Genomic DNA, 49,708 nt, shown 5'->3' with positions numbered 1-49,708 from the left:
CTAAACGCTGGGTACGCGCGAAGGGGCCAAACCCGCTCACGGCTTGCCAAGGCAGCCAGGGACCTAACGGCCTCCTTCGCGCAACCATCCTACATCATCGCAAAACACAGGGACCTAACTGGTAGCTACCAGTTAGGTCCCTGACTTTCGCCCGGCCTTCGCCGGGCTTCCATCAGGGATGACAATCAAAGGCCCGACTACTTGCAACACGCCCCGTTACCGCCACCATTTTGCACTTGCCTCGCACTAACAAACAAACCCGTTCGCAAACGGTCGCTTAAGGGGGAAATCGCTTGACCCTTGGCGCGTTCACCATGTGAGATTGGTTTCAATTCTGCGACCCTCGACGGTCGCCGGCCCATAACAGCACGGGCGAGAGCCCGGGGTGAGGAGCATGAAGCCGACCGATACGCGCGATCCCGACTATTTTCACAAGGTCGTGGATTGCCAATGGGCATGCCCGGCACACACGCCGGTGCCTGAATATATCCGTCTGATTGCGCAAGGTGAATTCACCGAAGCCTATCTCGTCAATCGCCGTTCCAACGTCTTCCCGGGCATTCTCGGCCGGGTCTGCGACCGCCCCTGCGAGCCGGCTTGCCGGCGTGGTCGGGTCGAGGAGGAACCGGTTGCGATCTGCCGCTTGAAGCGTGTTGCTGCCGACCATCGCGACGAGGTCAAGCATCTCGTGCCGCAAAAGCCGGCCAGTACGAATGGCAAGAAGATCGCCCTGATCGGCGCCGGTCCGGCGTCCTTGACCGTGGCAAATGATCTCGCCCCGCTGGGTTATGAGTGCACGATCTTTGAAGCGCATCACCGTCCCGGCGGGCTGATGATCTCCAACATCCCCTCCTTCCGCCTGCCGGAAGAAGTGCTGGACGAGGAGATCGGATACATTCTCGATCAGGGCGTCGAGCTGAAGACCGGTCACCGGATCGAGAGCCTCAAGGCCCTGAGCGAGAGCGGTTATGACGCAGTTTTCATCGGCTCGGGTGCGCCCAAGGGCAAGGACCTCAAGATCGAGGGCCGCGAGGAGGCCGATGCCAATATCCATATCGGCATTGACTGGCTGGAAAGTGTCGCCTTCGAGCATACCGACAAGATCGGCAAACAGGTCTTGATCATCGGTGTCGGCAATACGGCGATGGATTGTTGCCGCACCTCGCTGCGCCTTGGCGCGGACGATGTGAAAGTGATGGCCCGCAAGCCGCGGCAATTCTTCAAGGCTTCCCCCTGGGAGCTGGAAGATGCCGAGGATGAGAATGTCGAAATCCTGGTCAATCACTCGCCCAAGCGTTTCGTGGTCGAGAATGGCAAGCTGACCGGCATGGAATTCGAGCTGATGGAGTACCAGCTCGATGAGGACGGCCAGATCACCGACACCAGGATCGCCGGCACGACCATCATCCCCTGCACCGATGTCATCCTGGCCATCGGTCAGGAAAATGCCTTCCCCTGGATCGAGCGCGATATCGGGATCGAGTTCGACAAATGGGGCGTGCCGATCGTTGACGAGAAAACCTTCGAGTCGACGAAGAAGGGCATCTTCTTCGGCGGCGACAGCGCCTTTGGACCCAAGAATATCATCTGGGCGGTCGAGCATGGGCACCAGGCGGCGATCTCGATCCACAAGCATTGCGAGGCGACCGACCTCAAGCAGCGCCTGCCGCGCGGGGTCAATTTGCAATCCGCCAAGATGGGCGTGAATGAGTGGATGTATTCCAACAGCTATACCGGCGAGCATCGTCGGCAGATGCCGTTGGCCGAGCTCAAGGCGCGCCTCTCCAATCGCAAGATGGAAGTCGAGACGGGCTATACCGCCGAACAGATCGCGACCGAGGTCCAGCGCTGCCTCAATTGTGATGTGCAGACCGTGTTCGAGGCACCGCTGTGCAAGGAATGCGATGCCTGCATGGATATCTGTCCGGTCGATTGCCTGTCGATCGTGCCGGTCGCAGAGGAAGCCGAGCTGCGCCAGTCGCTGCGGGTGCCGGCCAATAACAAGGATCAGGCCCTCTATGTCTCCGAGCCGCTGAAGGATACCGGCCGGGTGATGATCAAGGACGAAAATCTCTGCCTGCATTGTGGCCTGTGCGCCGAGCGTTGTCCGACCGCAGCGTGGGACATGCAGGACGCCGACATCTTCATTCCGCATGTCGACGATGAAACGAAGAAAGTGGCGGCCGAATGAAGGATCTCGTGGACGTGTCAGGCGAAGTCCGGGTCAACGACTTCGTCATCAAGATCGGCAATGTGAACGGCACCGGTTCGGCCTCGGCCAATGGTCTTCTGATGAAGGCGATCTTCCGCATGGGCGTGCCGGTGGTGGGCAAGAACCTCTTCCCCTCCAACATTCAGGGCCTGCCGACCTGGTATGAGATCCGTCTCACCAAGGATGGCTATATGGCCCGCTCGGGCACGGCGGAATTCATCGTCGCCATGAATGCCGAGACCTATAAGCAGGACCTCGCCGAGGTCTCACCGGGCGGCTTCCTGCTGTATGACTCGACCTGGCCGCGCCCGGACCTGCATGCGCGCGCAGATGTCACCGCGATCGGCGTGCCGCTGGCGCGCCTGGTCAATGCCGCCTTCGACAATGCCCGCACCCGCGTGTTGATGAAAAACATGGCCTATGTCGGGGCGGTCGCCGGCCTGACCGGGCTGGATGTCGAGGTCATCCGCAATCTGGTCAAGGAGATGTTCGGCACGAAAGAGCATCTTATCGACGCCAATATGAAGGCGATCGGGCTGGGTCTGGACTATGTCCGCGAACATTTTTCCGAGCCGCTGCCGCTGCGCATCGAACCGATGGACAAGACCGCCGGTCACATCATGATCGATGGCAATACGGCGGCCGCGCTGGGGTGTGTCTATGCCGGGGCGACCTTTGGCGCCTGGTACCCGATCACGCCCTCGACCTCGCTGATGGACGGCTTCAAGGCGTTTTGTGAGAAATTCCGCGTCGATCCCGACACGGGCGAGAAGAATTTCTGCATCATCCAGGGCGAGGACGAGCTGGCCTCGGTCGGCATGGCCATCGGCGCCGGCTGGAATGGTGCGCGCGCCTTCACGCCGACCTCGGGTCCGGGCATCTCCCTGATGAGTGAATTCATCGGCTTTGCCTATTATGGCGAAGTGCCGGTGGTTCTGTTCGACGTCCAGCGCGCGGGGCCGTCGACCGGCCTGCCGACGCGGACCCAGCAGTGCGACATCACCCTGGCCGCCTATGCCAGCCATGGCGACACCAAGCATATCCTCCTCTTCCCGGCCAATCCGAAGGAATGCTTCGAGATGGCGGTGCAGAGTTTCGACATTGCCGAACGCTTCCAGACCCCGGTCTTCTTCATGACCGATCTCGATATCGGAATGAATGACTGGATGATCCCGGAGCTGGACTGGGATGACAGCTACCAGCCCGATCGCGGCAAGGTGTTGACCGCCGACCAGATTGAAAACCTCGAGAAATTCTACCGCTATGAGGACCGTGATGGCGACGCCATCGCCTGGCGGACCCTGCCGGGCACGCACCCCAAGGGCGCCTATTTCACGCGTGGCTCCGGGCATAACTGGAAGGGCGGCTATACCGAGGATGCCGAGGAGTACAAGGTCGTGCTCGACCGGCTGACCACCAAGTGGAAGAATGCCGCCAATGCGGTCCCGGCACCGGTCATCACACGCTGCGGGAAGGATGCCCGGCGGGCGATCATCTCGGTTGGCGGTTGTGACGGGGCTGTGCTGGAAGCGCTGGACCGTTTTGCCGAGAATGGCGTGAACCTTGATTATCTGCGGGTTCGGGGTTTCCCCTTCAACGCTGAGGTCGACCAGTTCATTGACCAGTATGACGAGGTGTTCGTAGTCGAGCAGAACCGCGACGGGCAATTGCGCTCGCTTCTGGTCAACGAGACCGAGGCGCCCAAGCACAAGCTGGTCTCGATCCTCGATTATGCCGGCATGGCCGCCAATCCGAAATTCATCATCGAGGGCATTTCCGCCCATCTGGAAGCCCTGGGAGACGTCGCATGACCTCCATGAGCAAGCCCTTCATCGACAAGCACCTGCCCAAGAACAAGCTCGGACTGTCGGTCAGGAATTATGAAGGCGTGATGTCGACCCTGTGTGCCGGTTGCGGCCACGACTCGGTCACTGCCGCCCTGGTCCAGGCCTTCTGGGAGCTGGACCTGGCACCCGAGAGCGCGGCCAAGATTTCCGGCATTGGCTGTTCGTCCAAGACGACCGCCTATTTCATGGGTCAGTCGCACGGCATCAATTGCGTGCACGGGCGCATGCCGTCAGTGGCGACCGGTGCCAATGCGGCCAATGGCGATCTCAATTATATCGGTATTTCCGGTGACGGGGATTCGCTGTCGATCGGCTTCGGGCAATTCGCCCACGCTATCCGGCGAAATCTCAACATGCTGTATATCCTGGAGAATAACGGCGTGTACGGGCTCACCAAGGGGCAGTTCTCGGCGGCGGCCGATTATGGCTCGAAGTCGAAAAAGGGTCTGGCCAATGACCAGATGCCGATCGACCCCTGCGTTCAGGCGCTGACCTTGGGTGCGGGTTTCGTGGCGCGGGCCTTCTCCGGTGACAAGTCGCAGCTGATCCCGCTGATCAAGGCCGGTCTCAAGCACAAGGGTTTTGCCCTGATCGACGTCATTTCGCCCTGCGTGACCTTCAATGACCATGCCGGCTCGACCAAGAGTTATGCCCACACCTACAAATACTATCATCCGCTGGTGCACACGGATTTTGTTGCCCATGCCGACGAGACCACCGGTGCCTATGACAAGGACGGGGCGATGCGGGTGACGATGGCTGATGGCGGCGAGCTCTTCCTGCGCAAGACGGCGGATGACTATGATCCGCGGGATCGGGCGCAGGCGATCGAGACCTTGTTGATGAACAAGAGTGAGGGCGAGATCCGCACCGGGCTTTTGTATCTCAACAGCGATCTGCCCGACATGCAGGCCGCCAACAAACTGCCGAAAATCCCGCTCAACCAGGTGCCCTATGAGCGTCTGACCCCGGGCAAGGCGGCGCTGGCCAAGCTGCAGTCACGCTATCGCTAAGAGCCGTTGAAGCGCTCGATCCGCGGTGCCGCATCATTGGCGGCGGCGCGGGCGGCGGGACTGTCGGCCAGTCCGGCGAGGGTGATGTGGATGAAGCTGGCGCCGGTTTCGTCGCGGATCGGCGTGTAGCGAACCTGCCAAAAGCGATCCGAGCGGTGGCGGTCGACCCAGACCGCGCTGGCGCCCAGTATATTGCCCTCGAGCAGGCCCTGCCGTGTCAGGGCGTCGAGATCGCTGATCAGGCGGTCGAGGGCCGGCGCGTCGTGGATCTGGCGATTGTTGGCCAGGAAGTCGCGCGCCATGTCGGCGCTGGCCGCCTCGACGCTGGGGCCGTCCGGCCCGGTCTGCAGCAGCAGGCAGGGAAAGGGGCTGTGATCGACCGTTGCGCGCAGGTCATCGAACAGCGAGCGCGTCCGCGGGTCCTCGGCCAGTCTCATGATCGCCTCTGCGACCGGCGCGGGAGGCAGGACAAGACCGGCCTCCAGGCGCGAGACATAGGTCTGGCTGACGCCGATGAGCTCGGCCATCGCGCCTTGTTTCAGCCTCAACCTCAGCCGAAGCGAGCGGACCGTCTTTGCCCAGTCGATTTCCAAGACGGAATTCTAACCCCTTTGAATCTTGGGATTATCTTGCCGCCCCACGGAGATGAATGAGCACTCATAAAATATGAATTATCCACGCCCGGATGGGTGATGGACGCGCCTAGAAACCCAGGGCCCGGGCAACATAACCGGGCAGGTCCGACATCAGTGCGCCGAGCTCTCCGCGGGCCCAGGCCGGCAGGAAAATCGCCAGCACGACGCTGATGATCAGGCCGAGAAAGGCGCGCAACACGTCCGAGGTGACGTCCCACAGGGCGGCCATTTTCGAGCGCAAACCGGCAATATAGGCGATGGCAATTTCGCGGCCGGCCAACATGCCGAGGAAGACCCAGGTCGTGCTCATCGGCACGTCATTGACCTCTTTGAAAATGTACAGGATGACGCCGTAAATCAGGTCGATGGCGGTGGCGGCGCGGATATCGGTCGAATTGGTTTTCGACAGGACGATTTTCTGGATCTCGCCGCCGCGATTGCGGAAGATGATCGCGTGCAGGGCCAGCATCACGACGGTGGCGAATATCAGCAGGAATGGCGAGAAGGTCACCTGGGTCTGCATGACCGCGACGCCTTCCTGCAGGACCGGCAGGCCGGCATCATCGAGCACGGGAACCAGCTCGGTCGTGCGCGGCAGGAAGATGAAGATATTGGCCAGGTCCTGCATCAGCCACTGCGCCCACAGGAACGCGGTGGCGGCCCATTGCGCGACATACCAGATCGGGTTGTGCGGTGCGTCCTTGGTGCGGTCGATCCAGCGCTCGAAAATCCGCGAAATGATCATGTAGACGAAGAAGGCGGCGCTGATCGCGACGATGTAGCCCAGCGCCGACTTGGTCAGCATTTTCGGCAGTACGCCCTCGGTGTTGGCGCCGCCGGTCAGGGCGAAGATGGTCAGGACCAGGAAGGTTGTTGAAACCGGGATGCCGTAGCGGGTCAGGATGAGCAGGAAAAGCGGTGGAATGGCGTGCCACCACTGAACGCCGCCATCAGGATAGGGCAGCGAGTTGAGCCGGTCGAAGGCGATGTCGCCATTGCCGCCGAAAAAGCCCCACAGCATGACCACGACGATGATCGAGCAGGCATAGGCCCACAATACATACCAAGGGCGTTTCGCGTTGGAGCTGAGGAAGGTGCCGAGCGTCTGGATCGCGTCATTGGCGACGATAGAGTAGGCGGCGATGAGAAATCCGATGATCGAGAAGATCCAGACCGCTGTGTTCAGATCGGCCATGGCCGGCACTCCTTTGGAGACAAAACGCCGGGGCAGGTAGCAAACCCGGGGGGTATCGATCAATCAGAGTCGCACCATCCTGCCGCAATTTCACACAAGTGTCGTAAATGCCTGCGCGTTTGCGTCTGATTGGTTGCTTTAAGCTCCAGTCTTCACAAAACCGCCAAAGTGAGTTATAAAATATAACCGCCGATGACCGGCACCGGCGCGCCCTCTCGATCCGGAGATGCGCACATGTCCGACACGACTTTGAATCTTGATGTCCAGGCCATTCACTGGCCGTCCGTGATCCGCCATTACCGACTGTCGAAAGGCCTGAAACAGGCCGCTATGGCGCATGATCTCGGTGTCACGCAGACCATGATCTCACGCTGGGAATCCGGCGCCGCCATCCCGTCGCTCCGCATTCAGGAGCGGGTTTTCGACTTGTACTGGGCGTCGCAGACCTCGGTCTCGCGGTCAGCCTGGCTGGACCGTATCGGACGCCACCCCGCTGTGGTCGGGGTGATCAATGCAGACGGGTGCATCCTGCGCGCCAGTCGCGGCTTCCGGCGCAGCCTGGACTGTTCGCGCCATGCCCTGGAAGGACGCTATATCCACGAGGCATTCGAGGGCGACTGGCCGGCGCTTCATGAGGCGCTCGTCTCGTCGGGCCTGTTTGAGGGGCGCGTCGCGTCGGCCGAAAGCATCGACGCCATCACCTTCCTGGCGCCTGACGGTGAACGCCGTCGCCGCTTTGTTCATGGCCTGCATCGCCCGAGCTTCCTGCCGGGGCCGGAAATCGTGTGGCTGTTATCGGGTGCCGATGTTTCCGAGCGGGTACATGCAGATGTCTCAGCCCGCCTCGGCGGATCGAAAGTCATCAGGAAGGCGATCTAGACGATGGCAGGTGCGGAGATTGTCAGCCGGGCCGATCCTGATTTCTGGCGTAATCTGCTGCGCCGCTACCGTTTCACAAACAACGTCAAACAGGCTGCACTCGCCTATGATCTTGGCGTTACCCAAGCGATGGTGTCGCGCTGGGAATCCGGTGCGGTGCAACCGGCGGCCGACATGCAGGAACGCATACGGGCGCTGGCCGGTACACCCGAAGATATGGCGTCGCCGCTTGTGGGTTGGCGCAATCATGTTGCGTTCCAGCCCGGTATTGCTGCAGTCGTGGACCGCGACGGGCTGATCGAAACCGTCAGTTCCGGCCTGCTCCGCGATGCCGAGATGGCGCTGCCGCAAATTGAAGGCAAGCAGCTCGAGGCGATATTCATTGGCGACGTGATCGAGCTCTTCAACACACTCATGGAAAAAGGTTTCTTTGACGGCGCGCAGGAAAGCGCCGAAAGTGCAGACTGGTATTGTTTTGCCAATTCACATGGTAAACGCGATATTGGGCCGGTGCATGGACTGCACTGGCCGCATGTGGCCGAAGATGGAACGGTCCGGTGGATGCTGACCGGGGCACGGGTCAGCGCCAAGGAGTTCGAGCTGCTGCGCGAGGAATTGGGCGGACAGGTCGCACTTTCCGGTGATGACTGAACCCGCAAGGGGGGCGGAGTGGTACAAGACATCAAGCTGTCGATGACGTCGAGCAAGGTCAATTGGCCGTCGGTCATTCGCAATTTCCGAATGTCGAAACGGCTCAAACAGGCTGCCCTGGCGGCAGACCTTGGCGTGACCCAAGCCATGATCTCGCGCTGGGAAAACGGCGATAGTGAACCGCCCGAACGGATCAAGCGCCGGATGGCGGAACTGGTCCAGGATGCGTTCGTCATCGCGCCGGCGCCGACCTGGGTCGATCTGGTCTCGCTCAACCCGTCGATCGAATTCGTCACCGACTCCATGGGCATGATCAAGGCGATCTCACTCGGCGCGCTCGACCTGTTCGGTATCAAGCGCAATGAGATCGAGGGCCGCAATATCCGTAATTTCCTGGGCGGCGATTTCTCCGCTGCGCTGGAGCAATTGCGTGCAGAGGGCATGTTCCAGAACAATCTCGCCTTTGCTCAGAGCATCGGCACGCTGGAAGTCAATGTGTCGGCTGGCATGCAGTCGCTGCTGTGTGACTTCATCCATTGGCCGCGGATTTCCGAGGCCCGCACCGTCTATTGCATCCATTCCGGCGCCACGCTCGACGAAAAGCGCTATGCCGCCCGGCTGGAAGAGCGCGGCGACAAGGTCGTGGTGCGCCGGACTTTTTAGGCGGGCGATACCCCGGACACAAAAAAGGGCGGCTCCGACGAGCCGCCCTTTTTCGTTGTGAAGCGCGGTCGCTTATTCCGTCAGCTGCGCATCCCGCAGGGCGCGGAACTCATTGCCCTCATACCAGTTCGGCCAGTCGTCCGAATTGGCCAGACGCGATCCGACATTGAAGAAGAGCGTGGTGTCTTCAACCATGCCCTCCATGTTCCAGTCTTCGGAATATTCGTCGGCCGGGCCGTGATAGCGGTTGGCCCGATAATCCTCGCCCATGGCTTCGCCGGCTTCGCGGCCGCCATCACGCAGGTCAAACCCGCCATCGGCGTAGAGCATCGGCACGCCCTGCTTGGCCAGCGAGATATGATCGGAACGATAGAAATAGCCGGCTTCCGGATTGGGATCCGGCACGATGTAGCGATCCTGCTCGGCGGCGGCTTCGGTCAGGACATCTTCCAGTTCGGACGCACCGTGACCAACCACGACCACGTCGCGGGACCGGCCCGAAGGCAGGATGGCGTCGATATTGATGCCGCCCACGGTCTGGCCGTAAGGCACGATCGGGTTTTCACCGTAATAAGCCGAACCCAACAGGCCGGACTCTTCGGCCGTCACCGCCAGGATCATCACCGAACGCTCCGGCGGGTTGGCGACGAAGGCTTCGCCGATCTCGAGAATGGCGGCGGTGCCGGTCGCATTGTCGACGGCGCCATTATAGATGCCGTCCTCGCCTGCGGGCACGTCGCGGATGCCGATATGATCCCAATGTGCCGTGTAGAGCACGTACTCGTCCGGGCGGGCCGTGCCGGGCACCACGCCGACGACATTGCGCGAGTCCAGGGTTTCGGCGGAATTCACCAGATAGCCCGATGCCGTGAGGCCGGTCATCGGCACCGCTTCAAAGCCCGGCTCGGCAGCGGCGGCGGTCAGCGCGTCGAAATCCAGTCCGGCAAGGTCGAACAGTTCGCGGGCGCGCGGCTCGGTGATCCAGCTTTCGACATTGGCGAAAGTGCCCTCGCCGGGCTCGCGGGCGAGATCGAGCTGGGTGCCGGACCAGGACCCGGAAACCACATTCCAGCCATAGGAGGCCGGCGCGGTCTGGTGGATCAGGATGACGCCGGCTGCGCCCTGGCGCGCCGCTTCCTCATACTTGTAGGTCCAGCGGCCGTAATAGGTCATGGCATTGCCGTTGAAGAGGCCGCTATCGGGATTGGCATAGCCGGGATCATTGACCAGCATCACGACCGTCCGGCCTTCAACATCGAGGCCTTCATAATCATTCCAGCCATATTCCGGTGCCACGACGCCATAGCCGACAAAGACCAGCTCGCTGGCATCCAGTGAGATGTCGCTGGAATTGAGCTTGGACCAGTAGACGACATCCTCGCTCATGTTGAAGCCGAGCGGTTCGCCATTGAAGGCGATATCGAAACTGGATTGTTCGGCGTCCAAGGTCACGGCGAGCAGGGAGACGGGCTGGAAATAGCTGCCCTCATAACCTGGCTCGAGGCCGATGCGCGCCATCTCGTCGGCGATCCACTGGCTGGCGGCAATGCCGCCGGGCGTGGCCGGGGCGCGGCCTTCGAAGGAATCATCGGCCAGTGTCGAAATGCGATGGCGCAGGTCGGCCTCGCTGATCGCAGCGCTGGTCATGCTTTCGGTATGGCTGGTGCCGGTGTCGGCCGCCGGCGCAGCGGCCGTTTCCGTATCGGTTTCACTCGCTGGCGAGCAGGCGGCGATGGTCAGTGCGACCAGCGCTGCGGGAAATCCGGTATGTTTCATCTCAACCCCTATCATTCATTGGGCATGGCCCGTTTTCTGTGCAACATCGTGCACGCGTCGCGGCGCGCTGCAAACTAGCGCAGGCAGGCGATCGATGGAAATCGGGTTTGACCAAACCTGAATGACCATTCATGTTCGCGTCGATGGAGAGCGACGCATCGCACGGTCGGACAACGACCGGCAGGCCTTGAGGGGAGAGATCATGGCGAGTGAAAAGACCGTCGACGAGGGTCGGCAATCCGGAGGTGCGGGATACCGAACCTATGTCATGGTATTGCTGTTTCTGGTCTACACATTCAACTTTCTGGATCGCCAGATCATTTCCATCCTTGGTGAGCCGATCAAAAATGAGTTTGATCTGACCGATGAGCAGCTCGGCGCCCTCGGCGGGTTTGCCTTCGCTTTTCTCTATTCAACATTCGGTGTCCCGATCGCTTGGTTGGCGGATCGCTGGAGCCGAACCTGGATCATGGCCATCTCGCTCACATTGTGGAGCGCTTTCACTGCGGTGAGCGGCCTGGTTCAAAATTATACCCAATTGTTCCTGGCGCGGATGGGCGTCGGTATTGGTGAGGCTGGCGGTGTTGCGCCCGCCTACTCGATCATCGCTGACTATTTTCCACCCGACCAGCGGGGACGGGCCCTTGCTTTTTACTCGCTGGGCATTCCTGTCGGCAGCGCATTTGGGGTCATCGCCGGGGCACTGATTGCCAGCGGAGCGATTGGCGACGGACTCGATTGGCGCGCAGCCTTCATCATTGTGGGTGTCGCGGGCGTCATTCTGGCACCGATTTTCCGGCTGACAGTCAAAGAGCCCAAGCGTGGCGTTTATGATGCGCCACGACCGGTCAGCGAAGGGACGAAGGCGCCTGGCCTCCCGACGGTTCTCGGCTTTCTTTCCAAGAAGCCAAGCTTTTGGTTCCTCGTTCTGGGCGCGTCCTGTTCGTCCATGATGGGATACGGGATTTTCTTCTGGATCCCGTCATTCCTCGCTCGCAGTTACGGGCTGGGCCTTGTCGATCGCGGCTGGCTATTCGGCGGCATCCTGTTCGTTGGTGGATGCATCGGAATTTTGATGGGGGGGGTTCTTGGGGACCGGCTCGGAAAAGCAAAGAAATCTGCCTATGCAAAGGTACCGGCATTCGCATTCCTGCTGACATTTCCATTTTACGTGGCAGCTGTATTGGCCCCGAATATCTACATCGCCTCGGTTCTTTTCCTGGTGCCAACCGCTCTCGGTTTGATGTGGCTCGGACCGGTATTGTCCGCGTTCCAGCATCTGGTCCGCCCCAGCATGCGCGCGACTGCATCCTCGATTTTCCTGCTAATCAATAACCTGCTTGGCATCGGTGTCGGCGTTTACGTGCTCGGAAAATTGTCGACAATGCTCGAGCCGACCTTTGGGGAGGAGTCGCTCCGCTATTCCATTCTCCTAGGGTCGCTGCTCTATATCGTTGCGGCAATTTTGTTCTTCGTCGCCGCCCGCACGCTTGAGCGCGACTGGGAAAAAGATCCAGACACGGTCCCCGTCCCGCAGGCCGAACTGCCGACGGAGGCTGAACCGTCCTGATGGCTGACGCGCACTTCACCGATCATTTCTTCGAGACTGCGGATGGTCCGCGCATTCACTGGCGCGACTATCCGGCCATGGGCGAGGAGACCGGCCTGCCGGTCATCTGCCTGCATGGTCTGACCCGCAATGTCAGGGATTTCGAGGATTTCGCGCCGATGGTCGCGGCAACCGGCCGGCGGGTGATTTCGATCTCCTCGCGCGGTCGCGGCCAATCCGATCATGATCCGGTGGTCGCGCGGTACCAGCCACCGACCTATGCCGGGGACGTGATGGCACTGCTGGCTTCGATCGGCCTGTCGCGCGCGGTCTTTGTCGGGACGTCGATGGGCGGCTTGATGATCTTCATCATCGCCAGCCTGCAGCCAAGCTTGGTCGCTGCCGCCGTGATCAATGATATCGGTCCGGAAATCGCCACCGAAGGGCTCGACCGGATCAAGTCGAATGTCTCGAGCCGCGATCCGGTCACGGACTGGGCGGATGCGGCGGCGCGCACACGTCTGTCCAACCTCGCGGCCTTTCCCAAGCGTGATGGCGATACGGCTTTCTGGGAAGACTTTGCCCGCAAGACCTGGGTCGAGCGGGAGGATGGCAGCATCGCGCTGGCCTATGACGGGGCGCTGGTCGGCCAGATGGATGAGGGCGGGCCGCTGCCCGATCTCTGGTCCTTCTGGGAACCCTTTGCCGACATACCGACCCTGGTCGTGCGCGGTGGCATATCCGATCTGCTGACGCCGGCAACCGTGGCTGAGATGAAGCGCCGCAAGCCTGACCTGGCGACGGTCGAGGTGCCCGATGTCGGGCATGCGCCTTTCATCACCGAGCCGGAAGCGTGGCAGGCGGTTGAAGCCTTCCTGGGTCAGGTCGACTGATCAGCTGAAATGTCGGGTGATGAGGTCGGCGTCCGGCTTCTCGTTCCAGAACAGGCGTGATCCGGTCGCGCTGTCGAGTTCGGCGGCGCACAGATTGCCGGTCTTCACCTTGGCATTGCCATCATCGCCGCTCAGTGCCGCGTGCATGTAGCGCAAAATGCCGTTCGAGGTGATCACCAGGGCGAGGCCCCTGGTTGATGCCGCGTCGGCCATGGCGGCGAGGGCGTTGGCCTTGAGCTCGGCATTTGACGGTGACCAGTCGACCCCGTCCGGGCGGGTGTGGCGCTTGTCCCAGCAATCCAGCGCTTCCTGGCCGAATTCGGCAATGATCTGATCATTCGACTTGCCGCCCCAGGACCCGTAATCGATCTCGGTCAAGCGGGTGTCGATCTCGATTTCGCCGGCAAAGCCGGTCAGTCCGGCGACGATCTCTGCCGCCCGGCGGGTCCGCTTGAGGGGGCCGCAGATCAGGCGGGCCGGGATGGCGCCCGCCGCCTTCAGGGCCTCACCCAGCGCGCGGGCTTGCGCCTCACCGCTCTCGACCAGGGGCAGGTCTTCCTTTGCCCCGACCCAGACCGGTGTGTCGCCGGGGCCGAATGTATTGCCATGGCGGGCGAGCAGGATCCGTCCCATCAGACCAGCTCGCCTTCAGCGGCGATTATGCCCTCGACCCGGACGGCGTCTTCCGGCGCGTCCACCGACCAGGCCGAACGGCCGCGATAGTCGGTCAGCACAACACGGATCGGGATGCCGTTCTCGAGCGCCCGCAACTGTTCCAGGCTCTCGGTCAGCTCGAACGGGGTCGGCTCCAGCGCCACCAGCTCTTCCAACGTATCGCGGCGATAGCCGTACAGGCCGATATGCTGGTAGGTCGGCGCACCCTCGTTCGGTTTGCGGCGGAAGGGGATGACATTCTTGGAGAAATACATCGCATCCATCGCCTTGTTGAAGACGACGGTGGTGCCCGAGGCTGACCCGTTGGCCTTGTCGGCGCGCATGCGGGCCTCGGTCTCGGCGGGCAGGGCGATCGCAGGCGTTGCCATTTGCAGCGACGGGTCGGCGCGCAGGGTTTCGGCGACACCGCCGATCACCCAGGGCGGGATCAATGGCGCGTCGCCCTGGACGTTGATGACGATATCGGCGTCGCTGGTCAGACGCTTCACCGCGTCCAGCGCCCGTTCGGTGCCGTTGCGACAGTCCGGATCGGTCATGACGGCCTCGCCGCCGGCGGCTGCGACCGCGTCCATGATCCGCTGATCGTCGGTGGCAACCACAACCCGGTCGACACCGGGCGCTGCCGCGGCGATGCGCCAGACGCGCTCGACCATCATCCGGCCGGCGATCATGGCCAGCGGCTTGCCGGGAAAACGGGTCGATCCGAAACGGGCGGGAATGACGGCGAGAACGGACATGGCGAGCCTCAGATCCAGTGATCACCGGCTTGTTCCACAAGACGGGGCCAAAGGCCATATCTGCCCGGGCGCGACGTCAGACACAAAAATTACAATCGCGTAATGCTCAGCGGCGTGTCTTGGCAGTGTCGGTCAAATCTCTAATCTCGCGCGCTTTGTTGCCATGCCGTATCAGAGAAAAACGGGTGGCTTGGTGGTCAGGGGTATTCCACATGAAGCGTCTCGGTTTGATTTGCGTTCTCGCCTTGATGGCGTCCGGCTGTGCATCCTATGAGGGCACGGATTATGAGGGACAGTCTCCGCGCGAGCGTTTTCTCGAAACGGTCGCGCCGGAGGGTATGCGTCGCGTATGCACGTCGGAGCCGGTTCTGGGTACGAATCGTCGCGAACAAGTTTGCACCAATGTTCCCGAGGATGATGCCGACGAGACAAATTGAGGCTGATGCGAAGGGTCTTTTGCTTCGCTCGAAGATCAGGCATATGTCACGCAATAACACCCGGCCCCTGGGCCGGGTGTTTGCAATTTCATGCCTGCCAACCTTCGAAGAGACCCCGACATGCGCCATTTCCTTTCGACCGCAGATTGGACACGTAACGAACTTCAGGGCCTGCTCGACCGAGCCAGTGCTTTCAAGTCCGGGGCGGTGAGCCGATCGCTCGAAGGCAAGTCGGTGGCGCTGGTCTTCTTCAATCCGTCGCTGCGCACCCGGACGTCCTTCGACATCGGCACGCAGCGTCTGGGCGGCCACGCCATTGTGCTGGACGCCAAGGGCGCGACCTGGCCGATGGAATTCGGTGATGGCGCGGTGATGGATGGCGACAAGGAAGAGCATGTCCGCGAGGCGGCGCGTGTCCTGTCCTCCTATGTCGACCTGATCGCCATTCGCTGCTTCCCCGAGTTCAAGGACTGGCAGTCCGAGCGCGAGGACCCGCTGATCGAGGCGTTTGCCAAGCACGCGACCGTGCCGGTCATCAACATGGAAACCATCGTCCACCCCTGTCAGGAGCTGGCCCATATGCTGGCCCTGCAGGAGCGGATGGGTCCGATTGCCGACAAGACTTATCTCCTGACCTGGGTGCCGCACCCCAAGCCGCTCAATACGGCGGTGGCCAATTCCTCTCTGCTGATCGCCTCCAAGTTCGGCGCCAATGTCCGCATCCTGGTGCCGGATGAGGCCTATCGCCTCGACGAGCGCTACATGTCGGCGGCAGAACGCTTTACCGCCGAGGGCGGCGGCTCGGTGACGCTGACGACCGATGTCGAGGCGGCCTATGATGGCGCCGATATGGTCTATGCCAAAAGCTGGGGCGCGCTGCCGTTTTACGGCAATTGGGGCGACGAGGCGCCGCTGCGGGCGAAGGGTGCCGACTTCATGATCACGCCGGAGAAGATGGCGCTGACCAACAAGGCCGCCGTCAGCCACTGCCTGCCGATGCGCCGCAATGTGAAGATCGCCGATGCCGTCGTCGACAGTCCGGCCTTCATGGGGATCGAGGAGGCGGCCAATCGCCTGCCGGTGCAGATGGCGGTGATGGAAACCCTGGCGGCCCAAGCCGGAGGTGCAGAATGACGTCGAACGCACCCGGGGTTCGCCAGACGATTGTGCAATTGCTGTCGCACATGCGCGACGGCAAGGAGATCCGTGAATACCTGCACCGCTTCTCCGGCATCGACCAGGAGCGCTTTGCCGTCATCAAGGTCGGCGGTGCTGTCATCCAGGATGATCTGCACGGCCTCGCTTCGGCACTGGCCTTCCTGCAGACGGTCGGCCTGACCCCGGTGGTGGTGCATGGCGGCGGTCCGCAGCTTGATGCGGCGCTCGCCGCCGCCGACATTCCCACGGAACGGATCGACGGTTTGCGGGTGACCCGCGATGCCGCCATCCCGATCATTCGCGATACGCTGACACAGGCCAATCTGACCCTGGTCGATGCCATCCGCGATGCGGGTGGTCGTGCTGCGGCTGTGCCGCGCGGCGTGTTCGAAGCCGATATCGTCGATGCCGCCCGCCTCGGCCGGGTTGGAGAGCCCAGCCGCATCCATCTCGATCTGGTGGGGTCGGCGGCCCGCGCCGGCCAAGCCGCGATCCTGGCCTGTCTCGGCGAGACACCGGACGGCACGCTGGTCAACATCAATGCCGATGTCGCCGTGCGCGCTCTGGTCCATGCGCTGCAGCCCTACAAGGTGGTCTTCCTGACCGGTACCGGCGGACTGCTGGACGAGGATGGCGATATCCTGTCCTCGATCAATCTGGCGACTGATTTTGCCGACCTGATGCAGGCTGATTGGGTCAATGGCGGCATGCGGTTGAAGCTGGAGGAGATCAAGCGCCTGCTCGACGATCTGCCGCTCTCCTCCTCGGTCTCGATCACCCGTCCGGCAGAATTGGCCCGCGAACTCTTCACCCATGCGGGGGCCGGCACGCTGATCCGTCGCGGCGAGCGCATTGTGGCGGCTGACAGTAAGAGCGCACTCGATCTCGATCGTCTCGATACGCTGGTCCGCACCGCCTTCGGGCGCCAGACCGTGGCCGGTTACTGGGACGACCTCGTCGTTGACCGGGCCTTTGTCACCGAGAGCTATCGTGCTGCAGCCATCACGACGCGGCTGGATGGCTATGTTTATCTCGACAAATTCGCCGTGCTCGACGAGGCGCGCGGTGAGGGGCTGGGGCGGACGGTCTGGCACCGTCTGGTCGATTATGCGCCGGAAATGATCTGGCGCTCACGCACAGCCAACCCGGTCAATGGTTTCTATTTCGAGGAATGCGACGGCGCGATCCGGCGCGATGAGTGGACCGTGTTCTGGCGCGGCAACATGGATCCGGCCTCGATCACCGGCGTGGTCGAGAAAGCGTTTGCCCTGCCGCCGACGCTCGAGGCACCGTTATGAGTGCCCGGCGGGTCGGCCTGGTCGGCGCGCGTGGCCATACCGGACGCGAGCTTCTGCGCCTGATTGCCGGGCGCGATGACCTGGAGCTGGTTTTCGCCAGCTCGCGCGAATGGGCCGGAAAGCGGGTTTCCGAGATGGCACCGGAGATCACGACGGATCTGGTCTTCGAGGCATTGGGACCGGCGGCGGTCGGCGCTCGCGACGTCGATGCCGTCATCCTGGCTCTGCCCAATGGAGCCGGCGCGCCTTTCGTTGCGGCGATCTCGCCCGACACCGTGATTGTCGATCTGTCAGCGGACTACCGCTTTGACGATGACTGGGTCTATGGCCTGCCGGAAATTCATGGCCGTGACCGGCTGGCCGGGGCCACCCGGATCGCCAATCCGGGGTGTTATGCCACGGCCGGTCAGCTGGCGATCGCGCCGCTGCGCGGCCGCCTTGTCGGCGATGCACATGTCTTTGGCGTGTCAGGCTATTCCGGCGCCGGCACGACGCCGTCGCGCAAGAATGACACGGCGGCGCTGGCCGACAATCTGATGCCCTATGCGCTGAGCGGGCATCTGCACGAACGCGAAATGGCGCGTCACAGCGGTGAAGGCGTGCGCTTTAGCCCGCATGTGGCCGCTTTCTTTCGCGGTATTGTCGCAACCACGCATCTCACACTGGACGCCCCGATGACGCTGGCCGAGGTCGAGGCGCTCTATGCCCGCGCCTATGCCGGCGAGGCCTTGGTCACAATCATCGACGGAATCCCGGAAGTGCGCGACGCAGCGCTGCAGCCGGGCGCCGTGATCGGTGGTTTCACGCTCGACGACAGCGGTCGCAAGCTGGTCGTCGTGACCGCCCTGGACAATCTCCTCAAGGGGGCGGCCGTGCAGGCGATGCAGAATCTCACACTGGCGCTGGGGCTGCCGGAAGGCCCCTATTCGTCCCCGCCGCTGTAACCGCGCACCGGCGTGGTGTCGTCAGCCGCGTCATGCGCCTGCCATCGGATTTCATAGGCTTCGTCGCGCTCGACCCGTTGATGACCCTCAGCGACCCAAAGGGAAAAGTCGCGGGTGAAGGGACCGTCGAGCGGAATGGCGAGCGTGCCGACCGGTTCAAAGACAGCAAAGTCTTCCCGCAGCCGCGGCACTTCGAGCGGGCGGTTGGATACAATCAGGAGCCGGCCCTGCGGATCCTCGTCCAGCGGCCAGACATCCTCGGCATGGTTGGTCGGACCGGCATGGCGCAGCCACATCGCAGTCCGCCCGTCCAGCTGTGGCGCGTAGCGCTGCATCTGGTGGAAGGTGTTGCGATCATCAAACACGATGAGCGCGTAATCGTCGGCCTCGGCGGCAGCAATGATCCGTTCGGCGGTCACGTCCCAGGCGCGGATCCGCTTGGTCGCATCGCCGGCGCCGAGTGCTTCGACCAGGGCCGGGCTGGCCGCCAGCGCGATTGCAAACAGGCCGATCAGCGTGTGCAGTCCGATCGACCCGTACAGCGCCCAGCGACGCCATGCTGCACCGCGCAACAGAAAGGCCAGGACCAGTAAGGTTCCAGCGACATAGGTGGCCGCGGCCCAGTTGGCATGGGCGCGGGAGATGAAGGCCTGTCCGGTCACCACCAGCAGCGGCGGCAGGGCATAGAGGACCAGCAGGCGCTGGTCCGGGTCGATGCGCAGGAAGCGGGTGACGGTCAACCAGAACACGGTCACCAGGACGCCGAAAGTGAGCGGGCCGAACACGCCGGGCTGGGCCACCACAAACTCGATCAGCTCACCCGGATGGAAGAGGTCACTGCCCCAGTTCGCATTGGCGGCGGTATGGCTGACGGTCGCAAAGTCATTGGCGGCATTCCAGGCCAGGTTCGGCGCCAGCAGGAGCAGGAAGATCGCCGCCGCGATGCCGCCACGCGGGCTCAGCAGGGCGCGACGTACGGCTGGATCGAACACCAGGGCGAGGCCGGTCGAGACCAGAAAATAGATCATTGCGTATTTCGACAGGAAGCCGAAGCCGAGCGCGACGCCCAGCCCGATGGCGGCGCCCCAACCGCCACCGGCCCGCAGGCGCAGCAGGGCGTAAAGCCCGCCGGACCAGGCGCTGAAAAGGACGGCGTCGGTTGAGATCACGAAGCCGGACAACCAGATAGCCGGCATGGTGAGGTAGAGCGTGGCGGCCCAGAAGCCGGCCCGTTCACCCCATAATTGCCGGGCGCTGAGCATCAGGAAAATCGCGGTTGCGGTATGCAGCAGGGGGGCCGGCAGCCGGATCGCAAAATCACTGTCGCCGAACAGGCTGGTCGACAGGCCGATCAACCAGGCGATCATTGGCGGCTTGGAATAGTATCCCCAGTCGAAAACGCGCGACCAGACCCAGTATTGGGACTCGTCCTGATAGAGCGAGACCGGACTGACCGCGAGGGCCAGGATGCGCAGGATCGCAAAACCGGCGATCAGCAAGAGCGCAGCGTGTCGCCACGAGATTCGACTCGGCAAGGAAGATGTGTGCGACTCGGTCATGTCGGGTCCGGAAGCTGCCAAAAAGTGTTACATTTTCGCCGCAGCCTATGCGCTTTTCGACTCCGACCGTAAAGGGCCGCGTGGATAAAAAAAGCCGCGGTCTGAATTCCCGAGTGGCGGATTTTGAGGTTTTGTGCGGCTGCACACACACATCTTGCGATTTGTTGCGGTTGCGAACGCCGTCCTCACTCGCGTGCGACCCGGACGCTGTCACAAAAGCTTCGCCCAGCTGTCTTGGAAAGTTCGACCGGTCGGCGTAGACGGCCCCTGCTTCGTACGGGGAACCCTCCCCGCTCTTCGGTTTATCGGGGGACATGCTCAATGTCTTTTACTAAGAAACTTTCTCTCGGCACGGCGGCTATCGCCCTGCTGGCCGCAGCTCCGGCTGCTGTTCATGCTCAGGTGACGTCGTCGCAACTGCGCGGCACGGTCATTTCTGAAGCCGGCGCGCCGGTGTCCGGTGCTTCGGTCACCTTGATCCACCTTCCGTCCGGCACGTCCGAGACCGCCACGACGACCGGTACCGGTTCGTTCTTCGCGTCCGGCCTCCGCGTTGGTGGTCCTTACCGCCTGTTCGTGTCCGCACCAGGCTTTGAAGGCGACGTGATCGACAACCTGATGCTGCAGCCGGGCTCGCAAGCTCCGATCAGCATCCGCCTTTCCTCCGCCACCACCGATGTCATCACCGTGACCGGCCAGGCGATCAACTCGATGGACCTCAACAATGGCGTCGGTTCGTCCTTCTCCTCGCGTGACGTGTCCAACGCGCCGTCGCTCAATCGCGACCTGATCGACACGCTGCGCCTCGACCCGCTGGTTTCGCAGTCGGGCGAAAGCTTCATGTCGATCGCCGGCCAGTCGCCGCGCTTCAACGCCGTTTCCATCGACGGTTCGCTGCAGCAGGACAATTTCGGCCTCGGTTCGAACACCTATGCCACGAGCCGTTCGCCGATCAATATCGACATCGTCGAGTCGGCCTCTGTCGTCGCCGCCGAATACTCGGTCACCTCGGGTAACTTCCAGGGTGGTCTGGTCAACGTCGTGACGCGTTCGGGCACCAATGAGATCGACGGCGCTGCCTTCTACTACCGCGCTGACGAAGACTTCCGTGGCAATGTCACGGACGGCACCTTCGTCCCGTCGGTTCCGTACGAAGAAGAAGAGTACGGCATCTCGATCTCCGGTCCGATCATCGAAGACACGCTGTTCTTCCTGGTCTCCTACGACGAGTATACCGCTGCGGCTCCGACCGATCGTTCGGCGACCTATGAAAACGCCGGCATCGACCCGGCTTTCTGGACGACCCTCAACACGATGGTCCAGAATGAGCTTGGTTTCGACATCGGCTCGCGTCCGCTGCAGGAATCCTACCCGTCGACCTCCGAGCGCCTTCTCGCCAAGTTCGACTGGAACATCAACGAAGACCACCGCGCTTCGTTCACCTACCAGAACACCCAGGAAGTCGACACGTCGACCTCGGCCTACAACTTCGACACCGCCTTCTACGGCGTTCCGGTTGAAGTCGAAGCCATGACCCTGCAGGTCTTCTCGGATTGGTCGGAAAACCTCTCCACGACCCTGCGGATCTCCAACACCGAGCTGGTCAAGAGCCAGAGCTGTGGTGCCGGTTCCGACCAGCCGCAACTCTCCTTCGACGGTTGGGACGTTGCCGAGCTCGTCGGCACCCCGCTTGAAGGCCTCGCGACGGACGACCTCAACAACATGGTTGCCGGCTGCGACATCTACCGCCACGGCAACGAGTACAACGACACCCGTCTCGTCGTGTTCGGTTCTGCCGACTACACCTGGAACGAGCACGTCTTCACGGTCGGCGGTGAGTACGAGCAGTTCGACCTGTTCAACCTCTTCGGTCAGCAGTCCAACGGCGAGTTCACCTTTGCTTCCCCGCAGGACCTGATCGACGGCATCGGCCGCGTCGAGTACCGCAATGTCACCACCAATAACGCCCTCGACGGTGCTTCCAGCTGGGGCTATGACCGCTTCACGCTGTTCGCCGAAGATACTTGGCAGCTGCGTGATGATTTCTCGGTCAATTTCGGCATCCGCTACGAGCGTTACAGCCAGGACGACGAGCCGTATTCCGATCCGGTCATCGCCGGCCTCTATGGTCGTGACACGGCTGCTAACCTGGATGGCAAAGACATCCTGATGCCGCGTGCCGGTTTCCGCTGGGATGCCGCTGACCGCACGACGGTTTCCGGTGGCTTCGGTCTCTTCTCCGGTGGTTCGCCGCTGGTTTGGACCTCCAACGCCTTCCAGACCCCGACGGTTTACTCGCGTCTCGACAACGCGACGATCACGAGCCTGACGGTGCCGCAGGCGCTGCTCGACGACGTTGCTTCGCAAGCCCCGGTCTCGATCGACATGATCGACCCGAACTTCGAAATTCCGGCCGATTGGCGCGCTTCTCTGCGTCTCGACCAGAGCTTCGACATGGTGTTCGGTGGCCTCGACTTCGGCAGCGACTACGTCTTCACGGCGCAGTACCTGTACTCGAAGGCCGAAGACGGCTTCGCCTGGCGCAACCTGGCTCAGCTTGAGCTTGGCTACACCCAGGGTGTCGCTCCGGACGGCCGTCCGATCTACGCCGACCTCGACGACCTCAATGAAGCCAACCTCACCATGCTGTCCAATGCGGATGGTGGTGAGAGCCATGTCTTCACGCTGGCCCTGTCGAAAGAGTATGAAAACGGCCTCGGCTTCAACGTGTCCTATGCCTACCAGGACGTTCAATCCGCCCTGTATGACACGTCTTCGCGCGGCATCTCGTCCTGGCGTTCGCAGACGACGTCTGACCGGAACAATGTTTCGGCAGCCACGTCGATCTACCAGGTCGAAGATCGTTTCGTGACGGCCTTCTGGTACGAAACCGAGTTCTTCGGTGACCTGACCACCCGTCTCGACCTGATCGGTGAATTCACCTCGGGTTCTCCGTACAGCTATAACTTCAACGTCAGCTCCTCGAACCCGCTGTTCGGCCGTGCCGGCCAGGGTGAGAGCCCGTATGATGGCGATCTGCTGTACATCCCGACCGCCAGCGACAGCAATGTTGTCTACGCGTCCGGTTTCGACCTCGCCGGCTTCGATGCCATGATCGATGGCAACGGCGTCGCCCGTGGCCAGATCTTCGAAGAAAACTCGCTGACCTCGCCTTGGAACCAACAGTGGGACCTGCGCATCCAGCAGGAACTGCCGTTCTTCTCCAGCGCGGTTGACCAGTGGGTCGGTGACAACCGCCTCAACATGGTGGTCGACATCTTCAACGTCGCCAACCTGCTCAATGACGAGTGGGGCACCCAGGTCAATGGTCCGTCGTACAGCCAGGCGCCGATCGTCACTGCCGACCTCGTGACGGCGGCTGATGTTGCCGCCAACGGTGTTGACGGTGCCACGGCCCTGACCGGCGACGCGCCGCGTACGAGCTGCGCCACGGCCGGCTCCTGCGTGTATCGCTTCAATGCCTTCAACGACTTTTACGCGAACTCCACGGCCAGCCGTGGCAGCTCGCTGTACTCGATCCGCGTCGGCATCCGCTACGAGTTCTAAGAACGCCAGCGACTGCAAAGTCTGGAAGGGCGGCCCTCGGGTCGCCCTTCTTTTTTGCGCCTGCCCCCGTCATTTTTGCCGCTCGCCAATCCCGGGTCTGCGTGATAATTGCGCGCCATGACGACAGACCTGCCCCACGAAACCGCCCGCCAATCCCGCCTGTTCACCTGCTGGCCGTCCGATGCCGAGCTGTGGGAGGACAATCTCGAACCGGCCCAGGCCGAGTTCGCGGCCTTCCTGAAATCTGTGGTCGCGCCGTCGGCGACCGGGGTGACGCTGGATCTCACAATCCTTGCCTCGACAGCTCAGGCCGAAGCTTCAGCCAAGCGCGCGCTGGGGCACCGGGCCCGCGTTGTCCGGGCCGCATTTGGCGATGTCTGGGCGCGTGATACCGGCCCGGTCTTCCTGCGCGACCATGGTGAGCCGGTGGCAGTGCGCTTTCGCTTCAATGGCTGGGGCGGCAAGTATGAGCTGCCCGGCGACGACACGATCGGCGGTGTCATCGCTGAGTTGGCCGGGGCTGTAGAGCGCCGCTTCGACCTGGTCGCAGAGGGGGGCGCGCTGGAATTTGACGGTGAGGGCACGCTGATCACCACGCGGCAATGCCTGCTCAATCCAAACCGCAATCCCGGGTTTGGCGAAGCCGACGTCGAAGCCGTGCTGAAACAGGCGCTGGGTGTCGACAAGGTCTTGTGGATCGATGAGGGCCTGGTCGCCGATCACACCGATGGCCATATCGACAATATCGTCCGCTTCGCCCGTCCCGGCGTGGTGGTCTGCCAGAGTCCGTGGGGCGATGACGACCCGCAGGTCGAGGTGCTCGAGGCCATTGCGCGCCAGCTCGCCGGGATGACCGACGCCCGCGGCCGCCACCTGCAGGTCTGCCGCATACCCTCGCCGGGCCGGGTTGATCTCGGTGATGGCGAAGTGGTGCCGGCCAGCCACATGAATTGGGTCATCGGGCCGCGCCATGTCGTGGTCCCGGTCTATGGCACGTCGGGTGGTGAGGCGGCGGTGACGGCCCTGCGTGGAATTTTTCCGGATCATGAGGTGGTCGGCGCCTCGGCGCGTGCCATACTCACCGGTGGAGGGGCGTTCCACTGTGTGACCTGTCACCAAGCCGGAGAATGAGGATTGATCCGATCCACACTGACAGCCCTGTTCTGTCTCGCCAGCCTGCCTGTTGCAATCGGTGCCGCGAGCGCCCAGCCGGTCAGCCCGTCTGACCCCGCCGCCGCGCCGGTCACCTACCCCTATCTGGAGACCCTCCAAGCCCGCCTTGATGCGGCCATGGCCGATCGCCGGATTGTCGGCCTGGTGGCGGCCGTGATCGAGGATGGCGAACCCGTCTTCTATTACACCCACGGTGAGACCGCGGCCGGGTCCGGCGAGGCGGTGACGCCGCAAACCCTGTTCCGGGCCGCCTCGGTCTCCAAGACTTTCACCGGAACCTTGTTGGGCCTGCTTGAGGCGGAGGGGCTGGTCGACCTGTCGGCGCCCGTCCCCGGCGACGTCCTGCGCTTGCGTGGAGACCGCCAGCCGACGCTGGAGGAGATTGCCAGCCACCGCACCGGCCTGCCGCCCAACGCCTATGATCTCGATCTGGAGGCCGGTCAGGCCCCGGACCGTATTCGCCAACGCCTGGCAAGCGTCGACCTGATGTGTCCGGTGGGGGATTGTTATACCTATCAGAACATCGCCTTTTCGGCGCTGGAGCGTGTCGTCGCGCAAGCCACCGGTGAGGATTTCTCTGCCGCCTTGCGCGCCCGGCTGATCGAACCGCTCGGATTGCCGGGCGCCTCGGTCGGCACCGCCGCCCTGACTGCCGCGCCGTCCTGGGCGCGGCCGCACAGCGGTTGGCGCCGGGTGATCAATCTGCCGGGTGATCCGGTTACGCCCTATGATGACATCCCCTCGGCCTCGGGGCTCAACCTGTCGCTGGAGGACATGATTGTCTGGGCGCAGCTGCAATTGGGCACACGGCCCGGCCTGTCCGATGCGGTGCGAAGCCGCATCCATTCGCCGCTGACCGACACGCTGCGCGAGACCCGGCGTCTCGGCGAATTGCGGGCCCGGGTCGATCAGACCTGGTACGGACTCGGCTGGCGCATCTATGACTGGGAAGGGCGGACGCTGGTCTTGCATTCCGGCTATCTGTCCGGTTATGGAGCGCAAATCGTGCTTGAACCGGAGACCGGTTTCGCCTTTGTGGCGCTGTGGAATTCCGACAATCGTCCGGCCTGGTGGCTGTGGCCGACAGTGATGGATCTGCGGACCGGCAACGGGCCGGGCACTTGGCTTGATCGCTTCGAAGAGGACTGACCCGATGGCAAGAACGATCAAACTGGCCGGCCTGCAGGCCGCTTTCGGCACCGATATGGATGCCAATATCGCCACCGTCACCGCCCTCATCCGCGAGGCGGCCGATCAGGGCGCCCAGGTCATCCTGCCGCCGGAACTCTTTCAGGGTCCGTATTTCTGCAAGGTCCAGGACGAGGCCTTTTTCGCCACCGCGTATCCGGCGACGGAGCATCCCTGCGTCACGGCGCTGCAGCCGCTGGCGGCTGAGCTGGGCGTGGTCATCCCGGTCTCGATCTATGAGCGCGACGGGCCGCATTACTACAACTCACTGGTGATGCTGGATGCCGATGGCGCGGTCATGGGTGTCTACCGCAAGAGCCATATTCCGGACGGGCCGGGCTATATGGAGAAATTCTACTTCCGGCCAGGTGATACCGGTTTCAAGGTCTGGGGCACGAAATTCGGCAAGATCGGGGTCGGCATCTGCTGGGACCAATGGTTCCCGGAAGCGGCGCGGATCATGACGATGATGGGCGCCGAGGTTCTGCTCTATCCGACCGCCATCGGGTCGGAACCGCATGATGACAGTCTCGACACGGCGGCGCGCTGGCAGCGGGCGATGCAGGGGCATGCGGTGTCGAATGTGATCCCGGTCCTGGCGGCCAACCGGATCGGCGATGAAGGCGGGCAGGTCTTCTATGGCTCGTCTTTCGCGGCCAGTCATACCGGTGAGAAGGTCAGCGAGCTCGGTCGCAGCGAGACCGGCATTGTCAGCGGCGAGTTCGACCTGGACCATCTGCAGCGCCATCGCGCGGCCTGGGGCTTTTTCCGCGACCGGCGTCCCGATCTCTACGGGCCCTGGTTCACGCCGCGCTCGTCCTGATCGCGGTGCCCGCCCGGTCCTGAACGGCGGCGCCGTCCGGTCGGCAACAACATTACCACCACAAAGGCGACAGCAATGGCCGGCCAGCCAAAGGCGATGGCCTGGTCAGTCTGTCCCTGGGTCAGGCTGAAAGCGGAGGCGGTCAATCCGCCGGCAGTCACGGTCGCTGCAGTGAGCAGCATGGCAAGGCTGTAGCCCATGCATTCCTCCAACACCCCCGCATGGTCGTTATCATCGACCCCTCTGTGGCATCACCATGGCAGAAATCGGCTAACACTTGGTTTCCGACAGCGCGTGGTCGGGGCGCGGCGTCGGCGAGGGTGGACGGGAGATGTCCCAATCCAGTATCACGAAAGAACTTTGTAACGTAAAGTGCAATTGCATACGTCAGAGGAGATCGAGATGCGTACCACTCATGCGAAGCTGGGCCTGATCGCCCGGACCCATCACTTGCCGACACAACGCCTGCCAGCCGGATTGTCGGTCCGATCCGGCCTGGCCCTCATCAGCTTGCTGGCCAGCCTGGGTCTCACCGCCCCGGCCCTTGCCCAGGATGACCCGCAACCGGCCCAGCCACTGCCCGGTGAAGCGCTTGCCGGCCTGGTCGGCGAGTGGGAGGGCTCCGGCTGGTCGATGACGCAAACCGGCGAACGCGAAACCTTCGACATTTTCGAGCGCGTCGAAAGCGTCGGCGGCGGCCGCGCGGTGATGATCCGCGGCCTTGGTTATGCGCCCGCAGGCGTCGGGCGAGAGGGTGACCCCGTGCATGATGCGGGCGGCTATGTCACGCTCGGTGAGGACGGCTATCGCATGCTCGCCGTGGCCCTGACCGGCGGGCCGGAAAGCTATGAAATGGTGATGACGGATGGCGGTTTCAACTGGACGATCCCGCTCGGCCCGACCGGTCATGTCGCTTTTGAAGCCGTCTATGACGAGACCAGCTGGACCGAGACCGGCCAGTATTGCAATCCGTCCGGCGCCTGCTTCCCGACCCTGTCGATGACCCTGACCCGGGTCGCTGACTGACGGCCCCTAGTGGGCGTTCACCAGCGCGCCGAGAATGCCGTCAATGATGAATTGGGCGGCGAGGGCGGCGAGGATGACACCGAGGATGCGGGTGATCATGGCGGCCATGGAGTCGCCGATGACCCGCATCACCGGGCCGATGGCCAGGAAGGTGATAAGACAGATGAGCAGGATCACACCGGCCGCGCCCAGCACGACACCGCGCTCGGTCCAGCCACTGGCATCCGACATGTAGAGCATGACCGTGGCGATCGCGCCGGGACCGGCCAGCATCGGGATGGCCATCGGGAAGACCGAGATGTCATCCCAGATTTCCGGATGCGCGTCATGCTCGTCCATGATGGTCTCGGCCCGGCCTTCGCGGCGCTCGGTGCGCTTTTCGAAAATCATTTCCAGCGCCATCAGGAAGAGCAGCACGCCGCCGGCAATGCGGAAGGCATCGAGGCTGATATGCATGGCGTTGAGCAGCCAGCCACCGCCCAGTGCGAAACCGAGCAGCACGCCGGTCGCGATCACCACCGACTTGATCGCCATGGCGCGCTTGTGCGCTTTGGGCGCGCCATTGGTCAGCGACGCAAAAATCGGCGCGACACCGGGCGGGTCGATGGCCACGAAAAACGTGACGAGGGCTGTGGTGAAAATCTCGAGCATGACGGCATTCCTGTTTGCAAGGCCCGCATAACCGGGACAGCGAGCGAGGTCACGGAAAATTTCGCGCATGGACGGGCAGGATAGCCATGCAATTAAGCTGGGTGTTCAGTCCTCGGCCTCGTCACCTTCACCTTCCCGGCGACCATCAACCAGCTCCCAGCTCGCCTCCCAGCGGGGCCTGGGTACCGGCCCGCCGGCCTGGCGGGCGCGGCGAATGCGTTCGGCGTCCTCTTCGATCTGCAGGTCGATCTCGACCTCCTCGATGCTGGCACCGACGGCTCTATACCAGGCGGCCTTGGCCGAGCGCCGGGCCGCTTCGGCCTCGTCATTCAGCCGGATCTGCTCGCGGGCCAGCGCCACATCGGCCCGGGATTGGGCAATGAAGTCCTTGGCCAGGTCGAGCAATGCCCGCGCGGCCCGGTCATCCCCTGTATTCAGCGCCAGAGCGGCGGCGCCGAGGCAATGGCGGCCGGTTTCCGGCGCGCCCGCGGCCTCCCCGGCCGGCCGTGCCTGGACGATCGCCGCGCGTTTGCGCAGACGATGGCGGGCGGGGAGGCGACGTGACATGGGCTATCCTTTCGTGATGGCATGAGTGGAGGGGTCGGGCAGGTTTGCCCGCGCCACGGTGTTGCCACCTGGCGATATGAGGGGTGCGGGGCCCGGCCGATGCCGGTTTTCTTTGACTATGTGAGTGGCACCGGTGGTACCCCGCACACGGAGATTTGGTCAGGGCCGTTACCGGCCCCGTCTCGAAACCGATGGGGTTAGGCAGTCGAGCTTTGTGCTGCCGTCCCATCGATGGCCACGCCGGGTTGGTCTGGCGGTGTTTCCAGGCAACCGGACGAGCTCCGTACTCCCAACGCCCCCGGATCACCAATCCGGGCCTCGAGTAGCGCGGGACAACGGGGATTATGCGGTGGCGCCGATGGGGGGCGGATAAGTTTTGTGATTTTTTCGCTTCAGACACTGTCATTTCGGCGCAGGCCGGGGCCCGGTCTGCGAGGCAAGCTGTTGCCATGCTTGGCGAAATCGCGCGTGCGAGACTGGGTCCTGACTTCCGTCAGGATGACGGTGAAGGGGTGCAGGGCGGGGATAAGCCGCCTCTCCCCGACCGGGGAGAGGTCCCGGAGCGCGTCAGCGCGCAGGGGGTGAGGGGCGCGCCGCAAGGCGGCGCAAAGGAAAGTTTTTAATGGGCGCCGACGCGCCGCCCCTCATCGGCCCTGCGGGCCACTTCTCCCCGGTCGGGGAGAAGAAAAGCGCGGTGCATTTTTCAAGCGCGATAGCCCGTCATCCCGGACGCAGGCCCGGCCCTGAGCCGGGCGGAGATCCGGGACCCATTTCCGCGAAGGTTGGCGGCACCGGGCGTCTCTCTTCCCCCCCGCAGATGGGTAGTAAGGGAAAGCTCTGGAGCAATTTTCAACTCGCAGGGTGCGGAGTGAGTGCTATATCTGCCATCCAGATTTGATCGGGGAGCGGCATGGTTGGCAGCGATAATGACGACCGCGGTACATCGACGGTGAGAAAAAAGAAGGTCTGTCCCGAGTGTCACCACGAATTCAAAGGGAATGGCTGGGACGGCATCGACGCACATTGGCGATCAAAACATGAAAACATTATGCCCTACGAGGAAGCATGGCCGCTCTTGAGAGACGGGAAATACCTAGCATAGCGCGTATATCTGGGATGGAGGTCCACCCGGAACCGAGCGGATTGTTTGGTGCGTTGCAATGCGGCAGCTTGGCCTGCTCTGATGGCTGATTGGACAGCCAGTTTCGAAGCTTTGCTCCGTGAGCAATTGATCCCGGATTTTTGTAGGGTTGCGAAGCGCAATTGTATGCCCGAAGGCTTCAAAGAGGCGTCACTTAGAATTGGAGACGAAGACGCGCGCTATTTCTTGCAAGCATGGGAAGCGGGATTGATCGTGCGGAAGTCGCCCGGCGCTTACACAGCTCCGGCTAGCCATGTGACTGAGCAATTGTTTTGGGATGGGCGGAAAACCTATTCGCCACGTCCCTACACGTTATGGCTGGAGCCTATTATAACTTTTGGCGGACTTTCACGGCTCCACCATGACCATGGTTGGCCTGTTGCGCAGATCGGAACTCAGTCCATTGATTGGGCCTTCGACCTCGTGGCTAGATTGCCGGGCGAGGCGGAGGAATTCATCGCCGGAGAAGTCAAGAAAAGTCGGCGCGAAATCGATGCGATGCTGGACGTCATGAACGCGCTTGGCGCAGATCCGGCACATTCAGAGCCGCCAAGCGGAGACAAAACCCGAAACGCCTACAAGAAGCTTGCCGGCCTTAAGGCGCGTCGTGCAGCTGTATTCTGGGCGCTTGGTCCGGAGGGCTACAGCCTTGTCTTTCGAGTGAACTATTTCGATGATGGGCGGGTCGAGTTTGAGCCAGTCGGTCAGGATGCTCTCGAGTATCAGGTGTAATTTGGCCCTGGTCGCTCCACGACGCTCCCCCCTTGTCATCCCGGACGTATGCCCGGCCCCGAGCCGGGCGGAGATCCGGGACCTATTGTCGCGAAGGCTCGCAGCGCCGGGCGTATGGGTCCCGGGTCTGCGGCCTGCTTGCGCAGGCCATTCGCCCGGGATGACAACCGAAATTTGCCCCCAACAAAAAAAGCCCCGGCGTCGCCGCCGGGGCTTTTTCTTTGACGCAGAACCAAGCGCTTAATCTTGGAACATATCCCCATACCGATGCCGGGGACGCTTTTCCCAGTCTCTCCGGTGGTACACGTCCGACGCAATCACCGGGGCGACCGTGCTCGCTTCCGCAAACACCATCTGTTCCAGCGCCACGTCGACCTTGCCCCAGGAACAGGCTTCCTTGAGTGTCGAGGAGGAGCAGGCGCCGTCTCTGACGTCGGCGACGGTGATCTGGACGGCGTAGGCGTGCATGGGGACTTCGACGCCGAGGATTTCGGCGCAGACGACCGTGTCCTGGGCGAAGTTCTTGGGGACGCCGCCGCCGACCATGAACAGGCCCGTCTTGCCAGCCTTGATCTTGATGTCGGTCAGTTCGCGGAAATCGGCGACGCTGTCGATCGAGAGATAGGGCTGTTTGGCCTTCATCCGCTCGACCTGGTGCTTGACGAGGCCGAAGCCGGCGGAACAGTCCGAGAAGGCCGGGCAGAAGATCGGCACGCCCTGCTCATAGCATTCCTGGACGAGTGAGCCTTGCTTCTTGGCGTTGCCGTCGGCCAGCCATTTGCCCATCGCCTTGATATAGGAGCGCGATGAGCGCGGGCCGGGCTCCAGGAGGTCGGCGATTTCCAGTGTGGCGGCGTCGCAGGCCTGCAGCTCTTCCTCGTCGATATAGGTGTCGTAGATGCGGTCGATATAGAGATCGCGCAGCTCGCGGTCGTCGGGGATTTCGCGGGCCTGGTAATGCTTGAAGCCGAGGGCTTCGAAGAAGTCCATGTCGACGATCGAGGCGCCGGTCGAGACGATGGCGTCGACCATGTTGTTGCGCACCATGTCACGCCAGACATGCATGCAGCCGCCAGCGCTCGTCGAGCCGGCCAGGGTCAGGATCACCGAGCAATCCGGATCGGCGACAGCCTGTTCCAGGATGCGGGCGGCACGTGCCGCATCGCGCGAGGTGAAGGACATCTTCTCCCAGGCGTCGATCATGTGGCGGCCGTCAAAGGCGGTGATGTCGATATGTTCGACCGGGTTGGACAGCAACTCGGCCTTGCGGTTGGATTTATCGCTCATGAAAGTCTCCCCGGGCCCGTGTCAGCGGACCCGATTGATCAGGCGCGTCGTTTCAGACGCGGGCGGCGCCGGCGGGCGCGGGCAAAATTGATGACCTTGGCGTCATCGTCTTCGGCTTGGTCAGGCTGGGCTTCGAACATAGACGGCCACGGCATATCCTCAACCGCCACGCGTTCGATTGTGCCGAAACCGTTGAAATCCGTGGCCAGCGCGGTGCCATAGGCGCCGAGCATGCCGATCTCGATAACGTCGCCCTCACGGATGTCGGCCGGAAGTTCGAACGGGCCGGGAATGGCGTCCAGGCTGTCACAGGTCGGTCCGAAAAAGCGGAAGGACGCGGTCTGTTCGCCGGCCTCGTCGCGTGGCCCGCTGGCGCGGGGACGATGCAGGCGGACCGGGAAGGGCCATTTCGCATGCGCCGCGTCGAACAGGCGGCCATAGGCGCCGTCATTGAGATAAAGGGCGTCACCCTTGCGCAGCTCGACGCGTGTGAGGACCGACTCGGCCTCGGCCACCAGGGCCCGGCCGGGTTCGCACCACAGGTCCGCGTTTTCCAGCACCATCATCTCTTCGAAGGCGTCTTCGATGGCGGTGATGTAGTCGTCCATGCGCGGCGGCACCATGCCCGGATAGATCGAGGGGAAGCCGCCACCGACATCGACAATGTCGACGGTGACACCGGCCTGCACAATCAGGCGGCTCGCTTCCAGCATGGCTGAACGATAGGCGGAGGGCTGCATGCACTGGCTGCCGACATGGAAGCTGACACCCAGCTCAAAGGCATGGGCGCGCGCCTTGCGGATCAGCTCGGCGGCCTCATAGGCGGGCACGCCGAACTTGCCGGCCAGCGAGAACATCGCCCCGTCATTGGACACGGCCAGGCGGACGATCAGTGTGACGTCGTCAGCGTGATTGGTCTCTTCCAGGATCTTGGCCAGCTCGGCTTCGCAATCGAGCGCAAAGATCCGCACGCCGAACTCGTAATAGGCACGACGGATCGACTCGCGGCTTTTCACCGGATGCAGGAAGGCCATGCGGCTGTCGGGACAATGCTCCGCCACCAGCTGGATTTCCGGAATCGAGGCGACGTCGAAGAAGCGCGTGCCGGCCTTGTGCAACGCCTGGAGAATCCACGGCGCCGGGTTGGCTTTGACAGCGTAGAGGACTTCGCCCGGGAAATTGTCCTGGAACCAGCGCCCTGCTTCGGCAACGCGGTCCGGACGTACACAGACGACCGGACTTTCTACGTGCCGCGAACGGACCAGGTCCAGGGGAGTATGGTACGTGTGCAATTCACGTGACCCCCTGTTAGCAGTTAACCCAATCCGGCATCGTCACCTCCGCCGGGAAAAGCGCGATTAAAGTCAATTTCCGGGTGTGTAAAGCGGGAAATTTGCGGCGGCTGAATTTTCGTATCGGCATGGCGGTCTCCCTCTGCGGAGTGGCGCACTTTGCGGATCGGATCCGTGATCCTGGACGGTCGCGCATCGCTACCGGTTAGGCAAGCCCGCAAAATAATTCCGTATCCGGATCAAAGAAAAGGAGTGCTCTGTTCAGTATAATGTTTCGGCATTTTCCGAATTGACTGTAAACGAAGCGTTACATTCCGCAATGTCACAAAAATTTCAAACGTCAATGCTTCGTTTGTGGCGGAATTGCCACCGTGGTGATTTTCTCAACATGGACAGCATCTAGCGGGTCATGACCCTCCCTGTCCCCAGTGCTGGTAGGCCCGCCGTGTCGCATCCGGTCCTGAATCAGAACTGCAGTGTCATGCAGCCGTAACAATGCTGATGTTTACCCGCCTCCCGAGTGATCGGGGCGGAACGGGTCCCCTCGGTCGTCGCTGAAATTCATCCTTTCCCGGGGGACTTCCATGTCGGTGAAGCAAAACTTTCGCAAGCTCCTGCTTGTGTCCATTTCCTGCGCGTTTTTCGCGGCGTGCGCGGATACATCCATCTCCTCGCCAGGCAATACCAATGTCGGCACGCCTCCGGGCACCGGCGGCGGTGGTGGTGGCGGTAGCCAGACCACGATCGATCTGATCCCGGCCGGCGGCTGCGGCACCGGCTCGGTTCGCGAGACGTCTGTCACCAATGGCGACATCACGATCAATGCCTGTGAGATCACCGGTAACATCACGTCCAACACGACGATCGCGGCCAATGCCGGCGTGATCATCACCGGTCCGGTCTTTGTCGGTGTTGATGGCGGTGGTTCGGCGACGCTGGAAATCGGCGCGGGCGCGACCCTGTTCGGTGCGGCCGGTTCTGACTACCTGGTCGTTTCCCGCGGCTCGCGCATCGAAGCGGTCGGTACCTCGGACTCGCCGGTCGTCTTCACCTCGCGCCAGGACATTGAAGGCACGGCTGCACCGCTTGACCGCGGTCAGTGGGGCGGCCTGATCATCAACGGTTTCGCGCCGATCAATGCCTGTATCGATGGTACGGCTGCCGGTGGCTCTGCCGATTGTGAAAAGTCGGGCGAAGGCTCTTCCGGCCTGTTCGGCGGCGACAATCCGGCCGACAATTCGGGCATCCTGCGCTACGTCCAGGTCCGCTATGCCGGCTTCCTGATCAACAATGAAGACGAGCTCAACGGCATTGCCTTCCAGGGCGTCGGTTCGGGCACCGAAGTCGACTACGTCCAGGTCTCGAACAATGCCGACGACGGCGTCGAGATGTTCGGCGGTACGGTGGATGTCAGCCACCTGGTCCTCACCAACATCCGTGACGACAGCTTCGATTACACCGATGGCTGGATCGGCCGCGCCCAATTCGTCCTCGTCCGTCAGTCCGGCGACGATGCCGACCAGGGCTTCGAGTTCGACAATCGCGGTTCCAACAACACCCTGCTGCCGCGCTCCAACCCGCGCATCTCCAACTTCACCCTGATCGGTGAACGCGGTGCTGCCGAGTCGGATGACGGCATGCTGATCCGCGCCGGTACCGCCGGTGAGTTCTACAACGGCATCGTGGTCGACTTTGGCGAGCAGTGCCTCGACATCGACGACACCGAGACCTTTGATCGTATCGGCGCCTCCGGTGCCGCTGGCGATGAAGACCTCATCATGCAGTCCATCGTTCTCGATTGTACCGAGAACTTCGCGGAAGCCGCCGGCGACCCGGTCGACATCTCGACCTGGTTCCTCGGTCAGCCCAACAATGCCGAGATCGACAATTCCATGTCCGGCGTGTTCCCGGGCCCGGTCGAGCAGGCCGTGACGGCCTTCGACATCAATGGTCTCGACAGCTGGTTCACCGATGTCGACTATATCGGTGCCTTCTCGGGAGCAGAGACTGCGGCCTCGAACTGGGCTGCCGGCTGGACCTTCAACCTGTTTGCCGATCCGGGCTGTCCGACGGGCACCACGGAATCGGTCGAAATCATCGACGGCCAGCGCATCTGCCAGATCTCCGGCAATGTGACGTCCGATCTGCACCTGACCCGTGGCTCGATGTATGAGCTCATCGGACCGGTCTTCGTCGGCGTTGACCGCGGCCCCGATCCGGCCAGCCCGCTGCCGTCCGGCATCGAAGTCGAGCTGACCATCGATCCGGGTGTCACCGTCTTCGGTTCGGCCGGTTCCGACTATATCGTCGTTACCCGCGGTTCCACGATCCGCTCGAACGGCACCCGTACCGCACCGGTCACGCTGACCTCGCGTTCGGATGTCGAGGGCACGGTTGGCGCCAATGACCGCGGTCAGTGGGGCGGCCTGATCCTCAATGGTCGCGCACCGATCAATGCCTGTATCGATGGTACGGCAACCGGCGGCACGGTCGATTGTGAAAAGTCGGGTGAAGGTTCTTCGGGCCTGTTCGGTGGCGCCACGCCGACCGATGACTCGGGCAATATCTTCTACACCCGCCTGCAGTACGCCGGCTTCCTGATCAACAATGAAGACGAGCTCAACGGCATTGCCTTCCAGGCCGTCGGTTCGGGCACCGAAGTCGACTACGTCCAGGTCCACAACAATGCCGATGACGGCGTCGAAATGTTCGGCGGCGCGGTCGATGTGAGCCACCTGGTCCTGACCGGTATCCGCGATGACAGCTTCGACTACACCGATGGCTGGGTTGGTCGCGCTCAGTTCGTGATCGTTTCCCAGTCTGGCGACGACGCCGACCAGGGCTTCGAGTTCGACAATCGCGGTTCCAACAACACCCTGCTGCCGCGCTCCAACCCGCGCATCTCCAACTTCACCCTGATCGGTGAACGCGGTGCAGCTGAATCGGACCAGGGCATGCTGCTCCGGGCCGGTACGGCGGGCGAGCTCTACAACGGCATCGTGGTCGACTTCGGCGAGGATTGCCTCGACATCGACGATCAGGAAACCTTCGACCGTATCGGCGCCTCCGGTGCCGCTGGCGACGAAGACATCATCATGCAGTCGATCGTTCTCGACTGTACGACGAACTTCGATGAGAGCGCCGGTGACACCACCGATCTCTCGACCTGGTTCCTCGGTCAGGCCAACAATGCCGAGATCACCCACACGATGACGGGCTATGCCTTCATCCCGGGGAATGCCGGTGTCGTGCCGGGTGCGACCGAACAAGCGGTCACCGCCTTCGACATCAATGGTCTCGACAGCTGGTTCGTCGACGTCGACTACATCGGCGCCGTCGAGGATGCCAACGACACCTGGTACCAAGGCTGGACCTTCCGCCGCACGCAGTAACGCAACCGCCTGACCCGGTCGGCCTTCGGGCCGGCCGGAGACGGTGTCTGTCAATCGCAGTCACATGGTGATGAAGATGAAAACCACACGATTTGCGCTCTCGGCTGCGTTGCTGGCGTCCACGACGCTCGTGCCGGTCGGGGCCCTCGCCCAGGACAATGATGAAGATGTCATCGAAGTCCGCTTCCAATACATTCCTGATGACCGCCGGGTGACGTCGGAAGTCGCCGCCTCGCTGTCGATCGACGACTTCGAAACCACGGGTGACGGCGATCTCGCCGCGGCCCTGGTCCGGGTCACCGGCCTGTCCACGACGGGCGGCCGTTTCGTGATCGTTCGCGGTCTCAACGAGCGCTATTCCAACACGCTCCTCAACGGGTCGCCGATGCCGTCGCCGGAACCTTTCCGCCGTGCAGCTCCGCTCGACCTCCTGCCGACCAACGTGCTGTCAAACGTCCTCGTCCAGAAGACGTTCTCGCCGGAATTCCCGGGTGAGTTCGGCGGCGGCGTGATCGGCATCGAAACCGCCACCCTGCCGGACGACCGCTTCTTCAGCGTCTCGATCAGCGCCAGCGGCGATACGGTCACAACCGGCAATCACGGCCTGACCTATGGCGGTTCCGACACCGATTGGCTGGGCTATGATGACGGTCTGCGCGACATGCCGACTGAACTGGCCGCCATTTTCGACACGACCCGCGTCGGCAACAACCTGCCGGCCGACCAGCAACAGGCGATCGGCCGCTCGCTGGTCAATTCCGAGCTCTGGGTTGTCCAGGAAATCGACACCGACGCTAATGGCTCGATCTCCTTCGAAGCCGGCGAGCGGTTCGACTTCGACAATTTCTCGCTCGGCATTCTGGCATCGGCTTCCTATTCCAACGATTGGGAAACCCGTGAAGGCCAACGCGGCAAGGGTGCCATCGGCGCCGGCGACGAGCTGATCTATGAAAACGGTCCGCCCAGCGAAGACCGCACCGGTCTGGCCCCGCTTGGCGAAGGCATCAACAACTTCTACGGCACCGAAAACCGGATCGAGGCCTCCGGCCTTCTGTCTGTCGGCGTCGATTTCTACAATGACCACTCCATCTCCTTCATGACGATGGCGCTTCGTTCGACCTCGAAAGAGGCCCGTATCGAAGAGCAGTACAATGCCGGTTCGGCCGCCGTTGTGCGTGGTGACTACACCGAGTGGTTCGAGCGTCAGGTCCTGTTCAACCAGCTTCGCGGTGAACACCTGTTCGAAAGCCTGGGTGGCCTGTCTCTCGACTGGCGTCTGTCCGACGCCACGGCGACCCGCGATGCGCCCTATCAGCGCTTCGTGAACTACCAGTATGAAGTCGTTCCGCAGACCTACCGGTATGAAGGCGACATCAACGACAACTTCACGCGTTTCTCGGAAATCGAGGACAATACGCAGGACGCCGGTTTCGACCTTGCCCTGCCAGTGTCCTTCGGGGGCCTGGATGCCGAGCTGAAAGCCGGCTACTCCAACACCTCCCGCGAGCGTGATGCCTATACGCGCCAGTTCGCTTTCGAACAGGGTTCGGACGGCATCCCGGCGGATCTCCTGTTCTCGCGCATCGATTATATCTTTGCCGAGCAGAACATCGTCGACTCGCGTCTGCGTCTGGTTGAAACGGGCGGCCTGACTTTCCCGGAAGCCTATAACGGGACCCTGCACGTCGAAGCCTATTATGCCGGCGTCGATGTTGGCCTGACGGATTTTGTCCGTGCGGCTGTGGGTGCGCGTTTTGAAGAGGGCGTGCAAAAAGTCGACACCTTTGCCTTCCCGGCAAATGCGGCGGACAGCGGCCTGCTCGAAACCCGGATCGGCGAGGACTACGTCCTTCCGGCCCTGACCCTGACCTGGACCTTCGCTGACAATCTTCAGCTTCGTACCGGTTATTCCCAGTCGATCGCCCGCCCGCAATTCCGCGAGCTGGCCTTCGCCGAATTCTTCAACACCGATACGGACCAGCGTTTCCAGGGCAACCCGTTCTTGGTCAATACCGAGATCGAGAGCTACGATGCTCGCCTGGAATACTATTTCGGTCGTGACCAGTTCGTCACGGTCGGCGCCTTCTACAAGGTGCTGGAAAACCCGGTCGAGGAATACATCATCCCGATCGGTGACGGGCTGAACACCTCCTTCATCAACGCACCGGAAGCGACGTTGACGGGCGCCGAGTTCGAGTTCGAGAAGTCCTTCGACTTCTCGGGTCGCTGGGACACGCCGTTCTTCAATGACCGTGAGTGGTTCATCAAGACGAACTACACCTACATCCAGTCGGAAGTGACGGCGGATGGCACGGTGACGATTGCCCAGGGTGCCTTTGGCCGCCCGACGGCGATCGAGCTGAACGCCGCTGGTTTCGTGGAAGATGGCCGGGCCCTGCAAGGCCAGTCGGAACACCTGTTCAACCTGCAGGTCGGTTTCGAAACCTTCGACGGTCGCGCTCGCGGCGCCCTGCTCTACAACTACACGGGTGAACGTTCGCGCGCCGTGGCCAACCTGTCCGATAATCTCCCCGAGATTACCGAACAGCTGCCGGCTTCGCTCGACTTCGTCTACTCCCGCACCCTCGATCTGGGCGGGAATGACTGGGACTTCGGTTTCTCCGTCCGCAATATCCTGGGCGAGAATTATGAAGCCACCCAGTCTGCCGGCGGCGTTGAACTGCCGGTCGACACCTATGATATCGGGACCTCGCTGAGCCTTTCGGTCAGCCGGACCTGGTAGCCAATGAAGACGGGGCGGACCGGCTGGTTCGCCCCGTTTTTTCACAACCCGACGATTAACCGCGAAACGTCGTAAAACTAACGGCGAACCGTCGTAAAACTGACGTACAGCGCGTGTATCCGGGACCGATCCCGATGAAGCAGGCGCGCTCGGCGTGCCCGGCCCCGGGACATGCAAACGGGCGCTGGAAGCGATGACGCATACGCGGACAATGGGGCAGGTACGGGAGCGCCGGACAGGTGTGCCCGCAACGGTCCGTCTCGCTATCCGCCTGGCTGAATTCCTCCTCCTGGTCGCACTGTGCTTCGTTGCCGCCCGTCTGATCTGGCTGATTGCCTTTGGCGCGAGCGCCAGTGATTTCGAGCAGGACAGCCTCGATCGCCGCGCCGGCACCGTGGCGGCCGGCAGCTATGTCGCCGACATGTCGCGGCTGCGCGATGCCAGCCTGTTCACCGATCCGCGCACCGCGGCGGTAGACCCCGCCATACCGGCCGAAATCCCTGAAACCCGGCTCGCCCTGGTGTTGCGCGGTGTGCGCCGCGGCGCCACGGCCGAGGCCGGCGGCGCGATCATCCAGACGCCGGACAACCGCCAGCGCTTCTTTCGCGTCGGCGCGGAAATTCTCGACGGTGTGACGTTGGAAGCCGTGCTGGTCGATCATGTCCGCATCTCGCGCCGCGGCATTGCCGAAGTGCTCTACCTGCGCGCCGAGGACGCCGCCGCGGCCCGTGCCGCTGCAGACCCGGCCGGGTCGGCACGCACGGCCCCGTCGGTCAACGCTCCCGTGGCCGACCGTCGAGGCCGGGTCGAAGATGTGGCCGGCCTGTTCCAGGTGCGCGGCCTCTACAGCGGCGAAACATTGACCGGCTACCGCATCGAGGGCGGCAATGAGGCCATGCTCTCGGTGCTCGGCTTGCGGGTCAGCGATGTCGTGACCGCGATCGAAGGTCGGCCGGTATCTGCCATCGAAGACCTTTCCGGCCTGCTCGATCGTGAGGACGGCCGCGAGTCCATCCAGTTTTCCATTTCCCGGGGCGGCCTGCCCCTGACCATTTCGAGGACACTTCCGCAATGACCCTGTCTGCGAAACATGCCCTGACGGCGCTGTGCGCCCTGATCGTCCTCGCCACCATGCCGACCGCCCAGGTCCAGGCCCAGGACAGTGTGGTCAATTTCAACCAGGCCGAAATCCAGGCCGTCATCGACGATGTTTCGGCGGTGACCGGCTATACATTCATCGTCGACCCCAATGTGCGCGGCCGGGTCACCATCACCTCCCAGGCACCGCTGACCGCCGACCAGTATTTCCAGGTCTTCCTGTCGACCATGCGGGTGCACGGCTACACCGTCGTGCCGACCGCTTCCGGTGCCTATCAGATCGTGCCCGGGCAGGCCGGTGCCCGCTCCGCCAATCCGGTCAATGCCGACCTGCGCGGTGACCAGTTCGCAACCGCCGTGGTCCGCCTCAACCACATCGCCTCACGCGATGCACTGGCCGTTGTGCGGCCGCTGGTCGGCACCGAAGGCAGCGTCAATGCCACCGAGACCGGCAATGTGCTGGTGATGGTCGATTATGCCGAGAATATTTCCCGCCTGCGCCAGGTCATCCGCGATCTCGATCGTGACACCTCGGTCGTTGAGATGGTCGAGCTGACCAATGTCTCCGCCGCCGACATGACCCGCATCCTGCAGCAGATGCGCACCCGGTCCGGCGTTGGCGAGGATGAGACCCTGTTCAATGTCGCCATCGCCCCGATCCCGGCCTCCAACACCGTGTTGCTGCGCGGCAATCGCCAGGCGATCGATCGGATGATGGCGCTGGTGCGCCGGGTCGACAGTGTCAGCCAGTCCAATCAGAGCTTCCGCGTCATTTATCTCAGCCACGCCAATGGCGAGGACCTGCTGCCGATATTGCAGCAAGTGGTCGACACCATGGCGTCGACAGATGGCGTCACGCGGTCGCCGTCGGTCTCGCACCACGCACCCACCAATTCGGTCGTGATCAATGCCGAGCCGGATGTGCAGCGCCAGCTCGAACTGGTGATCCGCCAGCTCGATATCCGCCGCCCGCAAGTCCTGGTCGAGGGCATTATCGTGGAGATGTCGGACACCACCGCACATGAACTCGGCGTCCAGATGCTGCTGGCCGGTGGAGATGGCGACGCGCCGATTGCGATGACGCGCTTTTCCTCCAACAATCCCGACCTGCTCGCGCTGACCGGTGCCGTGACCTCGCCCGGCGATGATGACAGCGATCTCAATACCACGCTGCGCCAGGCCGCGATCAACTCCCTGCTCGGCGCGACTGGCGGGACGCTGGGTTTTGGCGGTCAGAATGGCAGTGGCAACCTGTTCGGCCTGGTGCTGAACGCGGTCGAGCGCGATGTGAATTCCAACGTGCTCGCGACGCCCTCCATCCTCGCCCTCGACAATGAGGAAGCCTATTTCCTCTCCGGCCAGGAAATCCCGGTCACCACGGGTGAGGCGCTCGGCTCCAACAATACCAACCCGTTCCGCACGGTCGACCGCGAGGAAGTCGGTGTGAAGCTGTCGGTCGTGCCGCAGATCACCGAAGGCAATACGGTCCGCCTCCACATCGTGCAGGAAGTCTCTTCGGTGGCCGGCACGGTCAATGCCGCCTCGACCGACCTGATCACCAACAAGCGGGAAATCTCGACCACGGTTCTGGCCGACAATGGCGAGATCATCGTGCTCGGCGGCCTGATCCGCCAGGAGGACGAGGAGACCAATTCCGGGGTGCCGGGTCTCAGCCGCGTGCCGGGTGTGGGGCGCCTGTTCCGCTCGGAAGGCACGACCAGCCGCCGCACCAATCTGATGGTCTTCATCCGTCCCACCATCATCCGTTCGGAAGCCGATATGCGGGCGCTGACCGAGAACCGCTATGATTTCATCCGCAGCGAACAGATGGCCGGCAGCGAAAGCGGCACCAGCTCGCTGGAGTCCATCGTCGAGATGATGATGGTCGAGATGGATCAGGCCTCGGCTGCCAGTGCGGAGACGGCGGGTGACTGAGACCGCTGATACCGCCACCGATCGCAGCCCGGTCACCTACTCCTTCGCGCGCCAGAAAGGTGTGGCCTTCCAGCCCGAAAGCCCGAGCGGTGAGGCCGCGGCCTTCCTGCTGCGCAGCGGGGCGGACCGGCGCGCGCTTCTGGAATTGCGACGGGTTGTCGGGCGGACCTGCCCGGTGCGCGAGCTGGCGGCTGAGGTCTATGACCGGACCCTGTCTGACCTCTATGCCTATTCCGGCCTGGGTTCCGATGCCATCGACAGTGCCGAAGAGGGCGATGACAGCCTGACCCGCCTGATCGACGAAATGCCGCGCACCGAAGACCTTCTGGACAGTGACAGCGATGCGCCGATCATCCGCCTGATCAATGGCATGATCGCTGAAGCCGTCCGTACCGCCGCGTCCGACGTTCATGTTGAACCCTTCGAGGACCGCGTCTCGATCCGCTACCGGGTTGACGGGGTGATGCACGAAACCGCCTCCGTGCCGCCACGCCTGGCACCGCCCCTGGTGTCGCGGATCAAGGTCATGGCCCGGCTCGACATTGCCGAAAAACGCATCCCCCAGGATGGCCGCCTGTCGATCACGCTGGGCGGGCAATCGGTCGATGTCCGTGTCTCCACCCTGCCGTCGCGTCATGGCGAGCGGGTCGTCCTGCGCCTGCTCGACAATTCTGCGGCGCGCTTCCGGCTCGAGGATCTGGGCATGCCGGCGGCCATGCTGGTCGATCTGCGCAAGGCGCTGGCCCAGCCCAATGGCATCATCCTGGTGACCGGTCCGACCGGGGCCGGCAAGACCACCACGCTTTATGCCGGGCTCAACCTGCTCAATGAGGAAACCCGCAACATCCTCACGGTCGAGGACCCGGTCGAATACGCCATTGACGGGATCGGCCAGACCCAGGTCAATGCCAAGGTCGGGATGACCTTCGCCGCCGGTCTGCGCGCCATCCTGCGTCAGGATCCGGACATCGTCATGGTCGGCGAAATCCGCGATGTCGAGACCGCCCGCATCGCGGTCCAGGCCAGCCTGACCGGCCACCTCGTCCTGTCGACCGTGCACACCAATTCCGCCATCGCCGCGATTGCCCGCCTGCGTGACATGGGCGTGGAAAGCTATCTGCTCGCCTCGACCCTGACCGCGATTGTCGCCCAGCGCCTGGTGCGCCGCCTGTGCGGTCATTGCCGCGAGGCCTACACGCCGGACGCGGCCGAACTCGAATTGCTGGGACTGACCGGGCGCACCGACGTGACGCTGCACAAGCCGGCGGGTTGCAGCCGCTGCAAGCAGACCGGTTATGACGGCCGGACCGGGCTTTACGAGCTGGTCATGGTCGATGACGCCCTGCGCAAGCACATCCATGATGATGCCCGTGAGGCCGAGATGGCGGCGCATGCCTTTGCCAAGCGCCCGACCCTGTTCCGCAATGGTGTCGAGCTGGCCCTGGCCGGGACGACCAGCCTGGCCGAAGTCCTGCGGGTCTGCCGCGAGGAGGGCGAACGCCATGCCGGCGTTTGAATATGAAGCCCTCGATCCGCGCGGCAAGAAGGCGCGCGGCCTGATCACCGCCGACAGCGAGCTGGCGGCGCGCCGCGAGCTGCGCGGTCGGGCGATGGCGCCGCTCTCCATCCGCCAGGCCGAGGCCGGCCGTTCGGCGGGCTCAAGTGACAGCAACGGTCTGATGGACCGCCTGCGCCAGCAGGACTTGTCCTCGCGCGAACGCATGCTGGTGACACGCCAGCTGGCTAGCCTGCTGGGTGCCGGCATGCCGATTGCGGAAAGCCTGGGCCTGCTGGCCCAGCAGGGCGGGCGCCATCATATGCGCCGGGTCCTGATGGCGGTGCGGGCGCGGGTGTCCGAGGGTGAGCGCCTGTCCGACGCCATGCAGGCCTTCCCGAAATCCTTTCCGGCTGTCTATCGCGCCATGGTCGCGGCCGGTGAAACCTCCGGCGGGCTGGAGCTGGTTCTGGCCCGGCTGGCCGATTATCTGGAAAAGGAAGAGGCCGTCGCCAACCGGATCACCGGCGCGCTGGTCTATCCGATGGTCTTGTCCACTGTCGCCGTGGCCGTGGTTGCCCTGTTGATGACCTTCGTGGTGCCGCGCATCGCCGAGCAATTCACCGGCATGGGCATGGAGCTGCCGGCGCTGACCAATTTCATGATCGCCGCCTCCGGCGTGTTGACCGGCGGCTGGCCTTTCATCCTTGCCGGACTGGCGATCCTGGTCGTCGGCAGCGGTCTCATCCTGCGCCAGCCGGCCGCGCGCCTTGCCCTCGACGGCCTGCTCGCCCGCCTGCCGGGCCTGGGTGGTTTCCTGCGCAAGACCGAGGCGGCGCGTTTTGCCCGCACCATGGGCATTTTGATCGAAAGCGGTGCGATCCTGCCGGATGCGCTGCGTGCCGCCCGCCGGGCCAGTTCCAACCGCGCTTTCGGGATCCGGCTCGACCGGGTTCTGAGCGAAGTTGAAAGCGGCCGCGCGCTGACCGACGCGCTCAAGGCCCAGGCCTGGTTTCCGGCCCTGATGCTGTTCATGGTCGCGGCCGGCGAACGCTCCGGCGCGCTGGGGGAAATGTTCCGCCGCGCCGCCGACCAGATGGAGCAGGAGATCGACGGCACGATTGTCGTCGGCCTCAACCTGCTCGAACCCGGGATCATCCTGGTCCTGGGTCTCGTGGTGGTGGTGATCGTGCTGTCGATCCTGCTGCCCATCCTTCAACTCAACACTTTGGCCCTTGGCTAGGGAGGCGTCGATGAGCGACCCGCAAACCAACCGCAAACAGACCGGCGAGACCGACACCGATCCGGAGGCCGGTTTCTCGCTGCTCGAGATCATGATCGCCGTGGTCATCATCGGCATCATGGGCACGATCGTCCTGCTCAACGTCCTGCCGGCCCAGGACCAGGCCATGCTGCAAAAGGCGCGCACCGATATCGCGACGCTGGAACAGGCGCTCGACGCCTATCGTCTCGACATGCGGGAATATCCGTCCTCGGAAGCCGGCCTGCAGGCGCTGGTGGCACCGCCGCGCGGGGTCGATGCAGCGCGTTATCGCACCGGCGGCTATGTCCGCCGGTTGCAGGACGATCCCTGGGGCAATCCCTATCAATATGTCTATCCCGGCCAGCACGGCATGATGGATATTTACTCGCTGGGCGCCGATGGCCGCGAGGGCGGTGAGGGGCTGGATGCCGATATCGGCAACTGGCAGGGCTGATGCATGCGGGCCGGACATATCGCGCCCGCGAGGCCGGACTGTCGCTGATCGAAATCCTGGTCGGGGTGTCGATCCTGGCGACGGTTGCCTTTGCCGTGTCCCTGTCCTTCCAGCCCGCCCGGCCGCCGCTCGACGAGGCCGCCGACCGTCTTGCCGCGCGGCTGCAGGTGGCCAGCGAGGAAGCGGTAACCTCCGGTGTGCCGGTCGGTCTGGTGATTGATGATTTTGGCGCCGGTTATGCCTTCTACCGCTATGTCGACCAGCGCTGGTGGCCCTTGGCCGACCATCCGGCCCTGCGCGCCCGGCGCTTGCCCGACAATGTCCGGCTGATGGTCCGCGATGCCATGTTCACGGCCAATGAAGACGATCCGGCGGGTGCCGCTGCCGTGCCGGTGATCTGGTTTGACCCGGCCGGTCTCACCGAACCTTTCCGCCTGCGCCTCGAAACCGCTGAAGCCGCCATCGAGTTGGACTGGCAGGCCGCTGGCGGGCTGAGCCGGCGTGCGGGGCTCTGAGATGACGACGCAGCACACCGATGCCGGTTTCTCGCTGATCGAGATGATGACGGCCCTGGCAATCGTTGCGATCGCCGGCCTGGCCCTGATGAATCTGACACGCACCACGACGCAGAATACCGCCGCCGTTGAAACGCGGGCGCTCGCCGCCCTGGCGGCAGAGAACCTGCTCAACACCGAATGGCTGCGTGCCGATGCGCCGGAAGCGCGCTCGGGTCGTTATGAACTGGGCGGGGTCAGCTATGACTGGCGCACCCGTATCGCCCAGACCGGTGAAGCCGGGCTGGTGCGGATCCATATCGAGCTGACCGAAAGCGGCCAGGACCAGGTCCTTGCCTCGCTCGACACGTTCCGCCGGGTGCCGTCATGAGCGCGGTTGGCGCAAATCCACACGGCCCTGATGAGGCTGGCTTCTCGCTGACCGAAGTCCTGGTCTCGGTCTTCATCTTCGCGGTGATCGGCGTGATTTCGGTCGGCCTGATGTCGACCAGCCTCAATGCCCGGGAACAGAATTCCGGCGTGCTGGAACAGACCGGCCGGATCGACATGACGCGCACGCTGCTGCGCGAGGATCTCGGCCAGCTCGTCCTGCGCCCGGTGCGGACGGCGGATGGACGCAGCGAGGCCTTCGTTTTTGCGGGCGATGCGGATGGTATCCATGGCGCCGCCGCAACGCAGGCAAGCGCCGGTATCACGCTGCTCACCCTGACCCGTCGCGGCCGGGCCAATCCCGGCCTGTTGCGGCCGCGCTCCAGCCTGGCGCGGATCGATTATGTCCTGCGTGATGGCGATCTGGTGCGCCGGGTTTTACCCTACCCCGATGGCGGCCGTGCCGAGGCGGCCTCGGAAAGCGTGCTGTTGGCCGGGTTGGATGCGGTCGAGCTGGACTTTCTGGTCGGCGCCGCCTGGACACCGCGCATCGGCCTGCGCCCCGGCCAGACCGAGATCGCGTTGCCGCGCGCGGTCCGCCTGCGCTATGTCACGCCGCGTCTGGGGGCGATGGAACATGTCGTGCTGACGACCGAGGCGGGCGGATGAGCCTCGACGCTTCGCCCTTCGCCCACCGTGAAAGCGGCGCCTCGCTGGTCAGCGCCCTGCTGCTGGTCGCGGTGATGGCCTCGATGTCGATGATGCTGGCGGGCGAGTTGCGCGTTGCCATGCGCCGCTCGGCCAATATGGATGGGCGCGACCAGGCCTATTGGTACGCGCTCGGCGCGCGGGAATATGCCAGCGGCCTGATCGCCAATGCCATGCGCGAGCCGGCCACGGCTTTGCGCCCGGATGCGGCCTGGCTGCAGTCGGCGCGCGAGTTTCCCATTGAACGCGGGGTTTTGACCGGGCGTATCGCGGACGGAAACAATTGCTTCAATATCAACGGATTGGTGGTCGATGAGGGGCAGGGCCTGCTGGTCGCCGATGCAACCCAGCGCGGCCGGTTCGAGCGCTTGATGTCGGCCCTCGGCGTGCCGGCGACCGAAGCCGGCCGGATCGCCGCTGAAGCCAGCGACTGGATCGACAGCGACAACCGGCCGCTGCCCGGTGGCGGTGAGGATGAGCGCTATGCCGGCCTCGCCACGCCCTATCGCACTGGCAATACGCTGATGGCGGAAAGCGGGGAATTGCTTGCCCTCGCCTCGATGACGCCGACGCTCTACCGCTTGATCGAACCCCATGTCTGTGCCCGGCCGGTGGCGGCACCGCTGCCGCTCAACATCAACACCATGACCGGCGATGACTGGCCGCTGCTCGTCGCCGTGTTTGACGGTGCGCTAGGCCGCGTGGCGGTCGAAGGCATCCTGCTCAGCCGGCCGGCGGCGGGTTTTGCCAATGCCGAAGCCTTCTGGACGCTGGAGCCGGTGCAGGCTCTGACGCCCGACGCAAGTTTGCGCGAAGCGGTTGGTGTCGACACCCGGTATTTTGACGTGACTGTCGATGTCCTTCACGACGGCCAGAGCTACCGCCTGGAGGCGGTTTTCGAATGGCGCGGCGGGACCACGCTGCACCGCCTGACACAGAGATACGGATACGCCCAATGAGTCTCGACCTGATCCTCAAACCGGGACCGCAAGACAGTGTCGGCTGGTCGGTGGTGGACCGCCGCACCCAGGCGCGTCTGCGCGATGGTCGCTTGGAAGCCAGTGAAACACTCGACGCCGCCACGGTCGGCGCTGTCGATCGCACGGTGATCCTGCTGCCCGGCGAGCATGTCCATCTGTCCCGCCTTGCCATTCCGGCCCGGTCCGAGCGCGAGGCCCGGCAAGCGGCGCCCTATCTTGTCGAAGACGAGATCGCGGCACGCCTGGCCGATACGACGGTCCTGCCCGGTCCGCGCGCCGAGGATGACCAGCGCTGGGTCGCCGCCATTGATGCGGCGCTGCTGAGCCAATGGCGCGAACGGCTGGCGCCGCTGGTGGTGCGTCCGGCCTTTGTGGTGCCCGACAGCCTCGTCGCCGCCGAGCCCGGCGCTGCGCTGACGCTTTATGACCGCGGCGATGCGGTCCTGTTTGCTTATGATCCCGACATTGAAATCTCTGCCGGTCCGATCGCCGGAGCGATGGACGCGGCCCTGTTCGGCGCGGTCATCCAGCCGCTCGCCCAGGCTGCCGGCAGCGGCGAGATTGCGGTGTCGCGCTCGCTCGGCCTGACCGGGGCCAATTTCCGTGCCATCGGCCAGGGCGAGATGGATTTGCGGGCCAGCGCCATGGCGCCCGAGCGATTGTCCGCCCTGCCGCGCCTGTTCGGCGAGGCGCTGGTCTCGACGATGGACTGGTCGGCCCTGATCCGGCCCTTGCGACGCCCGGCCCTGATGGCGGCAGGCCTGCTCGTGGCCTTTTGTACGCTGCTGGGCGGCGAGACCGTTTACTTCCGGCTTCAGGCTGCCCGTTTCGAAACTGCAACGATTGCGCAGTTCAACCATGCCATTCCCGATTTCGGCCGCTCAGTGATCGCCGCCGAGGCCGAGCGCTTCCTGTCGGAACGCGTGGCACGACTGGAGGGCACGGGCAGTTCGGCCTTCTTGCAATTGCTCGCGGCGCTCGACGATCTGACTGCCGAGAGTGATCGCATCCGGATCGATCATGTCCGTTTCGACCCCACCCGGGACGCCCTGTCGGTGGGCGCGACTTACACCGATTTTTCCGATTTTGACGCTCTGAGTGCGCGCGCCGCCCGGCTTGGCCTGCGGCTCGATGATGGCGGCGCCCGCGAGGGCACGTCCGGCATTGAGGGCGAGTTTGTGGTGAGG

41 protein-coding genes (1 of these 41 only partly in view) are annotated in these 49,708 nt (G+C 63.2%); 30 read left to right on the top strand and 11 right to left on the bottom strand.

The window, feature by feature from the left end; genetic code table 11:
- Positions 1-394 precede the first annotated feature (394 nt).
- The 3 genes from AWH62_RS16570 to AWH62_RS16560 are packed head-to-tail and all read left to right on the top strand — an operon-like array spanning position 395 to position 5,072.
- Positions 395-2,191 carry an FAD-dependent oxidoreductase gene (locus tag AWH62_RS16570; RefSeq protein WP_075191594.1) on the top strand — a complete coding sequence of 599 codons (1,797 nt, stop codon included), beginning with the start codon at positions 395-397 and terminating at the stop codon, positions 2,189-2,191.
- Positions 2,188-4,023, top strand: coding sequence for a 2-oxoacid:acceptor oxidoreductase subunit alpha (locus tag AWH62_RS16565; RefSeq protein ID WP_075191593.1), 1,836 nt, complete (start codon positions 2,188-2,190; stop codon positions 4,021-4,023). Before AWH62_RS16570 ends, AWH62_RS16565 begins: the two co-directional genes overlap by 4 nt.
- Complete coding sequence (locus AWH62_RS16560) at positions 4,020-5,072, top strand: 2-oxoacid:ferredoxin oxidoreductase subunit beta (RefSeq protein WP_075191592.1); 1,053 nt, start codon at positions 4,020-4,022, stop codon at positions 5,070-5,072. The genes AWH62_RS16565 and AWH62_RS16560 overlap by 4 nt, the downstream gene beginning before the upstream one ends.
- Here AWH62_RS16560 and AWH62_RS16555 read toward each other — a convergent pair.
- On the bottom strand, positions 5,069-5,665 hold the full coding sequence (locus tag AWH62_RS16555) for a helix-turn-helix transcriptional regulator (protein WP_075191591.1): 597 nt from the start codon (positions 5,663-5,665) through the stop codon (positions 5,069-5,071). The two genes, AWH62_RS16560 and AWH62_RS16555, sit on opposite strands and share 4 nt — an antisense overlap.
- A gap of 109 nt (positions 5,666-5,774) precedes the next feature.
- On the bottom strand, positions 5,775-6,902 hold the full coding sequence (locus tag AWH62_RS16550; RefSeq protein WP_075191590.1) for a hypothetical protein: 1,128 nt from the start codon (positions 6,900-6,902) through the stop codon (positions 5,775-5,777).
- Between the two features lie 234 nt (positions 6,903-7,136).
- On the opposite strand from AWH62_RS16550, the gene AWH62_RS16545 reads away from it, so the two are divergent.
- From AWH62_RS16545 to AWH62_RS16535, 3 genes are read left to right on the top strand one after another with little or no spacing between them, the layout of a single operon-like run.
- On the top strand, positions 7,137-7,781 hold the full coding sequence (locus tag AWH62_RS16545; RefSeq protein WP_075191589.1) for a helix-turn-helix domain-containing protein: 645 nt from the start codon (positions 7,137-7,139) through the stop codon (positions 7,779-7,781).
- A 3-nt stretch (positions 7,782-7,784) separates the two neighbouring features.
- A complete protein-coding gene (locus tag AWH62_RS16540) occupies positions 7,785-8,432 on the top strand; it encodes a helix-turn-helix transcriptional regulator (RefSeq protein ID WP_075191588.1) in 648 nt (215 codons plus the stop codon).
- Positions 8,433-8,450: 18 nt separating this feature from the next.
- Positions 8,451-9,095 carry a helix-turn-helix domain-containing protein gene (locus AWH62_RS16535; RefSeq protein ID WP_075191587.1) on the top strand — a complete coding sequence of 215 codons (645 nt, stop codon included), beginning with the start codon at positions 8,451-8,453 and terminating at the stop codon, positions 9,093-9,095.
- A 72-nt stretch (positions 9,096-9,167) separates the two neighbouring features.
- Here the strand turns inward: AWH62_RS16535 and AWH62_RS16530 are convergent, their stop codons facing one another.
- Complete coding sequence (locus AWH62_RS16530; protein ID WP_075191586.1) at positions 9,168-10,871, bottom strand: M28 family metallopeptidase; 1,704 nt, start codon at positions 10,869-10,871, stop codon at positions 9,168-9,170.
- Positions 10,872-10,992: 121 nt separating this feature from the next.
- Here AWH62_RS16530 and AWH62_RS16525 point away from each other — a divergent pair, with 121 nt between their 5' ends.
- Both AWH62_RS16525 and AWH62_RS16520 read left to right on the top strand, forming a co-directional pair.
- Positions 10,993-12,441, top strand: coding sequence for an MFS transporter (locus AWH62_RS16525; RefSeq protein WP_233128359.1), 1,449 nt, complete (start codon positions 10,993-10,995; stop codon positions 12,439-12,441).
- Positions 12,441-13,313, top strand: coding sequence for an alpha/beta fold hydrolase (locus AWH62_RS16520; RefSeq protein WP_075191585.1), 873 nt, complete (start codon positions 12,441-12,443; stop codon positions 13,311-13,313). The genes AWH62_RS16525 and AWH62_RS16520 overlap by 1 nt, the downstream gene beginning before the upstream one ends.
- On the opposite strand, the gene AWH62_RS16515 is transcribed toward AWH62_RS16520, so the two are convergent.
- Both AWH62_RS16515 and kdsB read right to left on the bottom strand, forming a co-directional pair.
- Complete coding sequence (locus AWH62_RS16515) at positions 13,314-13,946, bottom strand: histidine phosphatase family protein (RefSeq protein ID WP_075191584.1); 633 nt, start codon at positions 13,944-13,946, stop codon at positions 13,314-13,316.
- Entirely contained in the window at positions 13,946-14,725 is a 780-nt protein-coding gene (gene kdsB, locus AWH62_RS16510; protein ID WP_075191583.1) for a 3-deoxy-manno-octulosonate cytidylyltransferase, read from the bottom strand. The genes AWH62_RS16515 and kdsB overlap by 1 nt, the downstream gene beginning before the upstream one ends.
- Before the next feature lie 212 nt (positions 14,726-14,937).
- On the opposite strand from kdsB, the gene AWH62_RS16505 reads away from it, so the two are divergent.
- From AWH62_RS16505 to argC, 4 genes are all read left to right on the top strand, one after another.
- Positions 14,938-15,162, top strand: a complete 225-nt coding sequence (locus tag AWH62_RS16505) for a hypothetical protein (RefSeq protein WP_075191582.1) — start codon at positions 14,938-14,940, stop codon at positions 15,160-15,162.
- A gap of 120 nt (positions 15,163-15,282) precedes the next feature.
- Positions 15,283-16,296 carry an N-acetylornithine carbamoyltransferase gene (locus AWH62_RS16500; RefSeq protein ID WP_075191581.1) on the top strand — a complete coding sequence of 338 codons (1,014 nt, stop codon included), beginning with the start codon at positions 15,283-15,285 and terminating at the stop codon, positions 16,294-16,296.
- The gene (locus AWH62_RS16495; RefSeq protein ID WP_075191580.1) at positions 16,293-17,618 is read left to right on the top strand and encodes an acetylglutamate kinase; all 1,326 of its coding nucleotides are present in this window, start codon (positions 16,293-16,295) and stop codon (positions 17,616-17,618) included. Before AWH62_RS16500 ends, AWH62_RS16495 begins: the two co-directional genes overlap by 4 nt.
- On the top strand, positions 17,615-18,562 hold the full coding sequence (gene argC / locus AWH62_RS16490) for an N-acetyl-gamma-glutamyl-phosphate reductase (protein WP_075191579.1): 948 nt from the start codon (positions 17,615-17,617) through the stop codon (positions 18,560-18,562). Before AWH62_RS16495 ends, argC begins: the two co-directional genes overlap by 4 nt.
- On the opposite strand, the gene AWH62_RS16485 is transcribed toward argC, so the two are convergent.
- Positions 18,541-20,121, bottom strand: a complete 1,581-nt coding sequence (locus AWH62_RS16485) for a glycosyltransferase family 39 protein (RefSeq protein WP_075191578.1) — start codon at positions 20,119-20,121, stop codon at positions 18,541-18,543. The genes argC and AWH62_RS16485 overlap by 22 nt on opposite strands.
- Positions 20,122-20,442: 321 nt before the next feature.
- On the opposite strand from AWH62_RS16485, the gene AWH62_RS16480 reads away from it, so the two are divergent.
- The 4 genes from AWH62_RS16480 (at position 20,443) to aguB (ending at position 26,872) form a co-directional block, all read left to right on the top strand.
- Positions 20,443-23,688, top strand: a complete 3,246-nt coding sequence (locus AWH62_RS16480) for a TonB-dependent receptor (RefSeq protein ID WP_075191577.1) — start codon at positions 20,443-20,445, stop codon at positions 23,686-23,688.
- 117 nt (positions 23,689-23,805) lie between these two features.
- Entirely contained in the window at positions 23,806-24,819 is a 1,014-nt protein-coding gene (locus AWH62_RS16475) for an agmatine deiminase family protein (RefSeq protein ID WP_075191613.1), read from the top strand.
- A 3-nt stretch (positions 24,820-24,822) separates the two neighbouring features.
- On the top strand, positions 24,823-26,010 hold the full coding sequence (locus AWH62_RS16470) for a serine hydrolase (RefSeq protein WP_075191576.1): 1,188 nt from the start codon (positions 24,823-24,825) through the stop codon (positions 26,008-26,010).
- A 4-nt stretch (positions 26,011-26,014) separates the two neighbouring features.
- Positions 26,015-26,872 carry an N-carbamoylputrescine amidase gene (gene aguB, locus AWH62_RS16465; RefSeq protein WP_075191575.1) on the top strand — a complete coding sequence of 286 codons (858 nt, stop codon included), beginning with the start codon at positions 26,015-26,017 and terminating at the stop codon, positions 26,870-26,872.
- Here the strand turns inward: aguB and AWH62_RS16460 are convergent.
- A complete protein-coding gene (locus AWH62_RS16460; protein ID WP_075191574.1) occupies positions 26,839-27,072 on the bottom strand; it encodes a hypothetical protein in 234 nt (77 codons plus the stop codon). The two genes, aguB and AWH62_RS16460, sit on opposite strands and share 34 nt — an antisense overlap.
- 202 nt (positions 27,073-27,274) lie before the next feature.
- On the opposite strand from AWH62_RS16460, the gene AWH62_RS16455 reads away from it, so the two are divergent.
- Complete coding sequence (locus AWH62_RS16455; protein ID WP_075191573.1) at positions 27,275-27,898, top strand: hypothetical protein; 624 nt, start codon at positions 27,275-27,277, stop codon at positions 27,896-27,898.
- 6 nt (positions 27,899-27,904) lie between these two features.
- Here the strand turns inward: AWH62_RS16455 and AWH62_RS16450 are convergent, their stop codons facing one another.
- Positions 27,905-28,549, bottom strand: a complete 645-nt coding sequence (locus AWH62_RS16450; RefSeq protein WP_075191612.1) for a MarC family protein — start codon at positions 28,547-28,549, stop codon at positions 27,905-27,907.
- A gap of 105 nt (positions 28,550-28,654) precedes the next feature.
- On the bottom strand, positions 28,655-29,116 hold the full coding sequence (locus AWH62_RS16445; protein ID WP_075191572.1) for a hypothetical protein: 462 nt from the start codon (positions 29,114-29,116) through the stop codon (positions 28,655-28,657).
- Positions 29,117-30,299: 1,183 nt separating this feature from the next.
- Here AWH62_RS16445 and AWH62_RS16430 point away from each other — a divergent pair.
- Positions 30,300-30,989, top strand: a complete 690-nt coding sequence (locus AWH62_RS16430; RefSeq protein WP_143743115.1) for a hypothetical protein — start codon at positions 30,300-30,302, stop codon at positions 30,987-30,989.
- A gap of 240 nt (positions 30,990-31,229) precedes the next feature.
- On the opposite strand, the gene AWH62_RS16425 is transcribed toward AWH62_RS16430, so the two are convergent.
- Positions 31,230-32,276, bottom strand: a complete 1,047-nt coding sequence (locus AWH62_RS16425) for a deoxyhypusine synthase (protein WP_075191568.1) — start codon at positions 32,274-32,276, stop codon at positions 31,230-31,232.
- Between the two features lie 38 nt (positions 32,277-32,314).
- Positions 32,315-33,568, bottom strand: coding sequence for a type III PLP-dependent enzyme (locus AWH62_RS16420; RefSeq protein ID WP_075191567.1), 1,254 nt, complete (start codon positions 33,566-33,568; stop codon positions 32,315-32,317).
- A 584-nt stretch (positions 33,569-34,152) separates the two neighbouring features.
- On the opposite strand from AWH62_RS16420, the gene AWH62_RS16415 reads away from it, so the two are divergent.
- From AWH62_RS16415 to gspL, 12 genes are all read left to right on the top strand, one after another.
- A complete protein-coding gene (locus tag AWH62_RS16415) occupies positions 34,153-36,960 on the top strand; it encodes a hypothetical protein (protein ID WP_075191566.1) in 2,808 nt (935 codons plus the stop codon).
- A gap of 76 nt (positions 36,961-37,036) precedes the next feature.
- Positions 37,037-39,703: a TonB-dependent receptor domain-containing protein gene (locus AWH62_RS16410; protein WP_075191611.1), complete on the top strand. Its 2,667-nt coding sequence runs from the start codon at positions 37,037-37,039 to the stop codon at positions 39,701-39,703.
- Between the two features lie 241 nt (positions 39,704-39,944).
- Positions 39,945-40,778: a type II secretion system protein N gene (locus AWH62_RS16405; RefSeq protein ID WP_158025656.1), complete on the top strand. Its 834-nt coding sequence runs from the start codon at positions 39,945-39,947 to the stop codon at positions 40,776-40,778.
- On the top strand, positions 40,775-42,736 hold the full coding sequence (gspD, locus tag AWH62_RS16400) for a type II secretion system secretin GspD (protein WP_075191564.1): 1,962 nt from the start codon (positions 40,775-40,777) through the stop codon (positions 42,734-42,736). The genes AWH62_RS16405 and gspD overlap by 4 nt, the downstream gene beginning before the upstream one ends.
- Positions 42,729-44,252, top strand: coding sequence for a type II secretion system ATPase GspE (gspE, locus tag AWH62_RS16395; protein ID WP_075191563.1), 1,524 nt, complete (start codon positions 42,729-42,731; stop codon positions 44,250-44,252). Before gspD ends, gspE begins: the two co-directional genes overlap by 8 nt.
- Positions 44,239-45,474 carry a type II secretion system inner membrane protein GspF gene (gene gspF, locus AWH62_RS16390; RefSeq protein ID WP_075191562.1) on the top strand — a complete coding sequence of 412 codons (1,236 nt, stop codon included), beginning with the start codon at positions 44,239-44,241 and terminating at the stop codon, positions 45,472-45,474. The genes gspE and gspF overlap by 14 nt, the downstream gene beginning before the upstream one ends.
- A gap of 10 nt (positions 45,475-45,484) precedes the next feature.
- Positions 45,485-45,949, top strand: coding sequence for a type II secretion system major pseudopilin GspG (gene gspG, locus AWH62_RS16385; protein ID WP_075191561.1), 465 nt, complete (start codon positions 45,485-45,487; stop codon positions 45,947-45,949).
- On the top strand, positions 45,949-46,464 hold the full coding sequence (locus AWH62_RS16380) for a GspH/FimT family pseudopilin (RefSeq protein ID WP_075191560.1): 516 nt from the start codon (positions 45,949-45,951) through the stop codon (positions 46,462-46,464). Before gspG ends, AWH62_RS16380 begins: the two co-directional genes overlap by 1 nt.
- Before the next feature lies 1 nt (position 46,465).
- Positions 46,466-46,834, top strand: a complete 369-nt coding sequence (gene gspI / locus AWH62_RS16375; RefSeq protein WP_075191610.1) for a type II secretion system minor pseudopilin GspI — start codon at positions 46,466-46,468, stop codon at positions 46,832-46,834.
- Positions 46,831-47,502, top strand: a complete 672-nt coding sequence (locus AWH62_RS16370) for a type II secretion system protein GspJ (RefSeq protein WP_075191559.1) — start codon at positions 46,831-46,833, stop codon at positions 47,500-47,502. The genes gspI and AWH62_RS16370 overlap by 4 nt, the downstream gene beginning before the upstream one ends.
- On the top strand, positions 47,499-48,500 hold the full coding sequence (gene gspK, locus AWH62_RS16365) for a type II secretion system minor pseudopilin GspK (protein WP_075191558.1): 1,002 nt from the start codon (positions 47,499-47,501) through the stop codon (positions 48,498-48,500). Before AWH62_RS16370 ends, gspK begins: the two co-directional genes overlap by 4 nt.
- Positions 48,497-49,708, top strand: the 5' portion of a protein-coding gene (gene gspL / locus AWH62_RS16360) for a type II secretion system protein GspL (RefSeq protein ID WP_075191557.1). It continues 9 nt past the right edge of the window; the window shows 1,212 of its 1,221 coding nt (coding positions 1-1,212); its start codon is at positions 48,497-48,499; the stop codon falls past the right edge of the window. Before gspK ends, gspL begins: the two co-directional genes overlap by 4 nt.

Source organism: Maricaulis sp. W15, from assembly GCF_001924955.1.
Classification (GTDB): Bacteria; Pseudomonadota; Alphaproteobacteria; order Caulobacterales; family Maricaulaceae; genus Maricaulis; species Maricaulis maris.
This window is presented reverse-complemented; position numbering and strand designations above follow the sequence as displayed.

What these genes read in the sequence shown, in the direction of transcription:
- AWH62_RS16460 (WP_075191574.1), bottom strand. Translation starts at nt 27,072, where the DNA reads ATGGGCTACAGCCTTGCCATGCTGCTCACTGCAGCGACCGTGACTGCC.
- AWH62_RS16520 (WP_075191585.1), top strand. Translation starts at nt 12,441, where the DNA reads ATGGCTGACGCGCACTTCACCGATCATTTCTTCGAGACTGCGGATGGT.
- argC (WP_075191579.1), top strand. Translation starts at nt 17,615, where the DNA reads ATGAGTGCCCGGCGGGTCGGCCTGGTCGGCGCGCGTGGCCATACCGGA.
- AWH62_RS16370 (WP_075191559.1), top strand. Translation starts at nt 46,831, where the DNA reads ATGAGCGCGGTTGGCGCAAATCCACACGGCCCTGATGAGGCTGGCTTC.
- AWH62_RS16495 (WP_075191580.1), top strand. Translation starts at nt 16,293, where the DNA reads ATGACGTCGAACGCACCCGGGGTTCGCCAGACGATTGTGCAATTGCTG.
- AWH62_RS16410 (WP_075191611.1), top strand. Translation starts at nt 37,037, where the DNA reads ATGAAAACCACACGATTTGCGCTCTCGGCTGCGTTGCTGGCGTCCACG.
- AWH62_RS16545 (WP_075191589.1), top strand. Translation starts at nt 7,137, where the DNA reads ATGTCCGACACGACTTTGAATCTTGATGTCCAGGCCATTCACTGGCCG.
- aguB (WP_075191575.1), top strand. Translation starts at nt 26,015, where the DNA reads ATGGCAAGAACGATCAAACTGGCCGGCCTGCAGGCCGCTTTCGGCACC.
- AWH62_RS16530 (WP_075191586.1), bottom strand. Translation starts at nt 10,871, where the DNA reads ATGAAACATACCGGATTTCCCGCAGCGCTGGTCGCACTGACCATCGCC.
- gspD (WP_075191564.1), top strand. Translation starts at nt 40,775, where the DNA reads ATGACCCTGTCTGCGAAACATGCCCTGACGGCGCTGTGCGCCCTGATC.
- AWH62_RS16570 (WP_075191594.1), top strand. Translation starts at nt 395, where the DNA reads ATGAAGCCGACCGATACGCGCGATCCCGACTATTTTCACAAGGTCGTG.
- AWH62_RS16550 (WP_075191590.1), bottom strand. Translation starts at nt 6,902, where the DNA reads ATGGCCGATCTGAACACAGCGGTCTGGATCTTCTCGATCATCGGATTT.
- kdsB (WP_075191583.1), bottom strand. Translation starts at nt 14,725, where the DNA reads ATGTCCGTTCTCGCCGTCATTCCCGCCCGTTTCGGATCGACCCGTTTT.
- AWH62_RS16455 (WP_075191573.1), top strand. Translation starts at nt 27,275, where the DNA reads ATGCGTACCACTCATGCGAAGCTGGGCCTGATCGCCCGGACCCATCAC.
- gspI (WP_075191610.1), top strand. Translation starts at nt 46,466, where the DNA reads ATGACGACGCAGCACACCGATGCCGGTTTCTCGCTGATCGAGATGATG.
- AWH62_RS16540 (WP_075191588.1), top strand. Translation starts at nt 7,785, where the DNA reads ATGGCAGGTGCGGAGATTGTCAGCCGGGCCGATCCTGATTTCTGGCGT.
- AWH62_RS16485 (WP_075191578.1), bottom strand. Translation starts at nt 20,121, where the DNA reads ATGACCGAGTCGCACACATCTTCCTTGCCGAGTCGAATCTCGTGGCGA.
- AWH62_RS16525 (WP_233128359.1), top strand. Translation starts at nt 10,993, where the DNA reads ATGACCATTCATGTTCGCGTCGATGGAGAGCGACGCATCGCACGGTCG.
- AWH62_RS16515 (WP_075191584.1), bottom strand. Translation starts at nt 13,946, where the DNA reads ATGGGACGGATCCTGCTCGCCCGCCATGGCAATACATTCGGCCCCGGC.
- AWH62_RS16475 (WP_075191613.1), top strand. Translation starts at nt 23,806, where the DNA reads ATGACGACAGACCTGCCCCACGAAACCGCCCGCCAATCCCGCCTGTTC.
- AWH62_RS16500 (WP_075191581.1), top strand. Translation starts at nt 15,283, where the DNA reads ATGCGCCATTTCCTTTCGACCGCAGATTGGACACGTAACGAACTTCAG.
- AWH62_RS16380 (WP_075191560.1), top strand. Translation starts at nt 45,949, where the DNA reads ATGCATGCGGGCCGGACATATCGCGCCCGCGAGGCCGGACTGTCGCTG.
- AWH62_RS16415 (WP_075191566.1), top strand. Translation starts at nt 34,153, where the DNA reads ATGTCGGTGAAGCAAAACTTTCGCAAGCTCCTGCTTGTGTCCATTTCC.
- gspG (WP_075191561.1), top strand. Translation starts at nt 45,485, where the DNA reads ATGAGCGACCCGCAAACCAACCGCAAACAGACCGGCGAGACCGACACC.
- AWH62_RS16450 (WP_075191612.1), bottom strand. Translation starts at nt 28,549, where the DNA reads ATGCTCGAGATTTTCACCACAGCCCTCGTCACGTTTTTCGTGGCCATC.
- AWH62_RS16445 (WP_075191572.1), bottom strand. Translation starts at nt 29,116, where the DNA reads ATGTCACGTCGCCTCCCCGCCCGCCATCGTCTGCGCAAACGCGCGGCG.
- AWH62_RS16480 (WP_075191577.1), top strand. Translation starts at nt 20,443, where the DNA reads ATGTCTTTTACTAAGAAACTTTCTCTCGGCACGGCGGCTATCGCCCTG.
- gspK (WP_075191558.1), top strand. Translation starts at nt 47,499, where the DNA reads ATGAGCCTCGACGCTTCGCCCTTCGCCCACCGTGAAAGCGGCGCCTCG.
- AWH62_RS16565 (WP_075191593.1), top strand. Translation starts at nt 2,188, where the DNA reads ATGAAGGATCTCGTGGACGTGTCAGGCGAAGTCCGGGTCAACGACTTC.
- AWH62_RS16560 (WP_075191592.1), top strand. Translation starts at nt 4,020, where the DNA reads ATGACCTCCATGAGCAAGCCCTTCATCGACAAGCACCTGCCCAAGAAC.
- AWH62_RS16430 (WP_143743115.1), top strand. Translation starts at nt 30,300, where the DNA reads ATGGCTGATTGGACAGCCAGTTTCGAAGCTTTGCTCCGTGAGCAATTG.
- AWH62_RS16505 (WP_075191582.1), top strand. Translation starts at nt 14,938, where the DNA reads ATGAAGCGTCTCGGTTTGATTTGCGTTCTCGCCTTGATGGCGTCCGGC.
- gspF (WP_075191562.1), top strand. Translation starts at nt 44,239, where the DNA reads ATGCCGGCGTTTGAATATGAAGCCCTCGATCCGCGCGGCAAGAAGGCG.
- AWH62_RS16425 (WP_075191568.1), bottom strand. Translation starts at nt 32,276, where the DNA reads ATGAGCGATAAATCCAACCGCAAGGCCGAGTTGCTGTCCAACCCGGTC.